50 protein-coding genes (1 of these 50 only partly in view) are annotated in these 57,450 nt (G+C 60.9%); 19 read left to right on the top strand and 31 right to left on the bottom strand.

What is annotated here, in order from left to right; translation table 11 throughout:
- Both O9K64_RS05790 and purF read left to right on the top strand, forming a co-directional pair.
- On the top strand, positions 1-252 hold the 3' portion of the coding sequence (locus O9K64_RS05790; protein ID WP_260295203.1) for a CvpA family protein. The gene continues 237 nt to the left of window position 1, outside the view; the window shows 252 of its 489 coding nt (coding positions 238-489); the start codon falls outside the window, past its left edge; its stop codon occupies positions 250-252.
- A gap of 31 nt (positions 253-283) precedes the next feature.
- Positions 284-1,798: an amidophosphoribosyltransferase gene (gene purF / locus O9K64_RS05785; protein WP_275097126.1), complete on the top strand. Its 1,515-nt coding sequence runs from the start codon at positions 284-286 to the stop codon at positions 1,796-1,798.
- Positions 1,799-2,208: 410 nt separating this feature from the next.
- Here purF and O9K64_RS05780 read toward each other — a convergent pair whose 3' ends face one another.
- Genes O9K64_RS05780 through O9K64_RS05765 form a run of 4 tightly spaced genes read right to left on the bottom strand, consistent with a single transcriptional unit; the run spans position 2,209 to position 4,170 of the window.
- Positions 2,209-2,658: a PaaI family thioesterase gene (locus tag O9K64_RS05780; RefSeq protein ID WP_260295205.1), complete on the bottom strand. Its 450-nt coding sequence runs from the start codon at positions 2,656-2,658 to the stop codon at positions 2,209-2,211.
- The gene (locus tag O9K64_RS05775) at positions 2,645-3,106 is read right to left on the bottom strand and encodes a PaaI family thioesterase (RefSeq protein ID WP_275097125.1); all 462 of its coding nucleotides are present in this window, start codon (positions 3,104-3,106) and stop codon (positions 2,645-2,647) included. The genes O9K64_RS05780 and O9K64_RS05775 overlap by 14 nt, the downstream gene beginning before the upstream one ends.
- Before the next feature lie 26 nt (positions 3,107-3,132).
- Positions 3,133-3,744, bottom strand: a complete 612-nt coding sequence (locus tag O9K64_RS05770) for a fumarylacetoacetate hydrolase family protein (protein ID WP_275097124.1) — start codon at positions 3,742-3,744, stop codon at positions 3,133-3,135.
- A 54-nt stretch (positions 3,745-3,798) separates the two neighbouring features.
- Positions 3,799-4,170 carry an Mth938-like domain-containing protein gene (locus O9K64_RS05765; protein ID WP_275097123.1) on the bottom strand — a complete coding sequence of 124 codons (372 nt, stop codon included), beginning with the start codon at positions 4,168-4,170 and terminating at the stop codon, positions 3,799-3,801.
- Positions 4,171-4,480: 310 nt separating this feature from the next.
- Here O9K64_RS05765 and alaC point away from each other — a divergent pair, with 310 nt between their 5' ends.
- From alaC to O9K64_RS05745, 4 genes are all read left to right on the top strand, one after another.
- A complete protein-coding gene (gene alaC, locus O9K64_RS05760) occupies positions 4,481-5,674 on the top strand; it encodes an alanine transaminase (RefSeq protein WP_275097213.1) in 1,194 nt (397 codons plus the stop codon).
- Positions 5,675-5,728: 54 nt separating this feature from the next.
- The gene (locus tag O9K64_RS05755) at positions 5,729-7,042 is read left to right on the top strand and encodes a homoserine dehydrogenase (RefSeq protein ID WP_275097122.1); all 1,314 of its coding nucleotides are present in this window, start codon (positions 5,729-5,731) and stop codon (positions 7,040-7,042) included.
- Between the two features lie 308 nt (positions 7,043-7,350).
- Positions 7,351-8,406, top strand: a complete 1,056-nt coding sequence (locus O9K64_RS05750) for a hypothetical protein (RefSeq protein ID WP_275097121.1) — start codon at positions 7,351-7,353, stop codon at positions 8,404-8,406.
- Between the two features lie 49 nt (positions 8,407-8,455).
- Entirely contained in the window at positions 8,456-8,929 is a 474-nt protein-coding gene (locus O9K64_RS05745) for a DUF1499 domain-containing protein (RefSeq protein WP_275097120.1), read from the top strand.
- Between the two features lie 289 nt (positions 8,930-9,218).
- On the opposite strand, the gene O9K64_RS05740 is transcribed toward O9K64_RS05745, so the two are convergent.
- From O9K64_RS05740 to O9K64_RS05705, 8 genes are all read right to left on the bottom strand, one after another.
- Positions 9,219-9,794 carry a DUF882 domain-containing protein gene (locus O9K64_RS05740; protein ID WP_275097119.1) on the bottom strand — a complete coding sequence of 192 codons (576 nt, stop codon included), beginning with the start codon at positions 9,792-9,794 and terminating at the stop codon, positions 9,219-9,221.
- A 148-nt stretch (positions 9,795-9,942) separates the two neighbouring features.
- On the bottom strand, positions 9,943-11,637 hold the full coding sequence (locus tag O9K64_RS05735) for a L,D-transpeptidase family protein (RefSeq protein ID WP_275097118.1): 1,695 nt from the start codon (positions 11,635-11,637) through the stop codon (positions 9,943-9,945).
- Positions 11,638-11,775: 138 nt separating this feature from the next.
- Positions 11,776-12,096 carry a methyl-accepting chemotaxis protein gene (locus O9K64_RS05730; protein WP_275097117.1) on the bottom strand — a complete coding sequence of 107 codons (321 nt, stop codon included), beginning with the start codon at positions 12,094-12,096 and terminating at the stop codon, positions 11,776-11,778.
- 162 nt (positions 12,097-12,258) lie between these two features.
- A complete protein-coding gene (locus O9K64_RS05725) occupies positions 12,259-12,765 on the bottom strand; it encodes a SprT-like domain-containing protein (protein ID WP_275097116.1) in 507 nt (168 codons plus the stop codon).
- A 576-nt stretch (positions 12,766-13,341) separates the two neighbouring features.
- Positions 13,342-13,998: a LutC/YkgG family protein gene (locus O9K64_RS05720; RefSeq protein ID WP_275097115.1), complete on the bottom strand. Its 657-nt coding sequence runs from the start codon at positions 13,996-13,998 to the stop codon at positions 13,342-13,344.
- Positions 13,991-15,409: a LutB/LldF family L-lactate oxidation iron-sulfur protein gene (locus tag O9K64_RS05715; protein WP_275097114.1), complete on the bottom strand. Its 1,419-nt coding sequence runs from the start codon at positions 15,407-15,409 to the stop codon at positions 13,991-13,993. The genes O9K64_RS05720 and O9K64_RS05715 overlap by 8 nt, the downstream gene beginning before the upstream one ends.
- Positions 15,393-16,175 carry a (Fe-S)-binding protein gene (locus O9K64_RS05710; RefSeq protein ID WP_275097113.1) on the bottom strand — a complete coding sequence of 261 codons (783 nt, stop codon included), beginning with the start codon at positions 16,173-16,175 and terminating at the stop codon, positions 15,393-15,395. The genes O9K64_RS05715 and O9K64_RS05710 overlap by 17 nt, the downstream gene beginning before the upstream one ends.
- A gap of 321 nt (positions 16,176-16,496) precedes the next feature.
- Positions 16,497-17,237 carry an FCD domain-containing protein gene (locus tag O9K64_RS05705; RefSeq protein WP_275097112.1) on the bottom strand — a complete coding sequence of 247 codons (741 nt, stop codon included), beginning with the start codon at positions 17,235-17,237 and terminating at the stop codon, positions 16,497-16,499.
- Between the two features lie 355 nt (positions 17,238-17,592).
- Between O9K64_RS05705 and O9K64_RS05700 the strand changes: the two genes are divergently transcribed.
- From O9K64_RS05700 to O9K64_RS05670, 7 genes are all read left to right on the top strand, one after another.
- On the top strand, positions 17,593-18,678 hold the full coding sequence (locus O9K64_RS05700) for a TRAP transporter substrate-binding protein (RefSeq protein WP_275097111.1): 1,086 nt from the start codon (positions 17,593-17,595) through the stop codon (positions 18,676-18,678).
- A gap of 120 nt (positions 18,679-18,798) precedes the next feature.
- Positions 18,799-19,437: a TRAP transporter small permease subunit gene (locus tag O9K64_RS05695; protein ID WP_275097110.1), complete on the top strand. Its 639-nt coding sequence runs from the start codon at positions 18,799-18,801 to the stop codon at positions 19,435-19,437.
- Positions 19,438-19,440: 3 nt separating this feature from the next.
- On the top strand, positions 19,441-20,829 hold the full coding sequence (locus O9K64_RS05690; RefSeq protein ID WP_275097109.1) for a TRAP transporter large permease: 1,389 nt from the start codon (positions 19,441-19,443) through the stop codon (positions 20,827-20,829).
- A 153-nt stretch (positions 20,830-20,982) separates the two neighbouring features.
- The gene (locus tag O9K64_RS05685; protein ID WP_275097108.1) at positions 20,983-23,811 is read left to right on the top strand and encodes an FAD-binding and (Fe-S)-binding domain-containing protein; all 2,829 of its coding nucleotides are present in this window, start codon (positions 20,983-20,985) and stop codon (positions 23,809-23,811) included.
- 94 nt (positions 23,812-23,905) lie between these two features.
- Complete coding sequence (locus O9K64_RS05680; RefSeq protein ID WP_275097107.1) at positions 23,906-24,892, top strand: ABC transporter substrate-binding protein; 987 nt, start codon at positions 23,906-23,908, stop codon at positions 24,890-24,892.
- A gap of 54 nt (positions 24,893-24,946) precedes the next feature.
- Entirely contained in the window at positions 24,947-25,648 is a 702-nt protein-coding gene (locus O9K64_RS05675) for a hypothetical protein (protein ID WP_275097106.1), read from the top strand.
- Positions 25,649-25,797: 149 nt separating this feature from the next.
- Entirely contained in the window at positions 25,798-27,684 is a 1,887-nt protein-coding gene (locus O9K64_RS05670; RefSeq protein ID WP_275097105.1) for a methyl-accepting chemotaxis protein, read from the top strand.
- Here O9K64_RS05670 and ureG read toward each other — a convergent pair.
- The 11 genes from ureG to urtA all read right to left on the bottom strand — a co-directional run bounded on the left by ureG (position 27,674) and on the right by urtA (position 39,299).
- On the bottom strand, positions 27,674-28,315 hold the full coding sequence (ureG, locus tag O9K64_RS05665) for an urease accessory protein UreG (RefSeq protein WP_275097104.1): 642 nt from the start codon (positions 28,313-28,315) through the stop codon (positions 27,674-27,676). The genes O9K64_RS05670 and ureG overlap by 11 nt on opposite strands.
- Positions 28,316-28,329: 14 nt before the next feature.
- Positions 28,330-29,016, bottom strand: a complete 687-nt coding sequence (locus tag O9K64_RS05660) for an urease accessory protein UreF (RefSeq protein WP_275097103.1) — start codon at positions 29,014-29,016, stop codon at positions 28,330-28,332.
- On the bottom strand, positions 29,000-29,476 hold the full coding sequence (gene ureE, locus O9K64_RS05655) for an urease accessory protein UreE (RefSeq protein WP_275097212.1): 477 nt from the start codon (positions 29,474-29,476) through the stop codon (positions 29,000-29,002). The genes O9K64_RS05660 and ureE overlap by 17 nt, the downstream gene beginning before the upstream one ends.
- 234 nt (positions 29,477-29,710) lie before the next feature.
- The gene (gene ureC, locus O9K64_RS05650) at positions 29,711-31,426 is read right to left on the bottom strand and encodes an urease subunit alpha (RefSeq protein ID WP_275097102.1); all 1,716 of its coding nucleotides are present in this window, start codon (positions 31,424-31,426) and stop codon (positions 29,711-29,713) included.
- Between the two features lie 175 nt (positions 31,427-31,601).
- Positions 31,602-32,240 carry an urease subunit gamma gene (ureA, locus tag O9K64_RS05645; protein WP_275097101.1) on the bottom strand — a complete coding sequence of 213 codons (639 nt, stop codon included), beginning with the start codon at positions 32,238-32,240 and terminating at the stop codon, positions 31,602-31,604.
- A gap of 147 nt (positions 32,241-32,387) precedes the next feature.
- Positions 32,388-33,245: an urease accessory protein UreD gene (locus O9K64_RS05640; RefSeq protein ID WP_275097100.1), complete on the bottom strand. Its 858-nt coding sequence runs from the start codon at positions 33,243-33,245 to the stop codon at positions 32,388-32,390.
- A 2-nt stretch (positions 33,246-33,247) separates the two neighbouring features.
- Entirely contained in the window at positions 33,248-33,943 is a 696-nt protein-coding gene (urtE, locus tag O9K64_RS05635) for an urea ABC transporter ATP-binding subunit UrtE (protein ID WP_275097099.1), read from the bottom strand.
- Between the two features lie 226 nt (positions 33,944-34,169).
- Complete coding sequence (urtD, locus tag O9K64_RS05630; RefSeq protein ID WP_275097098.1) at positions 34,170-35,000, bottom strand: urea ABC transporter ATP-binding protein UrtD; 831 nt, start codon at positions 34,998-35,000, stop codon at positions 34,170-34,172.
- The gene (urtC, locus tag O9K64_RS05625) at positions 34,997-36,097 is read right to left on the bottom strand and encodes an urea ABC transporter permease subunit UrtC (RefSeq protein ID WP_275097097.1); all 1,101 of its coding nucleotides are present in this window, start codon (positions 36,095-36,097) and stop codon (positions 34,997-34,999) included. Before urtC ends, urtD begins: the two co-directional genes overlap by 4 nt.
- Before the next feature lie 3 nt (positions 36,098-36,100).
- The gene (urtB, locus tag O9K64_RS05620; protein ID WP_275097096.1) at positions 36,101-37,714 is read right to left on the bottom strand and encodes an urea ABC transporter permease subunit UrtB; all 1,614 of its coding nucleotides are present in this window, start codon (positions 37,712-37,714) and stop codon (positions 36,101-36,103) included.
- Between the two features lie 295 nt (positions 37,715-38,009).
- Positions 38,010-39,299, bottom strand: a complete 1,290-nt coding sequence (urtA, locus tag O9K64_RS05615; RefSeq protein ID WP_275097095.1) for an urea ABC transporter substrate-binding protein — start codon at positions 39,297-39,299, stop codon at positions 38,010-38,012.
- 247 nt (positions 39,300-39,546) lie between these two features.
- Here urtA and O9K64_RS05610 point away from each other — a divergent pair, with 247 nt between their 5' ends.
- The 4 genes from O9K64_RS05610 (at position 39,547) to O9K64_RS05595 (ending at position 46,610) form a co-directional block, all read left to right on the top strand.
- Complete coding sequence (locus O9K64_RS05610) at positions 39,547-42,942, top strand: ATP-binding protein (RefSeq protein WP_275097094.1); 3,396 nt, start codon at positions 39,547-39,549, stop codon at positions 42,940-42,942.
- Positions 42,932-43,837, top strand: coding sequence for a DNA-binding response regulator (locus tag O9K64_RS05605; RefSeq protein ID WP_275097093.1), 906 nt, complete (start codon positions 42,932-42,934; stop codon positions 43,835-43,837). Before O9K64_RS05610 ends, O9K64_RS05605 begins: the two co-directional genes overlap by 11 nt.
- A 307-nt stretch (positions 43,838-44,144) precedes the next feature.
- A complete protein-coding gene (locus tag O9K64_RS05600) occupies positions 44,145-45,029 on the top strand; it encodes an AEC family transporter (protein ID WP_275097092.1) in 885 nt (294 codons plus the stop codon).
- Between the two features lie 312 nt (positions 45,030-45,341).
- Positions 45,342-46,610, top strand: a complete 1,269-nt coding sequence (locus O9K64_RS05595; protein ID WP_275097091.1) for an HD-GYP domain-containing protein — start codon at positions 45,342-45,344, stop codon at positions 46,608-46,610.
- A 57-nt stretch (positions 46,611-46,667) separates the two neighbouring features.
- Here the strand turns inward: O9K64_RS05595 and O9K64_RS05590 are convergent, their stop codons facing one another.
- Positions 46,668-47,687: a response regulator gene (locus tag O9K64_RS05590; RefSeq protein WP_275097090.1), complete on the bottom strand. Its 1,020-nt coding sequence runs from the start codon at positions 47,685-47,687 to the stop codon at positions 46,668-46,670.
- Positions 47,688-47,717: 30 nt separating this feature from the next.
- Positions 47,718-49,202: a sensor histidine kinase gene (locus O9K64_RS23645; protein ID WP_275097089.1), complete on the bottom strand. Its 1,485-nt coding sequence runs from the start codon at positions 49,200-49,202 to the stop codon at positions 47,718-47,720.
- 580 nt (positions 49,203-49,782) lie between these two features.
- Between O9K64_RS23645 and O9K64_RS05580 the strand changes: the two genes are divergently transcribed.
- On the top strand, positions 49,783-50,343 hold the full coding sequence (locus O9K64_RS05580) for a YSC84-related protein (RefSeq protein ID WP_275097088.1): 561 nt from the start codon (positions 49,783-49,785) through the stop codon (positions 50,341-50,343).
- A 456-nt stretch (positions 50,344-50,799) separates the two neighbouring features.
- On the opposite strand, the gene O9K64_RS05575 is transcribed toward O9K64_RS05580, so the two are convergent.
- Complete coding sequence (locus O9K64_RS05575) at positions 50,800-51,738, bottom strand: homocysteine S-methyltransferase family protein (protein ID WP_275097087.1); 939 nt, start codon at positions 51,736-51,738, stop codon at positions 50,800-50,802.
- A gap of 207 nt (positions 51,739-51,945) precedes the next feature.
- Between O9K64_RS05575 and O9K64_RS05570 the strand changes: the two genes are divergently transcribed.
- Positions 51,946-52,977, top strand: coding sequence for a GlxA family transcriptional regulator (locus tag O9K64_RS05570; RefSeq protein ID WP_275097086.1), 1,032 nt, complete (start codon positions 51,946-51,948; stop codon positions 52,975-52,977).
- A 115-nt stretch (positions 52,978-53,092) separates the two neighbouring features.
- Here O9K64_RS05570 and O9K64_RS05565 read toward each other — a convergent pair whose 3' ends face one another.
- From O9K64_RS05565 to O9K64_RS05540, 5 genes are all read right to left on the bottom strand, one after another.
- Entirely contained in the window at positions 53,093-53,473 is a 381-nt protein-coding gene (locus O9K64_RS05565; RefSeq protein ID WP_275097085.1) for a hypothetical protein, read from the bottom strand.
- A gap of 84 nt (positions 53,474-53,557) precedes the next feature.
- Positions 53,558-54,268, bottom strand: coding sequence for a transposase (locus tag O9K64_RS05560; RefSeq protein ID WP_275097084.1), 711 nt, complete (start codon positions 54,266-54,268; stop codon positions 53,558-53,560).
- A 79-nt stretch (positions 54,269-54,347) separates the two neighbouring features.
- On the bottom strand, positions 54,348-55,187 hold the full coding sequence (fghA, locus tag O9K64_RS05555) for an S-formylglutathione hydrolase (protein ID WP_275097083.1): 840 nt from the start codon (positions 55,185-55,187) through the stop codon (positions 54,348-54,350).
- Between the two features lie 9 nt (positions 55,188-55,196).
- Entirely contained in the window at positions 55,197-56,306 is a 1,110-nt protein-coding gene (locus tag O9K64_RS05550; protein WP_275097082.1) for an S-(hydroxymethyl)glutathione dehydrogenase/class III alcohol dehydrogenase, read from the bottom strand.
- A gap of 626 nt (positions 56,307-56,932) precedes the next feature.
- Positions 56,933-57,358, bottom strand: coding sequence for a hypothetical protein (locus O9K64_RS05540; RefSeq protein ID WP_275097081.1), 426 nt, complete (start codon positions 57,356-57,358; stop codon positions 56,933-56,935).
- Positions 57,359-57,450: the final 92 nt, after the last annotated feature.

Genomic DNA, 57,450 nt, shown 5'->3' with positions numbered 1-57,450 from the left:
GTAAATTTTCTGGTGGGCCAACTGGTCGACAAGACCGGCCTGAGTGGGACGGACCGGCTCATTGGCATTCTGTTTGGAGCAGCACGGGGAGCTATACTGGTAGCAATACTGGTACTTTTGGCAGGGTTAACCCCCTTTCCAAACGATCCTTGGTGGAAGGAGTCACAATTGATCGGATATTTCCAGGATCTTGCAGTCTGGTTGAAACAGCTGCTACCTGCGGATATCGGCGAAAAGTTTAAATTTATTTAACGATCAGAAGACTCTCAAGGGTAGGCAGATCATGTGCGGTATTGTCGGAATCTTTGGCTACGGCCCGGTAAATCAGGCGATCTACGAGGCGCTGCTGGTGTTGCAGCATCGCGGGCAGGATGCGGCGGGAATCGTCACCATGGATGGACGGAAACTCCATCTGCGCAAGGACAACGGTCTGGCGCGGGATGTGTTCAGGACCGAACACATGATCAACCTCAAGGGGAACATAGGGATTGGCCATGTGCGCTATCCCACCGCCGGCAGCTCCTCCTCGGCCGAGGCGCAACCCTTCTATGTCAACTCCCCCTACGGCATCACCCTGGCGCATAACGGCAACCTGACCAACGCCGATGAACTGAAAGGGGACCTCTACCGCGAGGATCTGCGCCACATCAATACCTCTTCGGATTCCGAGGTGCTGCTGAATGTGTTTGCCCATGAACTGCACAGCCTGGGCAAACTGCGCATCGACGAGAAGGATGTATTCAAGGCGGTTGCCGCGGTGCACCGGCGCTCGCGCGGTGGTTATGCCGCCGTCGCCATGATCATCGGCTACGGTATGGTCGCGTTCCGCGATCCCCACGGTATACGCCCCATCATCTTCGGCAAGCGTGAGACCGACCAGGGCACCGAATACATGATCGCCTCGGAGAGCGTGGCGCTGGACTCCCAGGATTTCGAACTGGTGCGCGACTTGGCCCCGGGCGAGGCGATCTTCATCGACCTGAACGGCAAGCTGCACAGCTGCGTCTGCGCCGCCCATACCGAGCACACCCCGTGCATTTTCGAGTTTGTCTACTTCGCCCGTCCCGACTCCATTATCGACAACATCTTCGTCCACAAGGCGCGCTCGCGCATGGGCACCAAGCTGGCCGGCAAGATCAAACGGGTCTGGCCCGATCACGATATCGACGTGGTGATTCCGATACCGGATACCAGCCGCACCGCGGCGCTGGCCCTGGCCACCGCGCTGGGGGTGGAGTATGCCGAGGGCTTTATCAAGAATCGCTATATCGGCCGCACCTTTATCATGCCGGGGCAGCAGGTGCGCAGGAAATCGGTCAAGCAGAAACTCAACGCCATCGATTCGGAGTTCAAGGGCAAGCGGGTGCTGCTGGTGGATGACTCCATCGTGCGCGGCACCACTTCACAGCAGATCGTGCAATTGGCCCGCGAGGCCGGTGCCGCCAAGGTCTACTTCGCCTCCGCCGCGCCACCGGTGAAACACCCCAATGTCTACGGCATCGACATGCCCTCGGCCCACGAACTGGTGGCCTTCAACCGCAGCGTGGAGGAGGTGCAGGAGATTATCGGCGCCGACCGGCTGATCTTCCAGGATATCGAGGATCTCATCTCCGCCGTCAAGAAAGAGGACAAGTCCGTGGTAAAGCGGTTCGACACGGCGGTATTTGACGGCCAGTACGTCACCGGCGATGTCAGTCCCCAGTACCTGGAACAGCTGGAGCTGATTCGCAGCGACTCGGCCAAACAGGGTGAAAACTCGTCGTCCGATGTGGTGATCGGGTTGCACAACAACCAGTAACACCTTTACGGACGCGGCGGGCGGAATAGCGAGTAGGTTGGGGTGACCAGATCGGCCCCGCGTAACCGACAGCCACACCCAATGCCAAAAGCGACCACAGATTGGTGATGACCGGAACGAACCCCAACAAACGGCGGTTCTGTCCATCGCTCATGTTGGCGTTCGCAAGCTCACCCCAACCTACACGATCGGCCCCACCCTGGCGCAATAAATCTCACCCCATTCCTCGTTCCCACGCTCTGCGTGGGAATGCATATTGCCGTGCCCCGTGCGCGCACCGTAACCCACCGTTTGACGACCGCGGATGCGTTGGGTTACGCGGCGCTCTGCCTTGTCGTGGCCTGGATGCGCGGTGCCTGTGCGCCGCTAACCCAACCTACGGACCTACGGTCTTTGCCGGAGTGTCAACTTCAACCCATCATGAAATGCGCATGGGCGGCGGCCACCGGTCGCTGCGGGTTGTCCTGCCATGCCTCCACCCGCACATTCGACACACTGCGGCCCTGCTTGATCAGGTAACCCCGGGCAAAGGTATCCCGGTTGCCGATGCAGGGGCGCAGGTAATCCACAGAGATATTGATGATCCTGGGGAAGCGGGCGATGTCGCACTCATGGATGATGTGCATCACCCCGGCGTGCTCCAGCATGGCCCCGACCACGCCGCCATGGACCGCCGGGATGGTGGTATTGCCGATATTGCTTGGCTTGCCGCGCAGGATAGTGAGCAGGCCCCCTTCATCCGAGACCAGTTCCAGACCGACGAAGGCGCTGTAGGGGATCAGCGCGCTGATGGCGGCGAACTCGCCGGCCGCTTTCAGGTGCATGATTTTTTCAAATAGCGAAGTATCACTGCTGTGCATCGGGTGCGAATCCTACCGAGCCAACCATGAAGCTGGCGACAAAATGGGCGATCGGATCATCCGTCGAGTCCTGATAGGCGTGTCCCTTCACAAACACCACATGCCGGGTCTGGCGGTAGCACTCGGCGTGGCCGCGGATGGCCTTTCCCGGCTCTGCCTGTTTCAGGTAATCGATGCGCAGGTCCAGGGTGGCGACCGAGGCGCCGGCGGGGACCACGGAAAAGGCGGCGGCGCCCCCGGCGCTGTCCATCAGGGTGGTGATGACGCCGCCATGGATTACGCCGGTTTCCAGGTTGCCCACCAGGTGGGGGGCGTATTGCACCTCGAACAGGCAGGAACCCCGGTGCATTTCGATGGCCGTCATGCCCAGCGCCTCGACATGCGGCAGCCGCTCCAGGATCGTGCGGATGGTGTCCAGCGGATAGCGTGTTGTTTCGTCGGCGGACATGTCCCGTGGGTTCCTCTCGTGGTTTCCTACAGCGCGGTCCACGCCCGCGAGACCAGCGTCTTGTCGCCGGAGAGGATGGTGCCAATGAACCGGTCCCCCCGGTTGAAGGTGCCGACCCCCTTGGGGGTGCCGGTGAGGATGATATCGCCGTCCTCCAGGGTGAAGGTGCGGGCGATCTCCTCGAGCAGAAAATCCGGCTTGAAGATCATCAGCTCATAGCCGCCCTGCTGGGCCAGGCTGTCGTTGATGCGCAGTTCCAGCCGCAGTGACTCAACCGGGTCCGCCAGCCGGACAAAATCACTGAACACGGCGGCCCGGTCAAACGCCTTGGCCCGCTCCCAGGGCAGTCCCCTGGCTTTCAGCTCGGTCTGGATCTCCCGGTTGGTGAGGTCGAGGCCGAAGCCGACCCCGGCAATGGCGCCGTCCATGATCAGCAGGGCGATCTCGCCCTCGTAATGGAGGGGTTGTAGCGTGCCGGCATACAGTTCGTTGCTGATGGCGGAGTTGGGCTTGATGAAGATGACCGGCGAGGAGGGGACTTCATTGTTCAACTCTTTCGCGTGATCGACATAGTTTCTGCCGATACAGACCACCTTGGACGGGGTGATCGGACGCTGCTCAAAAAGGATGGATTGCATCGTGGTTCCAGTCAGTCGTAAAGGGACGCGCGCGGAGTTGCCGGAGCTCAAGGTCTAACTGAACAGCAGGGCACCGATCACTCGCCGGCCCTCCGAGGTCAGGATGTTATAGGTGCGGCAGGCCGCCGGCGTGGTCATGATCTCGATGCCGATGCCGGCCTCGATCAGCGCGCGATAGAGGCGCGGGTCCGGGAAGCGCTGCTGCTGGCCGGTCCCCAGCACCACCAGGTCGGGGCGTAGCTCCAGGAGGGCGGCAAAGTCGGCCTCGTCCAACGCCTGAAAGGAGTCCGGGCGCCAGTCGGAGATGATGCGGTCGGGCATGATCACCAGGCTGCTGGAAAAGGTGACGCCACGTACCACCACACTCTCATCCGTGTAGGCGTGAATGGTATTGCCGTTCGACTGGTCTGCAACAGAGAATTTCATGCGGGCAAAGATAGCAGTCCGCGCCACTCCCTGCAAAGAGAATCCCGATCGCCCGTCCGACCCCTTCCACTCGTAACCCACCATTTCCTCGACGCCAACGGTGGGTTACGGCGCCCGCCCGGCACAATGCAAATGTCCATCCCCTGCGCAAGGTGCGCCTGACCCACCCTGGGAGCCGGGGCGGGATCACGTGCGCCGTTTGATACCGGGTTTTTACATTGACATGGCTGTAACCGCTCGGTTACGTTAAACCCTTTTTTCCAGCCACTGAATCAGTGCAGTCAAGAGGTCCCCTGTGTCAACGCCCGAGATGGAAGAGTTCCCTAGAATCAAGCGCCTGCCGCCCTATGTTTTCAATATCGTCAACGATTTGAAAGCCGCGGCGCGAGCGCGGGGCGAGGATATAATCGACTTCGGCATGGGCAATCCCGATCAGCCCACTCCCCAGCATATCGTGGATAAACTGGTGGAGGCGGCGCAGCGCAAGGACACCCATCGCTACTCCATGTCGCGGGGTATCCCCCGGCTGCGTCGCGCCATCACCAAGTGGTACAAGGAGCGCTACGATGTGGAGCTGGATCCGGAGACCCAGGCCATCGTCACCATCGGCTCGAAAGAGGGCCTGGCGCATCTGTCGCTGGCCTGTCTGGGGCCGGGCGATTCGGTGCTGGTGCCCAATCCCGCCTATCCGATCCATCCCTATGGTTTCGTGATCGCCGGGGCGGATATCCGCCACGTGCCGCTGGTGCCGGAAGTGGATTTCTTCGACAAGCTGGAGGAGGCGATCGTCGACTCCTGGCCCAAGCCGAAGATGCTGGTGCTCAATTTCCCGGGCAACCCCACCGGCCAGTGCGTCGAGCTGGACTTCTTCGAGAAGGTGATCGAGATCGCCCGCCAGAACAACATCTGGGTGGTGCATGACCTGGCCTATGCCGATATCGCCTTCGACGGCTACGTGGCCCCCTCGATCCTGCAGGTGAAGGGCGCGGAGGATATCGCCGTCGAGTTCTTCTCCCTCTCCAAAAGTTACAACATGCCCGGCTGGCGGGTCGGCTTCATGTGCGGCAACCAGGTGCTGGTGGCGGCCCTGGCGCGCATGAAGTCCTATCTGGATTACGGCATGTTCACGCCGATCCAGGTGGCGGCCATCCAGGCCCTGGAAGGGCCGCAGGAGTGTGTTCGCGAGATCCGCGACATGTATCAGCGCCGCCGCGACGTGCTGTGCGACGGCCTGAACACCGCCGGCTGGCCGGTGGAGCGACCCAAGGCGACCATGTTCGTCTGGGCCAGGATACCCGAGCAGTACCTGGCCATGGGCTCGCTGGAGTTCTCGAAAAAACTGTTGAAGGATGCCAAGGTGGCGGTGGCCCCGGGCATCGGTTTCGGCCAGCATGGGGATGACTATGTGCGCTTCGGCCTGATCGAGAACGAGCACCGTACCCGGCAGGCGATCCGCGGCATCCGCGAGATGATCCGCAAGGACGCCAAACTAGCGGTAGAATAGGCATTTTCCGGGCATGGTATGCCCTGAAGTAAACAGCATTGTGGGAGAGAGAGTTTGGAAGCGGTCAAGGTAGGATTATTGGGTCTGGGTACGGTCGGTGGCGGCACGGTCAATGTGCTGACCCGCAATGCGGCGGAGATTGCCCGTCGCGCAGGCCGGGGTATCCGCATCACCCAGGCGGCGGCGCGCGAATACAACGCCGAGGCGATCAGCGGCCTGGAACAGATCGAGGTGACCGATGACGCCTTCGCCGTGGTCAATAATCCCGAGATCGAGATCGTCATCGAACTGATCGGCGGCTACTCCCCGGCCCGGGAACTGGTGCTGCAGGCGATCGAAAACGGCAAGCACGTGGTCACCGCCAACAAGGCGCTGATCGCCATGCACGGCAACGAGATCTTCGCCGCCGCCCAGGCCAAGGGGGTCACCGTGGCCTTCGAGGCGGCCGTGGCCGGCGGCATCCCCATTATCAAGGCGATCCGCGAGGGGCTGGCGGCCAACCGGATCGAATGGCTGGCGGGCATCATCAACGGCACCGGCAACTTTATCCTCAGCGAGATGCGCGACAAGGGCCGGGATTTTGAGGATGTGCTGGCCGAGGCCCAGGCGCTCGGTTATGCCGAGGCCGATCCCACCTTCGACGTGGAGGGGATCGATGCCGCCCACAAGCTGACCATCCTCAGCTCCATCGCCTTCGGTATCCCGCTGCAGTTCGACAAGACCTACACCGAGGGGATCACCCGCATCGAGCGCCAGGACGTGGCCTTCGCCGGCGAGCTGGGTTACCGGATCAAGCACCTGGGCATCGCCCGCAAGACGGATAAGGGCATCGAGATGCGGGTGCATCCCACGCTGATCCCCGAGCGGCGGCTGATCGCCAACGTGGACGGGGTGATGAACGCGGTGCTGGTCAAGGGCGACGCCGTGGGTCCGACCCTATACTACGGCGCCGGCGCCGGCGCCGAGCCGACCGCCTCCGCGGTGGTGGCGGATGTGGTGGATGTGGTGCGCGCCCTGACCACCGACCCGGAGAACCGGGTGCCTCATCTGGCGTTCCAGCCCAACAAGCTCTCCGATCTGCCGATCCTCGGCATGGCGGATGTGGAGACCTCTTATTACCTGCGCATGCAGGTGGCGGATAAACTGGGCGTGATGGCCGAGATCACCCGCATCCTGGCGGATTGTGGTATCAGCATTGAGGCGATCAAGCAGAAAGAGCCGGCGGAAGGGGATCCCCAGGTCTCCCTCATCATGCTGACCCACGAGGTGCTGGAGCGGCGGATGAACGAGGCGATCGCCCGGATCGAGGCGTTGCCCTCGGTGACCGGTCCGGTGATGCGCATCCGCATGGAGACGCTGGAAGGCTGATATCGCGCCGTGCTGGGAGCAAGCGCCCCTGCCGCGATTCCGGCCGGGTCGGACCCAGGACGACATCATCTTAACGCTGAGCGGGACGAGGATCTGACTGCTTGCTTACCGGGACGCCGTAAACCCATCCCTGGGGGCTTGCCGCGGCCATCCATGGCCGCGGACACCCGCCAATCAAGCAGTCAGATCCACTCTCACCAGCGGTTGTGTGTTTACCTGGGGTCGGACCGCCAGGACGGTTACAACGCCGGGTGGATGCGCTACGCTTATTTACTCCACGCCACTGACAGTTCCATCCTCGCAACATTATGACGCCTATACGAAACCTACATCTGCTGGTTCCCGGTCTGCTGGGTCCGATGCCGGCCCTGGATCAGATCGGCGCAGCGGTCCGTTTTGAGCTGCTGGAACGGCTGTTTGCCCGTGCTCAGCGCCTGGCGCACCCCGGCCGGGACCTGGAGAGTGTCCTGCTGGGGCTGTTCGGCATCAGCGCCGACGGCGGGCGCAATCTACCCACCGCCGCCTACCGGCGGATCGGCGACGGCGCGTCGCCGGATGATTGCTACTGGCTGCAGCTCACGCCGGTCTATCTGCGACCGGATCAGGATCGGCTACTGCTGTTCGACGTGGAGGATCTGGAGCTGAGCCTCGATGAGGCGAATGAACTGGCGCAACTCTTCAACAGCCATTTCGCCGACGAGGGGTGGCAGGTGGAGGTGCGGCATCCTCATCGCTGGTACCTGTCGCTCGGCTCGCCTCCCCGTCTCAAGACGTATGAGCTGGCCGACGTGTTCGGTCGCAACATGGACCTGTTCCTGCCCGAGGGCGAGGAGGGTATCCGCTGGCACGGGGTGCTGAACGAGATCCAGATGCTGTTCTATTCGGCGGATCTCAACACCCGGCGCGAGCAGGCAGGGAAGGGGCCGATCAACGGGCTCTGGCTGTCCGGCGGGGGTAGACTGAGCGAACGGCTGCGGACGGAGCTGACGTTTCTGCATGGCGATTCACCCCTGTTGCGGGGGCTGGCCGAGGTCGCGGACAAACCGCTGAAAAGGCCCCCCGCCCAGGCCGATCCGCTACTCGATTCGCTGCTCGATTCACAGGCGGGGGAGTCGCTGGTCTGCTACGATCGGCTGCAACGCCCGGTGCTCTGTGCCGACCCCTACGCCTGGCGGGAGCAGGTCGGGCAGTTTGAGGCCTGGCTTGAACCGCTGGTAGATGCCGTCTGGGCGAAGCGGCTCGATTCCATCCGGCTCTATACCTGCAACGGGCATAGCTACCACTTGGACAGAGGCGCGCTACGCCGGTTTTGGAAGCGGCCAAGGCCCATGGCCACCTGGCTGGATCGCAATCAGATCCCCTGAGACAAACATCCCGGAAGAAGCCTCCCGTCACACAACAGGCAGTGGCCCTATGAAAATTGTGTTTATCATCATATTGGCAATAGCCGCCACGGTCATGCTGCTGTTTTTTGCCCTGGGCATGGTCTCCTGGTCGGGCGAACCTCCGGGGCTGGTCGACGGGGTCCTGGCGAAATGTCCCGACAAGCCGAACTGCGTCTGTAGCGAGTATGGGGAGGATAGGGCGCATTACATAGACCCCCTCCCGTTTCCCCCGGGCGGGCAGGCGGATGCATTGCCCATACTGAAAAGCGTGATCGAGGAGATGGGCGGGACGGTGCTGGCGGCGCGTGATGACTACCTGGCGGCCACCTTCAGCTCGGCTATTTTCCGCTTTGTGGACGACCTGGAAGTCCGGGTGGATGGCGCCCGGCAGCAGATCCATATCCGTTCCGCCTCGCGGGTCGGATACGGTGATGGGGGGGTGAACAAAAGGCGGGTCGAGCGACTGAGTGAACTCTACACGGCAAGGTTTTCAGCGAGATAGGATCAGGCCTGCCCTTTACCCATCAATGGGTCGGACTGCATCCAGACGTAGGATGGGTGGAGCGCCCCCATGAACCCTCCGCCGGCTCCCTCTCCGGCGCGCAACCCATCGTGCACCTGCATCCGCATCCGAAGATGGGTTACGGCGCGCCGACCGCCGCGTATTGCCGTCAACAATGGAGCCGCGCCTCCACCCATCCTACAGGTGTGTTCATCGGCATTTGTGGGTAAAGGGTAGGGCCAGGCGGCGAGATTGGGGAAGGTCCGCTGGGGGAGCGGTCTGTCGCTTTTTACCAGTACCTGACCCGCCCGGTATCCACGTGCACAAAGTTGGACTGGGTGTAGAGCCCGACACCACCTACCTTGAGCGATTTGGCGGCGCGGTGGAGCTGCTTGATGTCACAGCCGGAGAGGCGGATGTCGAGTGCCTTGCCGTCCATGTGCAGACTACGTTTGGCGACGCCACTGCTGTTGTTGCGCAGCATCCGGTTGGACTTGGGGGAGCGATAGCCCGAGATGATGTGAAATTCACCGCGGCAGCCGATTCGGGCCTGTACCTGGTACAGCAGATCGAACAGTTGCGGATCCATTTTATGCTGGTCGCCGGTGCGGTGATCACGCAGCAGATGGTTGATCTCCTGCAGTCCGTCCCGCAGATAAGATCCCTCGGCCCAGTAGGTGACCCGGCTTCTTTCGCCGGTGTGCAGGTGGTGCAGCGCCAGGGCGCGTTCCGCTGCCCTGTTGATGCCGGCAAAAGCGTTGGGCATTACCAGGATGGCGGTTGCGGCGGCACAGCCGCCGAGAAATCCGCGTCGACTGAGGGTGGGTGTCCGGAGGCCCGGATCTGTTTTCTTTTTTACCGTCATGTAGCCGGGTTCCCCAATAGCTTCGGCTGAGTTCGTTGTTTTATATCCAAAAAATTCGCTAGATGCTATATGAAACCGGCGCCGATTGCCAGCCGTGTGAGCGTGGTCACGCGTTGGCTGGAAGGTCGTTCGGGTACGCTGGAGGGGGTCAATCAGTGAGGGGAATATTCTCTGGTTGCTGATGGGCGAGTTTATTCTCCTCGGGAGGATACTGCTGCTGTAAGCTCAGGATCAGCGGACGGTCGAGATTGTAGATGTCGGGGCGGAACTGGATCTCACCGCTGGAGTCCACCCAGGCGGTGAAATAGACCAGAAACACATCGATCGGCTCCGCTAGCTTGATGTAGCCGCTTTCACGGGATTTCAACTGGTCGTAAAATGAGAGTGACGTCTCCAGACCGCTGCCGGTCAGCAACTGGTCAACCAGCTCCCCGATATCCTGTACCCGCACACAACCGGAACTGAAGTCCCTGACCGGCTGTTCAAACAGCCCCCGGGCCGGCGTGTCGTGGAGATAGATGGCATAGGGATTGGGCATGTGGAATTTGATCCGTCCCAGGCTGTTTCCGTCGCCGGGGCTCTGGCGTAGCTGGAACGGGAAATTGTATTTATTGTACTCACCCCAGTCGATCATGGCCGGGTCCTGAGCCACCCACTGTTCTCCCTCGCGCTGGAGGATCCGGATGTTCTTGCGCAGCAGGTATTCGGAGTCACGGCGCTGCTCCGGAAGCAGGTCCTCCACCGCGATGCGGCGTGGCACAGTCCAGGTCGGGTTGGCCACCAGGTGGGTTACGCGGGTGGTAAAGGAGGGGGTTTTGCGCTTCGGTTTGCCGATAATGGTCCGTTTCTCCAACAGTACCTCATCCTGTTCCATCAATTGCAGCAGATAGCCGCCGATATTGACCAGGATGTAGCGCTCGCCCAGGCGTTGCGGCAGCCAGCGCCAGCGCTCCAGGTTCGACTCTATCTGGGCGATGCGCTGCTCCACGCTGACGTTCAGTGCGGCCCGGGTGTTGGGACCGACAATGCCGTCGCGCTTGAGGCCGTGGGATTGCTGAAAACGTTCCACGCTCTGCTGCAAGGGGGGGTCATATAAATCGGGGTCGTCCGGAACCCCATCGCCGTGGTCACCCGAGGCGATGAGTCGCTGACGCAGCAGCGGTATCAGCTCGTGCTGCGCCCCGGGGCGTAGCAGCGGGGAGTCGGGAAGGGGGGGCCAGCCGCCCCGATCGGCTATCCGGCGATACTCCGCCAGGGCCTGCAACAAGCGGCTATAGCTGCGGGATCGCGGACTCAGGGACTCCAGGGTCGAGAGCGGATCCAGGTTGATCACCGCCTGATCCAGCAGCTGGGTGCTGTCCAGCTGTTCCACCGGTATTTTCCACAGTGGATCGATGCCGCCGGGATCGAGCTGTCCCTGGGCGAGGTGCCGGCTCAATCTGAGGAAACCATCGGTCAGCAGCAGGTCATTACGCACCACCTGCTGGATTTGCGGGAACTGCGGGTCGTCCAGGTGTTGCGCGTGATAATTGCGGGGTTCAAGTCCGAGCCGTGCGCTGTCGTGGATAAAGCGTTGCAGCGCGCCGCCCGCGCTGGCGATCCGGCCCGACGGGTCGTGCCACAGCAACCGATTGCCGTAGTCGTGGTAGATCTGCCTCAACCGCGGCCAGTCCGGGGCCGGCAGGATCTGCAGTGACTCGCCCGCGGCGAGTTGTTCCTGCAGCGAGCCGATGAGATCCGTCGTATCGATCGCCGGTTCCGCGGCGGTAACCGGTCCGAGAAACGTCACCAGGGTCAGCATGGCCAGCAGACGCAGGTGGAAGTGAATGTTGTTCTTGATCATGATCCCTTTGGAACGCCAACCTGTCGAGAGGCGAGTAAAGGTGTATGGCGACCTCTCATTGACAGTATAGATCGCAACCGGCGGGCAGGGCGGTGCGGGCCAATAAAGTGCTGGCGTGCGGATCAGGGAGTCAGTCGATCAAACCCGACAGAGGCCTGGAATCAGGCGGACAGGCAGGTTGCCTGCTGTGTAAACACGGCGTCCTGTTCCGCTTGTTCGACCGGTCGACAGGGTGCGCACCTCGTCGGCCACCACCGCGAAGCCGCATCCGACCTCGTCGGCACGGGCCGCCTCGATGGCGGCGTTCAGGGCCAGCAGGTTGGTCTGTTCGGCAATCTCCTGGATCACCTTGAGGATGTTCTCGATCTCAACGCTGTCTTTAGAAAGTTTGTCCACCTGGTCATGGACCTGCCGCATCTCGTTGGAGAGCTTGACCATCACTTCCCGGGTATGTTGCATGGCAGCCGTTGTTTTACCTTTAATCGCGTATGGCAGGGCAAGGCTAAACTCCGGCTGTTACCGTTTTATGACTTGGGAATTTTGATTGTTTCTAAAGCGACCATGATCGGGCATTGCGCATTCGCGGCTGGTCTTCCGCTTGGATCCGGTCGGGCCACGGCACTATTCGCGGGATTGCACCAAGGGTTGCTTGCAGTTGACGCAGAGATAGGTCTGGCCCTGCAACACCCGGTTGTGGCGGATGCTGCTGAGTTCATGGCTGCGGCAGTCACAACGGTAGGCGAAGCGTTGCAGGCGGCGGCGTATGGCGCGGCTCACATCATAGTTGTGGCAGCGCGAGGCCTCGGCGCCGAACAGTCGCATCACCCGGCGCCACTCGGCGCCGTGGGGCTTGATGCGGTGGCCGAAGAGGCGTCGGGCGACGATGTGCGCCACCTCGTGGGGCACGGTGCGCTTGAGAAAGTCCGCCCGGTTCTCCACCAGCAGCAGGGCGTTGTAGCGGATCACGGGGGTGGCCCGGTGCGGGAACAGCGCCATCCCCGCGGCCTTGCCGGTGAGATCGAATTTGACCACCACCTGCCCGGGGTCCTGACGGAAGTACGCGCCGGCGCTGGTCAGCAGTTGTTGAGTCAGGGCTTCCACTTCCCGTTGTAGTGCGGTTTCAAGCATCCGGATTCCGGTTGGCCACTTTTCAGTTGTGTCTTAGGGAATACTCTCGCAAAGACGCCAAGATCGCAAAGAAAATGGTAACTACCCACGGGGTGATTGGCCTGCCTTGCCGGCCTCACACGATGGCTAGTCTCCTCGAATCCGGCCCCTTTTTCAGCACCTGCCCAAACTCGCTTCGCTCAAACAAGGGCAGGCTTGAATCTGAAAAAGGGACCGGATTCGAGGCGCCACCAAGATCGGCCAGCAAGGCAGGCCAATCACTTACAGAGCGGGTGAGTAGTTACAGAAAATGCATGACAAATCTTGGCGTTCTTGGCGTTCTTGGTGTCTTGGCGAGATATATCAATAGGTAGGTTCGTAGGGTGGGTTAGCGGCGCACAGACACGACACTTCCCGACCACGATAACAGTCGGGCGCCGCGTAACCCACCGAGACCTCGACCGCCAAACGGTGGGTTACGGCGCGCGTACGGTGCAATGCAAACGGCCATCCCCTGCGCAGGGCGCACCTAACCCACCCTACGGCTATATGGATTTTCGTATCGATAGGGCGTGGCGCCGTCAACCCGTGTCAAGCCTATTCAATCAGCAGCACGATCAGCTCCACCGGGCCGTGCACCCCGTAGGCCAGGGTCTGTTCGATATCGGCCGATTTCGACGGGCCCGAGATCAGCAGGGCATTGGTCGGCATGCCAGCGGTCCAGTCCTCGGCGGCGATGGCATCGGCGAAGGTGTTGTGCAACTGGTTCGCTTCCACCACGGCGATATGCACCGGGGGCACCAGGGAGAAGGTGCGCGGCTCTTCCGGGGTCGGCCAGAGGATCATGGCGCCCACCTCGGCGATGGCACTGCGGGTGGAGGTGACGGCGGCATCGATATCGAAAAACAGCTCCTCTTTCCAGCCGTCCACGTCCACCTCGCGGGTGACCAGTTCCGGTAGACCGGCATGGGCTCGCCAGGTGGCCTCGATCTTTTCCGCCAGCGGGCCGGCCGGCGCATAGAGCAGGTTGCGTAGTTGTTTCTCCTTCGCCAGCGCGGCCAGTTTCTCCGGCCAGTCGGCCGCACTGACCGGATGGACCTCGGTCCTGACCGAGCGCATCGCCTTGCAGAAGCGGTCGATGCGCTCCTCCCGGTTCCAGTCGGGGGACGCCGGTGTGCGATCCAGCTCAACCGGGGCCTTTTCCACACCCCTGGCGCGCAGCCGGGCCAGGATATTGTCGCGTGCCTTACTCATTGTCGAAACCCTCTTCCCGGGCCAGTTGGTGTAACGATTTGGGGGCGATCTTCGGGGCCGTGCGCACCCGGGTCCAGGGCCCGATCTTGTTCGGTATGATGCCCCGGAACAGGCCGGCCAGCCGGGTACCGCCGCGATACACGGCGGGGTTGGCATGGGCCCAACTCCACAGTTTCCAGATCAGTGCCTCCTTGGCTGAGCGCTGCGAGCCTTGACCGATGGTGGCGCCGGTGTGGTCGCTGCGTACCTGCTCGTAGCGCAGCCGGTGCAGCAGTTTCGGCAGCGGAATTTTTACCGGGCAGACCTCGCCGCAGGCGCCGCACAGGGTGGAGGCGGTGGGCAGTACGCCGAAATTTTCCAGACCGAACTTCTGCGGTTCGATCACCGAGCCGATGGGGCCGGGGATCAGCGAGCCGTAGGCGTGGCCGCCGATGCGGGTGTAGACCGGGCAGTGGTTCATGCAGGCGCCGCAGCGGATACAGCGCAGGCTGTCGAACAGCTCTTCATCCGCATAGATCCTGGAGCGCTGGTTGTCCAGCAGCACCAGGTGCACCTCGGTCGGCCCGTCCCGTTCTCCCGGCTTGCGCGGTGAACTGATCATGTTGAAGTAGGTGGAGATGTGCTGGCCGGCGGCCGAACCGGTGAGCAGCTTCAGCAGCGGTGGGACATCTGCCAGCTTCTCCACCACCTTCTCGATACCGGTGACGGCAATATGCACCGGCGGTACCGTGGTACACATGCGGCCGTTGCCTTCGTTCTCCACCAGGCAGAGGGTGCCGGTCTCAGCCACCGCGAAGTTGACCCCGGAGAGCCCCACCTCGGCCTCGTAGAACTTGCTGCGCAGGACCTTGCGGGCGCTGCGGGTCATGGTCTCGATATCCTCGCTGTAGGGGATATCGGGGTGTTTCTCCTTGAACAGCCGGGCGATCTCCTGTTTGCTCTTATGGATGGCCGGGGCAATGATGTGGGAGGGGGTCTCATGGTCCAACTGGATGATGTACTCGCCCAGGTCGGACTCGATGCAGCTGTTGCCCTGGGCCTCCAGGAAGTGGTTCAACTCCATCTCCTCGGAGACCATGGATTTGCCCTTGATCATGCGGCTGGCGTTGTGCCGCTGCATGATGTCGAGGACGATCCGGTTGGCCTGCTCGATGGTCTCGGCCCAGTGCACCTGGATGCCGTTGCGGGTGCAGTTGGCCTCCAGCTGTTCCAGCAGCTCCAGCTGTTTGGCCAGCGCATTGGCGCGAATGTTGGCGCCGGTGACGCGCAGCGCCTCCAGCGCCACCTTGTCGGGAAAGGCGTTGCTGCGCTTCTCCATCAGCCCGTCCATGGCGATGCGGAAGTTGCGGCGCAGTTGCGGGTTGTTCAGCGCCTTCTGTACGCGCTGGTCGAATTCAGCTTTCTGCTGCATTTGTACGCTCCCAGAGGAAACTGGCAATGTGCTGGCCCCTGATGTGATGGTTCTGGGGGCCGACGTCCTGGTGCTGCATATAGCCGGTAATGTTCATCAGGCAGCCGCAGTCGCCGCTGACCAGCTGTTCGGCGCCGGTGTCGCTGATAGCCTGCGCCTTGTCCGCCACCATGGCGGCGGAGATGTCGGGGTGCTTGACGGCGAAGGTGCCGCCGAAACCGCAGCACTCCGCCTTGCGCGCCTGCTCCACCAGCTGCACGTTGCCGAGCTGGCGCAGCAGCGCCTCGTGCTCGTCGGCGACCCCCATCTCGCGCCGTGCGGAACAGGCGGTGTGCAGTGCTACCTTGGTCGGTTCCCCGAGATCCTGCAGTTCAATCTTCAGCACGTTTACCAGGAACTCGGTCAGTTCGAAGACGCGCTGCGAGAAATCCTCCACCAGCCCCGCCTCGGGCAGGCCCTTGAACACCTCCGGATAGTGGTGGCGCAGCATGCCGGCGCAGGAGCCGGAGGGGACCACGATGGGGTAATCCTGGGGGAAAGTGCGGATCTGGTTGAGTACCACCGCCCGGGTCTCATCGCGGTAGCCGGAGTTCCAGGCCGGCTGTCCGCAGCAGGTCTGATCCTGCGGAAAGATCACCTGCACACCCTCGCGCTTGATCAGCTGCATGCCGGCGAGGCCGGCTTCGGGATAGAGCAGGTCGATCAGGCAGGTGCCGAAGAAATAGACCTTGTCCGGTTTGTCCGGGTAGTGCTTGGCCAGAGACATGGAGACTCCTGAGTGCTGAAAACCAAAAGGATTAACAAACTACCACCATTGTAAACAATGATTGGGTTTCGTTTTTTAGCCGCGAATGAACGCGAATACACGCAAATAAAAATATAATTACCTGTCAGCGGCTAAGCCAGTTTCGTAGTGTTGTAGGGTGGATAAGCGACAGCGCATCCACCGCGCCTGCTGCAAAAATTTATTGAACGCCGGAGAAGGGGATCAAGCATTCGTTAAATAATATACGCGTTCATTTGCGTTCATTCGCGGCCAATATCTGTTTCCGGATTACCACGGAGTCAAACGTATAACCCGCAGTAATCAAGCCGACAGTCCGCGCAGGGAGCGCTGCTTGCGCACCTCTTCGCGATCGATCTGTTGCAACGACTCTTCCACGAACACCAGATGTTCCTGGGCCGCCTGGCGCGCCTTCTCCGCATCGCCCTCGATCACGCTGTTCATCAATCGCTCATGCTGGTTACTGAGTGGCTCGAACACCCGGGGCAGGGTGTAGAGCTTGTCCAGGTTGTGCGAAATGCTGCTCTGCAGCAGGGTAAACAGCCCGCGCATCACATGCAGCAGCACCAGGTTGTGCGAAGCCTCCACGATGGAGATGTGGAAGTCGGCGTCGGCACGCGCCTCGTCCATCGGGTCGGGGCTGCCGTGGTTTTTTATCATCACCTCGAAACAGCGCCTGATCTTCTCCTTGTCCTCGCCGGTGCCTCGCAAGGCCGCGTAGTAGGCGGCGGTCCCCTCCAGGGCGTGACGGATCTCCAGTACGTCATAGCGCGATTCCGGCATCTCCCGCAGCAGGGCGATTAGCGGACTGACAAACGACGGCTCCAGTGATTCGCAGACGGTGGTGCCACCCCCGTGCCGGGTATTGAGCAGCCCCTTGCTGTTCAGCTTCTGGATCGCCTCGCGCAGCGACGGCCTTGAAACCTCCAGTCGCTGGGCCAGTTCGCGCTCGGCCGGGAGTCGCTCGCCTGGCTTCAGACTGCCATCGGCAATCATCGCCTCCAGTTTTTCCGCGATCTGGTCGGAAAGTCGTTGTTGTTTCATCGGGTGGTCTCTGCTTCCTCACAACTGGTAAGACCAATTGGTTTTGAGTTTAGATTGATTTCTTGAAAAAGAGAAGTCCTGGGGGGCTATTTTACCAAATTCACAACAAAAATAACGCAGTAAGCGGGGTATATATAGGGTGTATTTGGCCGTATCCGGGGACTTCGGGAAAGTTTGACAATGCTAATTCCATGGGTTATTAATTAATTGGCCTGACCACTTATCCAGTTTGTCAGGCGACAGGATGGCCTCGTCAAACCGTCTCGGGATTGTGATCCGAGTAGGGTAAAAGCCGGAGAGAAGGCGGTTGACCGGGAGGCTGTCACCCTGTTTCCCCATTGGAGTGAAAAGAACCATGAATCGAAAATTGATCTCGGTAGTGTCCGCCGCAGCCCTGGCCCTGAGTGTCGCCAGCGGTGTTGCACTGTCGGCGGAAAAGAAAACCCTCCTCAAGGTGCCGGTCTACTTCGGCACCCACCTGACCGGTCTGGGCAGTACCCCCAAGTGGCTGGCCGAGCACCTGAACGTCGCCAGCGGCGGCAGTGTCAAGATGAAGATCTATGAGCCGGGCAAACTGATCCCACCCGCGGAGATCCTGGAGTCGGTGGCCAGCGGCAAGGTCAACGCAGGCTATACCACGCCGGGCTACAACACCGGCGTGCTCGGCACCAAGAGTGGCATCTTTTCGGCTGTTCCCTTCGGTCCCGATGCACCTGAATTCCTCGCCTGGATCTATTACGGGGACGGCCGCAAGTTGTGGCAGGAGATGTATGACAAGAAGGGGTTGAATGTGCATGCCATTCCCTGCGGCATTATCGCCCCCGAGACCTCCGGCTGGTTCAACAAGCCGATCGACAAGCCAGAGGACCTGCAGGGTGTGCGCATGCGTTTCTTCGGCCTGGGCGCGCTGGTGATGGAGAAGATGGGCGTCTCAACCAGCCTGCTGCCCTCCAGCGAGATCTTCCCGGCCCTGGAGAAGGGCGCCATCGATGCCACCGAGTTCTCCATGCCGGCCATCGACAAGCTGCTCGGTTTCCACAAGATCCTCAAGTTCAACTACTACCCTGGCTGGCACCAGCCGGCCACCCTGTTCGAACTGGTAATCAACGGTGATACCTGGAAGGGCATGGGCGAGTCCCAGCAGGGCCTGGTGGAGATGAGTTGCAAGGCCGCCATGCTGGACGGACTGGCGCTGGGCGAGGCGATCCAGTTCCCGCAGATGAAGGAGAACCTCAACAAGAACGGTGTCGAGAACCGCTACTGGTCTCCCGAGATCCTGGATGCGTTCAGGGGCAAGTGGTCCGAGGTGGTAGCTGAAGAGTCCACCAAGGACCCCGAGTTCAAGGCGATCTGGGATAACCTGGAGAGCTTCCGCAACGACTATGCGGTCTGGAACAAGTGGGCCTTCCTGCCCCGTCCGGGCACCGTGCGCGAGCAGTAATCCGCAGCTGGAGGAGGGGTCCCGGTCCCGGGATCCCTCTTTTTTTACCCGTCATTTATCCCCGGCATCCGCTGAACGGATTTTTGCCCGGGACATCTTGAGACAGTATCGAGGCATGAGATGAATCAATCCAACGATCTGGAATATCGCATACCCATTGTCGATGCCCTGAATGGATTCGTGCAGCGTATCGGCCAGGTCGTGGCCTGGACCAATGTGCTGCTGATCGGTGTCATTCTTGTCCAGGTCGTACTGCGGTATGGCTTCAACAACGGACTGGTTTATCTGGAGGAGCTGATCTGGCACATCTACGCCGTCGGCTTCATGTTCGGCCTCAGCTTCGCCATTACCAACGATTCCCATATCCGGGTGGATATCGTGCACATGAGTCTCTCCCGCGCCAACCAGCACCGCTGGGAGATCTTCGGTCTGCTGTTCCTGCTGCTGCCGTTTATTGTGGTCATCTTCCTGCACAGCCTGGATTGGGTCTACTACTCCTACCAGATCGGCGAGAGCTCCCAGAACCCGACCGGTCTGCCCTATCGCTGGATTGTCAAATCGGTCATTCCGATCAGTTTTGCCCTGCTGTTTATTGCGGCGATCGCCCGTCTGATCCGTGAGGTCACCCTGTTGTTGCATCTGGCCCGGGAACCGGAAGAGCCCTATCCGGGGCGCGTTTCCATGATTCGCCATCTGTTCCGGGTACAGGAGCAGGGCGCGGGCGACACCAGCAGCAGTGATCAGCGTGAGGAAGTGTAAGTCATGGAAATGAATGAAATCCTTGTTATTGCGATGTTTGTCAGCTTCATCGCCTTGCTGTTTACCGGTTTCCCGGTCGCCTGGGCGCTGGCGGGCATTGGCATTCTGTTTGCGGGTGTCGGCTATCTGGCCGACAACTATCTCGACACCATGACCGGCCTCGACTACTCCACCCTCGGTCTGGCGGTCGGTCGTATCTTCGGCATTATGACCAACTGGGTGTTGGTGGCGTTGCCGATGTTTATCTTTATGGGGCTGATGCTGGACAAGTCCGGCGTCGCCGAACGCATGATGCACGCCATGCAGGGACTGTTCGGCCGGGTGCGCGGCGGTCTGGCCATCGCCGTCACCCTGATCGGTATCATCCTGGCCGCCTCCACCGGCATCATCGGCGCCTCTGTGGTGCTGCTGGGTGTAATGTCCCTGCCGGTGATGATGCGTCAGAAATACAGCAAGACCCTGGCGTTGGGTACCGTGGCCGGGGCGGGCTGTCTCGGTATCCTGATCCCGCCCAGTATCATGCTGGTGATCATGGGCGACCAGATGGGACTTTCGGTGGGCGACCTGTTCATGGGCGCGGTGTTCCCGGGCCTCATCCTGGGCATTCTCTATATCATCTATATCCTGCTGTTTTCATTCTTCAAGCCGGTATCCGCGCCACTTTCAGCAGATGCCAAACCGGTCAGCCTGGCGGTGGTCTGGAGCGTGTTCAAGACCATCCTGCCGCCGGCGGCCCTGATCCTGTCGGTGCTGGGTTCCATCTTCGCCGGTATCGCCACCGTGACCGAGGCCAGTGGTATCGGCGCCCTGGGCGCTATCGTCATGGCGGCCGCATATCGTCGCTTGAACTGGTCGGTATTGAAGGAGGTGACCATCAACACCTTCAACACCTCGGCCTACATCTTCGCCATCTTTGTCGGTGCCACGGTATTCGCCCTGGTGTTGCGGGAGCTGGGCGGGGATCAGTTGATCGAGTCCACCTTGACCGGCCTGCCGTTCGGACCCTACGGCATCATCGCCTTCATTCTGGCGGTAGTGTTTCTGCTCGGTTTCTTCCTTGACTGGATCGAGATCAGCCTGATCATCCTGCCGTTGCTGGCGCCGGTGGTGAAGGCCCTGGGCCTGGATATCGACGGCCATGGTGTGGTGGATAATCCGGAGCTGGTCTGGTTCGCCCTGCTGGTGGCAGTCACCCTGCAGACCTCGTTCCTGACGCCGCCGGTCGGTTTCGCCCTGTTCTATCTCAAGGGGGTTTGCCCGCCGGGCATCACGCTGATGCATATCTACAAGGGCGTTATTCCGTTCATCCTGCTGCAGTTGCTGGGACTGCTGGTGGTGGCCTTCTTCCCGGATGTGGTCACCTGGTTGCCCTCGGTGGCTTACGGCAAGTAGGCCCAAGAGTCAGCCGCGAGGAGTGGTGCAATAGGAGTGGTACAGGGATGTACCGGTAACGGAGCCGAGGATGCAATGCACCACTCCTCGCGGCTAAAGTTTTTTCTCCTGCGTGATGGTTGTGAATTATTTATCCTGGGGTGCAGGTAAGGCATGTCGGCAGATTACACGGCATTAAAAGACGAACTGGCAGGTTTCATTGACCCGACGCGGCTGATCGATGATCCGCTGCGCACCCTGGCCTACGGCACCGACGCCAGTTTCTACCGGCTGATACCCAGGCTGGTGGTGAAGGTGAATGACGAGTCCGAGATGGTGCGCATCCTGGCGGCCGCGCACCGTTGCGACACTCCGGTCACCTTCCGCGCGGCCGGTACCAGCCTCTCCGGGCAGGCGATCAGCGATTCGGTGTTGTTGCTGCTCTCCGGGGATTACTGGCGCGGTTACACCATCAACGAAGATGCCTCCATTATCCGTCTGCAACCGGGGGTGGTGGGCGCCTGGGCCAACAGCTACCTGGCGCCTTACCAGCGCAAGATCGGTCCCGATCCGGCCTCCATCAACGCGGCCAAGATCGGCGGCATCGCCGCCAACAACGCCAGCGGCATGTGCTGCGGCACGGCCCAGAACAGCTACCACACCCTCGCTAATCTGCGCGTCGTCCTGGCCGACGGGACGGTGCTGGACAGCGCCGAGCCGGCCTCGGTGACTGCCTTCAGGGAATCCCATGGCGACCTGCTGGCGACACTCTCCGTGCTGGCGGCGGAGACCCGCGCCAACGCCGAACTGGCGGAGCGTATCCGTCACAAGTACCGGTTGAAAAACACCACCGGCTACAGCCTCAACGCGTTGATTGATTTCGAAGATCCGATCGACATACTGCAGCACCTGATGATCGGTTCCGAGGGTACATTGGGTTTCATCTCCGAGATCGGCTACCACACGGTGCCGGACCACCCCTGCAAGTCCACCGCCCTGATCCTGTTCCCCACGGTGGAGATCGCCTGCAGGGCGGTGGTGCTACTCAAGCAGACGCCGGTGACGGCGGTGGAACTGATGGACCGCGCCGCGCTGCGTTCGGTGCAGGAGAAGCCGGGCATGCCGGCCTGGCTGCGTGAGCTGGATGACGAGGTGGCCGCCCTGCTGGTGGATGTGCGGGCGGCGGACGAGGCGACGCTGAAGTGCCGGGTGGCGGATGTAGGCCAGGCCCTGGTACCGATCCCACTGGTGCGGGAGGCGGAATTCACGGCGGACCCGACGGCCTACCAGGCGCTGTGGAATATCCGCAAGGGGCTGTTCCCGGCCGTCGGTGCGGTGCGTACCACCGGCACCACGGTGATCATCGAGGATATCGCCTTCCCGGTACCGCAGCTGGCGGCGGCGGTCAGGGGGCTGCATCTGCTGTTTGAAAAATATCATTACCATGAGGCGCTGATCTTCGGCCACGCCCTGGAGGGCAATCTGCATTTTGTCTTCACCCAGGATTTCAGCACCGAAGAAGAGGTGCGGCGTTACCAGGGCTTGATGGACGAGGTGTGCGCGCTGGTGGTGGCCGATTATGGCGGCTCGCTGAAGGCGGAGCACGGCACCGGACGCAACATGGCGCCGTTCGTGGAGATGGAGTGGGGCAGCGACGCCTACCGGTTGATGTGGCGGCTGAAAAAGCTGTTCGATCCCGCCAACCTGCTTAACCCAGGCGTGATTCTGAATGAAGATGCCGAGATCCATCTGAAGAATCTCAAGCCGTTGCCACCGGCCGATCCGTTGATCGACAAGTGTATCGAGTGCGGTTTCTGCGAGCCGATCTGCCCTTCGCGCAACCTCACGCTCACGCCACGTCAGCGCATCGTCTCCTGGCGTGAAATATCCCGACTGAAAACAACCGGCGAGGATGTCCGGCGCCTGCAACAGTTCGAAACCGATTTCGCCTATCAGGGGCTGGAGACCTGTGCCGTGGACGGGCTCTGCGCCATCGAGTGTCCGGTGGGAATCGATACCGGCAAGCTGACCAGGCAGATCCGGCAGACACAGCAGGGCGCGGGCGCGGCCCGGGTCGGTGACTGGGTGGACAGCCACTTCGCCGGTGTCGCCGCACTGACCCGCGCCGGCCTGAAGCTGGCGGCGCTCTCCCAGGATCTGCTGGGCGACCGGCTGATGGGCAGAACCACCGGCCTGATGCGACGCCTCAGCGGCGGGCGTATCCCGCAGTGGAATCCGGCTATGCCGCGCGCGGCCGGCCGGCTGCGGCCGCCGGTCAGCGGGGCGGACGCCTATAACGGCACGGTGGTCTATTTCCCCAGTTGTGCCAGCCGCACCATGGGACCGGCCAAGGGCGATGCGTTCCAGGACGATCTGCACCAGGTGATGCAGAACCTGTTGGGCAAGGCGGGCTACCGGGTGATCCTCCCCGAGCGACCGGAGGGGCTCTGTTGCGGCATGGCCCTGGAGAGCAAGGGGTTGCCGGAACAGGCGGAACGGAGTCTGCGGCGGCTGGAACAGGCGCTGTGGGATGCCAGCGAACAGGGCCGCCATCCGGTCCTGTGCGATACCAGTCCCTGCACCTACCGCATGATCGAACAGATCGAGCAGCCGCTGCGGATTTACGAGCCGGTGGGCTTCATCGGTGAACACCTGCTGGCGCATCTCAAACGTACATCGCAAATGGAAAGTGTCGCCCTGCACATCACCTGCAGCAGTCGCAAGATGGGTCTGGCCGGCGCCATGCGCCGGCTGGCGGAGCAGTGCGCACGGCAAGTGTTTATTTCGGAGGACAAAGGGTGTTGTGGGTTTGCCGGTGATAAAGGCTTTGCCCGACCTGAGTTGAATGCCTCGGCCTTGGGACTGTTGTCCGGATCACTGCCACAACACTGTGAAATGGGCGTCTCCAACAGTCGTACCTGCGAGATCGGTCTGTCGCTGCATGCCGGTCTCTCCTATCAATCCATTGTCTACCTGGTGGACCGCTGTTTTGTTGCCCGCTGAGCGGCTGTTCACCAAGTCGTATCGCCGTTAATGAAAGGAGTTTTTTTATCGAGTAAGCCGTACAACAACAAACCACAAGCATGATGGAGAGAGGATGAAAACCATAACAGCCATAACATTGGCGCTGTCCCTGCTAGGCCTCGCCAGCCGGGTGTCCGCAGCGGATATCCTGGTGGTCGAGAGTTATCACCAGTCCTACTCATGGGACGCCAGTTACACACAGGCATTGCGTGAGGAACTCGGTAAACAACACAACCTGGTCTTTTTCCAGATGGATACCAAGCGCCTGCCGGTCGCGGCGCATGCGACGCAGGCAGAAAAGGCCTGGTCGGCCTATCGGCAACTGAAACCGTCCCTGGTGATTCTGGGGGATGACAATGCGCTGAAATATCTTGGTCCGCGGCTGGCAGCCGAGCCGGTGCCGGTAGTCTATCTGGGTATCAACAACAATCCGCGTAGTTACTTCGATACGGCGCCGGGAAATTTTACCGGCGTTTTGGAGCGTCCGCTGTTCAAGCGCTCGATCGCTTCCCTGTCGAAAATAGTGAAACCCCGACCGAAAAAAATCCTCTTGCTGTTTGATGCAGGAACCACGGCGCGGGCGGCGGTCAGTGAAGCCTTCGCCGGAAATATCTGGGTCGATGTGTTCGGCGTGGCGGCCAAGGTGCGCCTGATCAGGAGCTGGGTCGAGTGGAAGGTGCAGGTTAGCGAGGCCCGCCGGCACGGTTATGACGCCATCATTGTGGGGCTGTACCACACCCTCACCGATATCCAGGGCAATAACATCGCCGCGGAGCGGGTGATGAGCTGGACTACCGAACATGCCCCGGTGCCGCTGTTCGCGTTCTGGGACTTCAGCGTCGGCCGGGAGATGACGGCCGGAGGTCTGGTACTCAGTGGAGAAGAGCAGGGACGGATGGCAGCGGCGATCGCACGGCAGATCCTGGCCGGTACCGAACCCTCGCGTATCTATCCGAAGACCGCCCAACAGGGCCGCTACCTGTTCAGCCGCAGCCGGCTGGCGCAGTACGGCCTGACACTGCCGACGGAAATCGAACGTGTCAGCAGCCTGATCGAATAGGTCGGGACCCGATCGCGTCCTATGACTAATCCCATCCATCCGGAGGATTTAAATATGTCCCAAGCTTTTGTCAGTACCAGAGTGCGTCTGGCGGTCTCCATCTCCCTGCTGGTGATGTCGGTTCTGTCCGGCTACCTGCTGATCCACTATCTTGATCTGCGCAGCAGCCTTAAGCAGGAGCTGTCCGGCGTCGCCGAGGCCACTGCCAGCAGATTGTCCCGCCAGCTCGCCGCCCCGCTCTGGTCGATCAACGAGCAGCAGATCAGCTCCACGGTCGAGTCGGAGATGACCCAGCATGCCCTCGCGGCGGTGGAGATCCTCGATCCACTGGACAAGCGGACACTGTTCGAGCGCAGGCGGGAAAGTATCAAACCAGGTTTCCTGTTTAGTCAACAGGACGCCGACGCCATCATGGCGGAAACGGCGGTGGTTACCGAAGCGGGTGAACAGATCGGCGTCGCCGTAGTGCATGTCTCGCCCGCCTTTATGCACAACAGCCTGGTTACGGTATTGAGCCGGCGGGCGATCGAACTGCTGCTGCTCGGCGCCCTGCTGGTCGCCGCCAGCCTGCTGATGATCCGGCTACACCTGCTTGTGCCGCTTCAGCGCGCCACGGCCGCTATCTGCTCAAATTCTGAAAGCGAGTTGGACGAGCTGATTCGCGGCAACCGGAACCGTGACCTGGATCTGTTGCTGAGGGCGGTCGGGGAGTTGCGTGGACAACTCGGAAACACCCGTAAAATGCAGGGAAAATGAGCGCCGCCAAGGGTATATGCCGCGCGCATCACTTAAGAGAAATGTTGATCAGCCGTTACATGGAGATACGCAACGCTGATAGCTGTACCTCTTCACCGATTGCCTGCCAGGGCTGGCGCCGATGATCCAAGAGACATGAGGAACATTTGATGCTTAAAGTTCACTCGATCAAAACCAGGCTCCTCCTGGTGATCGTCATCTCCCTGGCCGGCTTCATGGTTCAGGGCGTGGTCACGTTCAACGTGCTGGATGAGATGAACGCCGCTTCCCGGCGGCTCGAATCGGCCCAGCAGGCGGCCCAGGTGATCGACAGTACCCAGGCCGAGGTGTTGACACTGACACTGCAGAAACGCGGACTGAACCAGGACAATGAGGCGGCGTATCGGGACGGCCTTGAGCAGACCCTGGCACGGCAGGCGCAACAGCTGGAACGGGTTGCCACCGAACTCGGTTCACCGGCCCTGACCGGGCACCTGGAGGGCCTGCGCGGGGCGCTGCAAGGCTATCTGCGGCAACTCCTGGCCTGGCACAAGATTCGCCTGACCCTGGGCATGGATCAGGCGTCTGGCCTGACCGGAACGCTACGCGAGAAGGCCGCCGCCCTGGAGGCCCTGGTGAAGGGTTTCTCGGCCATGGAGCGGGCGCTGGTCGAGGTGGCCCAGGTGGAGAAGGCGAGCCTGAGCGGCGGCCTGCCGACCGACGCCGCCCCCTTCGAAAGCGAACTCAATGAGCTCAAGGCGCTGATCGTGGAGCTGCAGTTCGAGGATACTTTCATGCCGGCGATCGATGCCTATGCGGCCGCCTTCGGGCCGGCGCACGAGCAGTATCGGCAGCTCACCATGCTCGATCAGAAGCTGCTCGGTCAACTGCCGGAGATAGAGCGGGCGGTGGCCACGGTGGCTGAATTCATCAATGTGCAACTGCTGGCCGAGGCCCGCAGCAGGGCCGAGGCGGTCAGTCAGCAGGCGCGCTATACCCTGGTGGCCACGGCAGTGGCCACCGCCGCCGTTCTGGTGTTGCTGCTGCTCTGGATCGGTCGCGCCATTAACCGCGGGCTCAGCGATACGATGGGGCTGCTGACCGAGTTCTCCGGCGGCAACCTGGCCGCCCGCCTGGACGGCTATGACAAGGACGGGGATGAATTCGGTCAGTTGGCCACTTCAGCCAATGCCATGGCCGGCAGCCTGGGCGATTTGGTGCGTCAGGCGGACGCTGCCGGTCGGGAGATGGTGGGAATCTCCCAGGAGCTGTCCGTATCCACCGAACAGCTGGTATCGGTGAATCGCCAGATCAACGACCAGACCCAGCAGGTCGCCGCCGCCTCCGAGGAGATGAGCGTCACCGCCAACGAGGTGGCCAACACGGTCAATGACCTGAACCGCGCCGCGCAGAAGACCTGGGAGGCGGGCGATGCCAGCACCCAACTGGTAACCCGTACCGAGGAGGCGATCCGGGAGATTGCCCGGGTGGTGAACGATGCCGCCGCCATGGTGCATCAGCTGGGCGTTCGCTCCAACCAGATCGGCGTGGTGGTGGATGTGATCAACGAGATCGCCGAGCAGACCAACCTGCTGGCGCTGAACGCCGCCATCGAGGCGGCGCGAGCCGGCGATGCCGGGCGCGGCTTCGCGGTGGTGGCCGACGAGGTGCGCAACCTGGCCACCAAGACCGTGGAGGCCACCACCCAGATCACCGCCTCGGTGGAACAGATCCAGGGCGGCAGCCGGGAGGCGATGGCGGCCATGGAACTGGGGCAACAGTCGGCCGAGCGCGGCGTCTCCCTGGGGGAGGAGGCCAAGGCGTCGATGGACCTGATGCGGGAACAGGCCTCCAAATCGTCCGAGCGCACCGGCCAGATCGCTACGGCGATCGAACAGATGAGCGTCACCATCCGCGAGATCAGTCGCAGTATCGAACAGGTGGCGCAGGCGGTGACCAACAGCCAGTCGGCCACCGGCGCCATCGCCGACACCAGCCGTGTCGTCGCCGACAAGGCGAGTCAGTTGAGCGCGGTGACCGGGGCCTTCAAGACCTGATTTGGCCGGCCTCCGGCGTCGATTCCGTGAGCATGCCCCGGTGCTCGATGAAGGCGATGATCTCAGAAAGCCCCTGACAGGTCTTCATGTTGGAGAAGACGAACGGGTTGTCCCCGCGCATGCGCCGGGTGTCCTGCGCCATCACCTCCAGCGAGGCTCCTACATAGGGGGCCAGGTCGACCTTGTTGATCACCAGCAGGTCGGAGCGGGTGATGCCGGGACCGCCCTTGCGCGGCATCTTCTCGCCCTCGGCCACATCCAGCACATAGATAGTGAGATCGGCCAGTTCCGGGCTGAAGGTGGCGCTGAGGTTGTCGCCGCCGCTTTCGATGAACACCAGGTCCAGATCGGGGAAGCGTTCGCACAGGTCCTCCACCGCCGCCAGGTTCATCGAGGCATCCTCGCGAATCGCCGTGTGCGGACAGCCGCCGGTCTCCACTCCAATGATGCGCTCCGCCGCCAGCGCCTGGCTGTGAATGAGGAAGCGGGCATCCTCCTGGGTGTAGATGTCATTGGTGACCACGGCCAGTTGATAGCGGTCGCGCATCGCCTTGCACAGGGCGTCCAGCAGCGCGGTCTTGCCGGAGCCGACCGGGCCGCCGACGCCGATACGTAGAGGTGTGCTGTTCATGGTTTCTGTTCCCTTCATGATCGGTAGAGTCGGGTGTATTGGGTTTCGTGCAGGCTGCTGGCCAGCGCCTGGGCCGGACAGGAGGCGCCGATCACCTCGTCTTCCAGGTTCAGGCCGCGCTCCACCAGCCGGGGGATGTCGCCGGTCAGGGCGGCGATGATCTGCTGCCCCGCGGTCTGTCCCAGGGGCACGATCTTGACCCCGGCCAGGGTGGTGTTCTCCAGCCAGCCCCAGAGATAGCCCTCGGCGGCCTGGCGCAGGGGGATGTCCCAGTGTTGCGCGGCCAGGGCGAAGCCGGCCAGCTGGCAGCTTCTGAGGATCGGCATCCGCGCTGCCGACACCGGGATACCGAGGTGCGGCAGCAGGCTGGCCAGCGCCCGGCCGCGATTACGCTCCTCTTCCCGCAGCTCCCGGGTCTCACGGCAGGCGAGCAGATAGCGGCTCCAGTAGGCGAGCGCGGTGTCGTCGTTATCGGCGCTGGCCTGGTAGAGCCGGGCGAGCAACGGGATCTCCAACTGGGTCATACCGCTGTGCATCAGGCAACCGAGCCACTCCTTCAACCCGACCTCGTCGCCGACCCAGCCGCACTCCACCGCCCACTCCAGTCCCTGGGAGTAGGTGAAGGTGCCGACCGGTAGCGAAGGGCTGACCAGATGCAGCAGCCGCAGGCGGGCGACATCCGGCTCAATGGTGGTGGCCATGACCGGCTCCCTGTGCATGCCGATGGCCGTTTTCCGCACTGCCGCCATAGGCGCCCGGTTCCGGCTCGAACGGGGCCTCGGTGACCGTCACCTGCAACCCCAGGCCGCGCAGCATCCCGTCCAGCACATGGTCATGCGGATAACTGACCCGGTCGGGTTGTATTTCGATCTGAACATGCCGGTTGCCCAGGTGGTAACAGGCCCTGGCGAGAAGATGGGGGTCGTCACTGACCACGCTTGAGAGGGTTTCCCGGGCGGCGACGACCTTCACCGTATAGCCGTTGTCGGCACGCAGCAGATCGCCGTCCACAAGCGTGCTGCCGCGCGGCAGGAACAGGCCGGCGTCCACGCCATTGTCCAGGGTGACCCGCAGCCGGCACTTGATGCGGCTCTGCAGCGGCAGGGTCAGCGTGGTGTCGACGGCGGCGAGGCCGGCGGTCTTTTCAATGAGTTTGATCATCATACGTTCCCTGAATCCTGGTGCGGCTGGCGCCCACGGGACGCCCTATGCGGTTGTTTGTGTTGTGGTTGGCGCCCACGGGGCGCCCTATATCTGTTTGATGGGTTACGTCGTTCCTCCTTCACCCATCCTACGTTTCTAAACAGTTCGGTAGGGTGGGCACGTCTTCTGTGCCCACGCTGTATTTGTTCCCGTTCATTCGCGTGGGCACAAAAAGCGTGCCCACCCTACGATCTAAAACAGGAAAAAGCGTTGCGCCAGCGGCAGCGACGCCGCAGGCTCGCAGGTCAGCAACTCGCCGTCGGCACGTACCTGGTAGGTCTGCGGGTCCACCTCGATCAGCGGCTGGTAGTCGTTCAGCCGCATGTCCGCCTTGGTGACATGGCGGCAATCGCGCACCACGCCGATGAGCGACTGCAGACGCAGTCGCTCGGCAATCCCGGCGCCCAACCCGGCCTTTGAAAGAAAGGTCATGCGGGTGGAATACATCGCCCGGCCCACGGCGGCGAACATGGGTCGGTAGTGCACCGGCTGCGGCGTGGGGATGGAAGCGTTGGGATCGCCCATCGGTGCGGCGGCGATCAGGCCCCCCTTGATGATCAGGCTCGGCTTGGTGCCGAACAGGGCCGGTTTCCACAGCACCAGATCGGCCAGCTTGCCCACCTCCACCGAGCCCACTTCGTGGGCGATGCCGTGGGCGATGGCCGGGTTGATGGTGTACTTGGCGATATAGCGCCTGGCGCGCAGGTTGTCGTGCCGCGCCGGATCACCGGCCAGGCTGCCGCGCTGCTGCTTCATCTTGTGCGCTGTCTGCCAGGTGCGGGTGATCACCTCGCCGACCCGGCCCATCGCCTGGGAGTCGGAGGCGATCATGGAGAACGCCCCCAGGTCGTGCAGGATATCCTCGGCGGCGATGGTCTCGCGGCGGATGCGCGACTCGGCGAAGGCCACATCCTCGGCGATGTTGGGGTCCAGGTGGTGGCAGACCATCAGCATGTCCAGGTGCTCGTCGATGGTGTTGACGGTGTAGGGGCGGGTCGGATTGGTGGAGGAGGGCAGCACGTTGGCCTGGCCGCACGCCTTGATGATATCCGGCGCGTGGCCGCCGCCGGCCCCCTCGGTGTGATAGGTGTGGATGGTGCGCCCCTTCATGGCCGCCAGGGTGTGCTCGACAAAGCCCGACTCGTTGAGGGTGTCGGTATGGATCGCCACCTGCACGTCGAAGGCGTCGGCCACCGTCAGGCAGTTGTCGATGGCCGCCGGGGTAGTGCCCCAGTCCTCGTGCAGTTTCAGGCCGATGGCGCCGGCCGCCACCTGCTCCTCCAGGGCCTGCGGCAGGCTGGCGTTGCCCTTGCCGAGAAAGCCGAGATTCATCGGCAGCCCATCCGCCGCCTCCAGCATGCGATGGATATTCCACGGGCCGGGGGTGCAGGTGGTGGCGTTGGTGCCGGTGGCCGGGCCGGTGCCGCCACCGAGCATGGTGGTGACGCCTGACATTAGCGCATCCTCCACCTGCTGCGGGCAGATGAAGTGGATGTGGGAATCGATCCCGCCGGCGGTGAGGATGCTGCCTTCGCCGGCAATCGCCTCGGTGCCCGGGCCGATGATGATATTCACGCCCGGTTGCACATCCGGATTGCCGGCCTTGCCGATGGCGCTGATGCGGCCGTTTTTGATCCCCACATCGGCCTTGACGATACCCCAGTGATCAAGAATGAGGGCGTTGGTGATCACCGTGTCCACCACTTCAGACCCTGGTTCCGACGAGGGCCGCTGGCTCTGGCCCATGCCGTCGCGGATCACCTTGCCGCCGCCGAACTTCACTTCGTCGCCGTAAATGGTGTGGTCCTGCTCCACCTCGATCAGCAGGGCGGTGTCGCCCAGCCGCACTCGGTCACCCGTGGTCGGCCCGTACATTTCGGCATAGGCCTGGTTACTGATAATTGCCATTGTTTAATGCTCCGATCATTTAATCAGGACGACGTCGCCTGATCGAGGAAATGCTCGCGAAAGCGGTGGTGTCGTAGGGTGGATAAGCCGGTAGGCGCATCCACGCTGAATCAGTTGATGGTGGATGCGCAAGCTTATCCACCCTACATTCCTGTGATGGATCAATCGCCATTGATTATCCCTCCAGGTTACCCATCACCGCGCCGTTGAAACCGTACACCTTGCGCTCGCCAGCATAGGCGACCAGGGTCACCTGCCGGGTCTGTCCGGGTTCAAAACGCACCGCGGTGCCGGCTGGAATATCGAGACGAAAGCCGCGAGCCTTGTCGCGGTCGAATTCCAGGGCCGGGTTGGTCTCGGCAAAGTGGTAGTGGGAACCCACCTGAATCGGCCGGTCGCCGCTGTTGGCCACCGACAGGGTCACGGTTTCGCGGCCGCTGTTGAGCTCGCGCTCGCCGGGCGCGGTGATGATCTCGCCGGGGATGAGCGTGTCCGCGGGGGCGTTGTCAGAGGGTAGGATGGGGTCATGCACCGTCACCAGCTTGGTGCCGTCCGGGAAGGTCGCCTCCACCTGCACGTCGTGGATCATGGCGGTGACCCCCTCCATTACATCCGCCGAGGTGAGCAGGGTGCGGCCGTAATCCATCAGCTCGGCGACCGTCCGGCCATCGCGAGCCCCTTCCAGGATGGCGGCGCTGATGTAGGCGATCGCCTCTGGATAGTTCAGTTTCACGCCTCTCGCCAGGCGCCGCTCCGCCAGCAGGGCGGCGGTGAACAGCAGCAGTTTGTCTTTTTCCCGGGGGGTGAGATCCATGAATGACTCCTTAAAAATATCAGGTTCAAATATCGTAACTACTCACGGGTGATTGGCCAGCCTTGCCGGCCTCACACGATGGCTGGATCGAGATAGGCCAACAAGCCAGGCCAATCGCTTGCAGGCCGGGTGAGTAGTTACTAAATATCAGGTATTCCATATGCGCGGCACGCAGGGTGGACGATCGACCACGGCGGGTCGCAGGGCTTTCCAGATGTCGCTGAACAGGGCGCGGGCGGTCTCGGTGGAGTCCCCCAGGTAGCGGGCGATGAACAGGCCGTCCACCTCGGTAATGCCCAGCCTGTTCCGTTGCGATTCCGGGAGCTGCGCGCGGATCGTGTCCAGCAGGCCGTTATCTCCGGCGGTGGCCCCGGTGGTGGCAATGAGGGTACCGAGCACCGGATGGTGACGCAGTCCGGCACTGGCGCCAAGATCGGCCTGTCCGTTTACCTCCAGCCGCTCATGCAGCAGCGGCAGACCGTCCCTGAACAGGCTGAAACGAAACAGCGCCGCGCCGTGGTCGAAGACCTCGTCAATCACTGGGCGGCCAAGACAGTGAATCTCCCAGCCGATAAAGCGGGCATTGCCCTCAAGCTGCACGGTGGTCGCCAGCTCGATCCGGGCCCCCGGAAAAATAATGTTCTCCTGTGGCAGCCACTCCAGGCAGCCATCCGTAACACGGAGTGTCTGCCGCTGCGTGGCCCAGGGACCGGCGCTGCGGTAGAACTTGGTGGCGCCGGGGGTGGTCACCAGCGCCGTGGCGCCGGGGGCCACTTCGGTGCTGATCCGCAGCTGGTCACCGCCGGCCACACCACCGGGCGGGTGCAGCAGGTAGACATGGCAGAGATCGCCCTCCGGGTAGAGCGCACGCTGCACCGCCAGCGGACCCTGGCGACTGCGCTCGGCCAGCAGGGTCTTTCCCGCGATCTGCCTGAAGCCGAGGCGCAGGGCGGCCTGCCAGCCGGTGCTCTCCATCGCATCTGAACGGATCGCCGGTTCCGCCATCTTCACACCGTCAGGTATTGACGAATCAGTTCGTCGTTGAGTCCGGCCATTTCGCCGGCCGCCACGTGGCGGCCGCGATCCAGGATGCAGTAGCGGTCCGCCACCTTGCGGGCAAACGGCAGCTTCTGCTCCACCAGCAGCACCGTGAGTCCGATCTCCCGGTTCAGGCGCAGGATTATGTCGCCGATCTCCTGCACGATATTGGGCTGAATCCCCTCGGTCGGCTCATCCAGGATCAGCAGCTTGGGATCGATCACCAGGGCCCGGCCGATGGCCAGCTGCTGTTGCTGGCCGCCGGAGAGGTCGCCGCCGCGCCGCCCCAGCATCTCCTTCAGCACCGGGAACAGTTCAAAGATGAACGGCGGGATCCTGTTGCCTTTTTCGCGGCGCGCCGGCAGGCCGATGCGCAGGTTCTCCTCCACCGTGAGCAGCGGGAAGATCTGTCGCCCCTGGGGCACGTAACCGATGCCGAGCGGGGCGCGCCGCTCGGCGATCTGGCGGTTGAGCGAGTCGCCGGCGAAGCGGATCTCGCCCGAGCGGAAAGGCAGCAGTCCCATCACGCACTGCAGCAGGGTGGTCTTGCCGACGCCGTTGCGCCCCATCAGGCAGGTGCACTGGCCTTCGGGGGCATGGAGATCCAGATCCCAAAGGGTATGGCTCTCGCCGTAGAACTGATTGATTTGTTCGACCTTCAGCATCTGATTTGTCCCAATTATTCGCCGCAACTACTCACCCAGTCTGTAAGTGATTGGCCTGGCTTGCCAGCCTCGCACGATGGCTTGTATCCTCGAATCCGGCCCCATTTTCAGCGCCTGCCCAAACTCGCTTCGCTCAAACAAGGGCAGGCTTGAATCTGAAAACGGGGCCGGATTCGAGGCGCCATCAAGATCGGCCAACAAGCCAGGCCAATCACTCCGTGAGTTACTATTCACCCAGGTAGACTTCCACCACCCGGGGGTCATTCTGAATCTCGTCCATGCTCCCCTCGGCCAGCACGCTGCCCTGATGCAGTACCGTCACCTTGCGCGCGATGGAGCGGATGAAATCCATGTCATGCTCCACCACCACCACCGTGTGGTCGCCGGCCAGCGCGGTGAGCAGTTCGGCGGTGCGCTCCATCTCCTGATGGGTCATGCCGGCCACCGGCTCGTCCACCAGCAGCAGCTTCGGGTTCTGCATCAGCAGCATGCCGATCTCCAGCCACTGCTTCTGGCCGTGGGAGAGGGCGCCGGCATTGCGGTCGCGGTGTGCCTGCAGGGCGATGATCTCCAGCACTTCGTCGATGCGCTGCCGTTGCACCCCGTCCAGTTGCGCGGTGAGGGTGGGCCAGATGCGCCGCTCCCCGGCCATGGAGAGCTCCAGGTTTTCGAATACCGTGTGGTACTCGAATACCGTCGGTTTCTGGAACTTGCGGCCGATTCCCGCCTGGGCGATCTCCGGTTCGCTGAGCTGCAGCAGGTTGATGTTCTGTCCGAAGTGGGCGCTGCCCTTGTCCGGTCGGGTCTTGCCGGTGATGATGTCCATCATGGTGGTCTTGCCGGCGCCGTTGGGACCGATAATGCAGCGCAGCTCGCCGGCGTCGATATAGAGGTTCAGGTCGTTGATCGCCCTGAAGCCGTCGAAGCTGACCGAGATATCCTCCAGGTAGAGGATGGTGCCGTGGCTCAGATCCACCTCCAGGCCGGTGGTCTGCAGCATGAAATCGAATACCCGGTCACGCCGCATCACCGTTCGCAGGTTGTCCAGTGAATTCATGCTGCTGCGCCTCCTTTTTTGCTTCGGGTTTTCATCAGGCCGATCAGCCCCCGGGGCAGCAGGATGGTGACCAGCACGAACAGCGCGCCGAGGGCAAACAGCCACACCTCCGGCAGGGCCCCGGTCAGGTAGGTCTTGCCATAGTTGACCATCAGGGCGCCGGCGGCGGCGCCGTACAGGGTGCCGCGTCCACCCACGGCCACCCAGATGACGATCTCGATGGAGTTGAGCGGGGAGAACTCCCCCGGGTTGATAATGCCCACCTGGGGCACGTAGAGGGCCCCTGCGATGCCGGCGAGTACCGCGGAGAAGGTGAAGATGGCCAGCTTCACATGCTCCACCCGGTAGCCGACGAAGCGGGCGCGGTCTTCCGCGTCGCGTATCGCCACCGCCACCCGTCCCAGGCGGGACTGGACAATGGCCCGGCAGACGATATAGCCCAGGGCCAGCATCAGCGCGGTCACCACGAACAGCCCGATGCGGGTGCTGTCCGCCTGCAGATCGAAGCCGAGCAGCTCCTTGAAATCGGTCAGCCCGTTGTTGCCGCCAAAACCCATCTCGTTGCGGAAGAAGGCGAGCATCAGGGCATAGGTCAGGGCCTGGGTCATGATGGAGAGATAGACCCCGGTCACCCGCGAGCGAAAGGCCAGCCAGCCGAACAGGAACGCCAGCAGGCCGGGCGCCAGCATCACCATCAGGGCGGCGAACCAGAACATGTCGAAGCCGTACCAGAACCAGGGCAGGGCGTCCCAGTTGAGGAACACCATGAAGTCCGGCAGCAGCGGGTCGCCATAGACGCCGCGGTCGCCGATCTGGCGCATCAGGTACATGCCCATGGCGTAGCCGCCGAGGGCGAAGAAGGCGCCGTGGCCGAGACTGAGTATGCCCAGGTAGCCCCAGGCGAGGTCCACGGCGATCGCCAGCAGGGCGAAGGCGAGATACTTGCCCAGCAGGGTGACGGTGTAGGTGGAGAGGTGCAGCGCATGGCCCTCGGGTGGCAACAGATTGAGCAGCGGCACCAGCACGGCGGCCAGCGCCAGCAGGCCCAGGAACAGCTGGCCGCCGCGATCCTGTTTCAGCAGATTCAGCAGACCCATCTCTCAGCCCTCCGCCGCCCGGCCTTTCTGCGGGAACAGTCCGCGCGGCCGTTTCTGGATAAACAGGATGATGAACACCAACACCAGGATCTTTGCCAGCACGGCGCCGGACCAGGGTTCGAGAAACTTGTTGGCGATGCCCAGCCCCATGCCGCTCACCAGGGTGCCCCAGAGGTTGCCGACGCCGCCGAACACCACCACCATGAAGCTGTCGATGATGTAGGACTGGCCCAGGTTGGGGCCCACGTTGGTCAGTTGGCTGAGGGCGACCCCGGCCACCCCGGCGATGCCGGAGCCGAGACCGAAGGTCATGGCATCCACCCATTCCGAGCGCACCCCCATGGCGCGGGCCATGGCCCGGTTCTGCGACACCGCCCGCACCTGCAGACCCAGCGAGGTCTTTTTCAGTACCAGGAACAGCGCGGCGAACACCAGCAGGCAGAAGGCGATGATATAGAGCCGGTTCAGGGTAAGGGAGAGGGCGCTGTTGATCTCCCAGCTGCCGCTCATCCAGCTCGGCGCCTCCACCGAGCGGTTGAGCGGGGAGAAGATGGAACGCACCGTCTGCTGCAGGATCAGGCTGATGCCGAAGGTGGCCAGCAGGGTCTCCAGGGAGCGGCCGTAGAGAAAGCGGATCACGCCCCGTTCGATGCCGATGCCGACCAGCCCGGATATCACAAAGGCGACCGGTATGGAGAGCAGCAGCGCGGCGCCGATATGCTCCGGCATTAGCAGCTGCATGACATAGGTGGCGTAGGCGCCGAGCATGATCAGTTCGCCGTGGGCCATGTTGATCACCCCCATGACGCCGAAGGTGATGGCCAGGCCGATGGCGGCCAGCACCAGCACCGAGCCGAGGCTGAGGCCGAAGAAGATGTTCTCGACCAGGCTGTAGAGCTGCAGTGTGGCCTTTATATTGTCCAATACCTGTTTGATCTCGGCGGCGAATGCCTCGTCGCTGGTACTCTGCTGCAGTTTCAGCAGGCCGTTGCGCACCGCCGGATGGATATTGCCGTCCAGCAGTTCGACGGCGGCGAGGCGTTCGGTTTTGTCACCCGAGCTCAGTTTCCCCAGGGCGATGACGATCTCCATCGCTTCACGGATCTGTCCGTCGCTCTCCTGTTCCAGTAAGGACTGAATCAACGCGGCGCTCGCGGCGTCGGGACGGTCCAGCAGTTGGTTGACGGCGGCGAGGCGTTTTGTCTTGTCCGGGTTGCGCAGATCCAGCATCGCCAGGGCATTGCGTATCTGGCTGCGCATGCGGTTGTTCAGGGTGATTTTGTTCATCGCGCCCCGGGCGACATTGCCCACGGACTCGCCGGTGATCGCATCGACCGCGTCGGGGCTTCCGCTGCGGCGCCCAAGCATGATCAGCCGCTGGTCACGCTTCAGCGTGTAGAGCCGGCTATCCATCAGGGCGACAAGGATCGCTCTCGCCTGTTCGCTGCCGTCGGACGCCAGCAGTTGAATGGCCTGGTATTTTTGGTCGAACTTTTTTGACTTGAACAATTCGGCCGCCGCATGCAGCGGCGTGTCGCTTTCGGCGGCGTATAGCGCAGGGAGCTGACCCGCAGTGAGGCAGGCAAGCAGCAGTATCCAGTTTAAAAGCCGTGACATGTGCCTACTTATTTGCTCTGGGTTATAGGGTTTCATAAAGGCCACCAATGTTTTTTAGCTAGATACCAGTAAGGTGTTGCATGAGGGACCGTACTTTTGTAGGAGTGGCTTCGCCGCGAAAACCTTCGCGCCAGAGGCGCTCCTACGGGGTGATTCACCAAGCTTGATCAACACCAACAACTAACTGGGATAGAGCCATGTTTTTATGCTTCTGCGTTCTCTGGTGGTCGGGACCAGGCCGGTCCGACTGGACCGGACTGGTCACACTTGCATAACAAGTATCAGTGGTACGACGTTACTCGTAGTTCTGGCCGGAACATTTCGCGGTCTTGACGTTGTAGTTGCCGCAGGCCAGCGGTGCACGCCAATCGGCGATGATGTCCTTGGAACCCGGCAGGAAGTCGGACCAGGCATCCCCGGCCACCAGACCGGAGGTCTGCCACACCACCTCGAACTGGCCGTTCTCCTGGATCTCGCCGATCAGCACCGGCTTGGTGACATGGTGATTGGGCAGCATGGCGGAGTAACCGCCGGTCAGGTTGGGCACCGAGACGCCGATGATCGCCTGCTGTACCGCATCGGAGTCGGTGGTGCCGGCCTTCTCAACCGCCTTCACCCACATGTTGAAGCCGATGTAGTGGGCCTCCATCGGATCGTTGGTGACCCGCTTGTCGTTCTTGATGAAGCTCTTCCAGGCGTCGATAAAGCCGCTGTTGGCCTCGGCGTCCACGCTCATGAAGTAGTTCCAGGCCGCCAGGTGACCCACCAGCGGTTTGGTGTCGATACCGGAGAGCTCCTCCTCACCCACCGAGAAGGCCACCACGGGAATATCCTCGGCCGAGAGGCCCTGGTTGCCCAGCTCTTTATAGAACGGGACATTGGCGTCGCCATTGATGGTGGAGACCACGGCGGTCTTCACCCCGGTGGAGCCGAACTTCTTGATCTCGGAGACAATCGACTGCCAGTCGGAGTGACCGAACGGGGTGTAGTTGATCATGATGTCCTTGTCGGCTACACCCTTGGCCTTCAGGTAGGCCTCGAGGATCTTGTTGGTGGTGCGCGGGTAGACATAGTCGGTACCGGCCAGCACCCAGCGTTTCACGCCGATGTCGTTCATCAGGTAATCGACCGCCGGGATCGCCTGCTGATTGGGGGCCGCCCCGGTGTAGAAGACGTTCTTCGACGACTCCTCGCCCTCGTACTGCACCGGATAGAACAGCAGGCCGTTCAGCTCCTCCACCACCGGCAGCACCGATTTGCGCGACACCGAGGTCCAGTTGCCGAAGATGGCGGCCACCTTCTCCTGGCTCAGCAGCTCGCGCGCCTTCTCGGCAAACAGCGGCCAGTTGGAGGCGGGATCGACCACTACCGGTTCCAGCTGCATGCCGAGCAGGCCGCCTTTCTTGTTCTGTTCGTCGATCAGCATCAGCATGGTGTCCTTCAGTGTGGTTTCACTGATCGCCATGGTGCCGGATAGGGAATGCAGGATTCCCACCTTGATGGTCTCCGCGGCTTGCGCGCCGCTCATCCCCGCGAGCGCGATGGCCATGGATACCAGGCTGCTTTTCAGGTAACTCGTTTTCATCTCGGACTCTCCACAATCTTGGAAAATGTTGGGTTGCTTATGATTTGGCACTGGAATTGCTCTCCCGGTAACCGGCGCCTGTTTTTTTACGGTTCCAGTCTCTCCCCGGGCCGATTGAATCGCCATGCGGCGTTACACTCAGCGGCATACGTCAAATGACGTATGTTCACTGGCTTGGTGAGAACCTAGGGTAGGGCGCCCCAAAAGGGTGCATGGCGAAACGATAAGCGACGAGATGATGCACAAGATGGCGTCTCCCCCAGTGATCAACCCGACCAAACGCCGCTATAACCAGTGGGTGGCGAACGAGACGCTGGAGGATTTTGCCCTGCGTTTTACCGCGACCCGGGCGCGCAAGTGGTCCGATGCGCGGGTCGCCAACACCGCTCTGGGTATCGTCTCCTTCCTCGCCCTGGAGGCGATCGGCGGCGCCATCACCCTGCAGTACGGATTCAGCAACTCCCTGTGGGCGATCCTGGTGGTCTGTACCCTGATCTTCCTGTTCGGCCTGCCCATCTGCTACCACGCCGCCCGCTCGGGCCTGGATATCGACCTGCTGACCCGGGGTGCCGGTTTCGGTTACATCGGCTCCACCATCTCCTCGCTGATCTACGCCTCGTTCACCTTTATTTTCTTTGCCCTGGAAGCGGCGATCATGTCCATGGCCCTGCAACTGCTGCTGGGGATTCCCCTGGCGTGGGGTTATGTGGTCAGCGCGCTGATGGTGATTCCGTTGGCGACCCACGGCATCACCCGTATCAGCCGCTTTCAGTTGTGGACCCAGCCGCTGTGGATCGTGCTGCAGCTCGCGCCGCTGCTGTTCATCCTCTACCATCACGCGGAGGCGGTCTCGGAATGGACCCGGTTCACCGGTCTGGAGGCGGCCAGCGAGGGCGGTTTCGACCTGTTGCTGTTCGGCGCTGCGGCCGCGGTGATCTTTCCGCTGATCGCCCAGAACGGGGAACAGGTGGATTTCCTGCGCTTCCTGCCCAAGGCGCAGGAGGGCTCGGGAAAATGGTGGCTGGCGCTCACCCTGTCCGGACCGGGCTGGACCCTGTTCGGGGTGCTCAAACTGCTGGCCGGCTCCTTTCTGGCGGTGCTGGCGCTCAAGCACGGCGTGGCGGCGGAACTGGCCGACGACCCCTCCCACATGTACCTGGTCGCCTTCAGCTACATCACCAGCCATCCGGAGGTGGCGCTGGTGCTGGCGGCCACCTTCGTCATCATCTCCCAGCTCAAGATCAACGTCACCAACGCCTACGCGGGTTCGCTCGCCTGGTCCAACTTCTTTTCCCGCCTCACCCACCATCACCCGGGGCGCATCGTCTGGCTCTTCTTCAACGTCGCCATCGCCCTGCTGCTGATGGAACTGGGGCTGTATCAGGCGTTCGAGAGTATCCTGATCACCTACTCCACCCTGGTGCTGGCCTGGATGGGCTCGCTGGTGGCCGATCTGGTGATCAACCGGCCGTTGGGCCTGCGCCCCCGGCAGATGGAATTCAAGCGTGGCCGGCTTTACGACATCAATCCGGTGGGTGTGGGTTCCATGGCGATTGCCTCGCTGCTCGGCATGGTCGGACAACTGGGTCTGCTGGGGCCGACCTTCAAGGCGCTGGCGCCGTTCATTTCCCTGTTCATCCCGTTTATCACCGCCCCGCTCATCGCCTGGCTGACCGGGGGACGCTACTACCTGGCCCGGGAGTATGAGTCGCCGGTCCATGAGTGCCAGGAGCATGCGGAGGATTGCGCGATCTGCGCCAACCGGTTTGAGCACCCGGACATGCTCGCCTGTCCGGTGTACGGTGGCGATGTCTGTTCGCTCTGCTGTGCCCTGGATGCCAGTTGTCGCGACCGCTGCCGGCCGCAGGCCCATCTGCAGGCACAATTCAGCCAGACCTTCGGCCGCCTGTTTCCCCAGGCCTGGGGATTGCGGCTGCACGCCACGGTGATTCACTTCCTGGTCATCCTGGTGGTGACCTCCCTGGTGATCGCCGGGTTGTTCTTCATCGTCTATCACTCCGGCGACTACGCGTCGGTGCCGCAGGCCGCGATCGCCGGCTCGGCGCTGGGCAAGACCTTCCTGTTGCTGTTTATCGTCAACGGGGTGCTGGTGTGGCTCTACGTGCTGGCGCAGGACAGCAAGCGCAAGGCGCTGGAGGATTCGCTGCACCATACCGCGCTGCTGCGCCGCGAGGTGGCGGCCCATGAACTGACGGCACGGCAACTGCAGGATGCCAAGGAGGTGGCGGTCACCGCCAACCAGGCCAAGAGCCGCTACCTGTCCGGGGTGAGTCACGAACTGCGTACGCCGCTCAATACTGTGCTCGGTTACGCGCAGCTGCTGAAGGCGGACGTACAGCTGGCGGCGCGCAATCGCAAGGCGGCCGAGGTGATCCATCGCAATGGCGAACACCTCTCCGATGTCATCGAGGGGTTGCTGGAGATTTCGAAAATCGAGGCACGGCGCGTCGACATCCACCGCGACGAGGTCAATCTGCACACGCTGGTCGAGCAGCTGGCCGAAACGTTCGCGGTGCAGGCCCAGGCCAAGCATCTGCGCTTCGAATACCGCTGTGACAGCGAACTGCCCAACCACGTCCTGACCGACGAGAAGCGCCTGCGGCAGATCCTCACCAACCTGCTCTCCAATGCCGTCAAGTTCACCCACGCCGGCCGGGTGCGCTTCCAGATCAGCTATCGCAACGAGGTCGCCAAATTCACCGTCAGCGATACCGGTATCGGCATCAGGGAAGATGACCGGGAGCGCATCTACGCCCCGTTCGAGCGCATCCAGAACGAGGAGACACGCTTGGTCACCGGCACCGGCCTGGGCCTCACCATCTCCCGGCTGCTCTGCACCCTGATGGGGGGCGATCTGGCCCTCAGCAGCCGATATGGCGTGGGTAGCGACTTCACCCTCTCCATCATGCTGCCGTTCGTCTACAAGCCCAGCCGCCCGCCGGTAACCCGACAGCGTATTCTCGGCTACGCCGGGCCACGAAAGGTCCTGCTGGTGGTGGATGACGAACCCTGGCACCGGGCGCTGATCCGCGATTTCCTGAGCCCCCTGGGATTCCGCCTGCACGATGCCGAATCCGCAAGGCAGGGGCTGGCGATCGCCGGGCGCGAGCCGATCGATCTCTATCTGCTGGATGTGCGCATGCCGCTGATGGATGGCTGGGAGCTGGCGCAGCGGCTGCGTGGTCAGGGGGTGGAGGCGCCCATCTTCATGCTCTCCGGCAATGCCATCGAAAACCAGCGCGAGGAGCTCACCAGCCGTCTGCACAACGAGTATCTGATCAAACCGATCAATCTGGAAAACTTGTTGGAGAAGATCGGCAATGCCCTGGATCTGACCTGGGTGTTCGATACACCGACGATCGTGGAAACAACGCTATCACCACCGCACCCGGGGAGGGGCGAGCCTGCACCTGTGCCAAAGCCCGCACCGGAACAAGCCGAACTCGACGAACTGATCTCCCTGGCCAAGATCGGATACCTCAACGGCGTGCTGGAGAAGCTGGAGGCGCTGGAGACGCGCTACGCCGGCTCCGCGCTGCTGGGCTATCTCAAGACCCATGCCGAGGCCTGTGATCTCGAGGGCCTCGTCCGCACCGTTCGGGAGTTCCATCATGCCGCTTGACCGAAACAATCCCATCGTACTGGTGGTCGACGACTCGCCCGACTCCTTGGGCATGATCCATAGCGCGCTTCAGCTGGGTGGCTACACCGTGCTGGTGGCCCTCAATGGTCAGCAGGCGCTGGACATCGTCGCCCGGATCCAGCCCGACGTGGTGCTGATGGATGCGCTGATGCCGGTGATGGACGGCTTTGAAAGTTGCCGCCAGATGCGCCGCTCGCTGCCGCTGACGCCGATCCTGTTCATGACCGGCCTGAGCGATCCCGAGCACATCGTCAAGGCGTTCGAGCATGGCGGCACCGATTACATCACCAAACCGATCAACCCCGACGAGCTGCTCGCGCGCATCACCGCCCATGTGCGTAGCGCCCACCTGATCAGCGATGCCCGCGAGGCGCTGGACTCCGCGCGCCAACACCTCCTCTCGGTAAACAAGAGGGGAGAGGTGCTGTGGACCACCCCGGAGACGCGGGCGCTGCTGGCTGGTAACGGCATCGAGGTGGCGGTCGGCGGGTTTGTCCTCAGCGGCCAGATCAGGGAGTGGATCGGTGGCCGGGAAACGGCCCAGGATCTGATTATTCACACCGCCCGGCAACCCCTGATCATCCGCTATTTCAAGACGGTACATGCCGACGAGCACCTGCTGCGCATCGTCGATCAGCACCAGTTGCTCGACCCCAAGGCGCTGGAGGCGGCCCTGCCGGTGACCAAGCGCGAGGCAGAGGTGCTGCTGTGGGTGGCACAGGGCAAGACCAACCGTGAGATCGGCGAGATCCTGACGTTGAGTCCGCGCACCGTCAACAAGCACCTGGAGCAGATCTACAGCAAGATCCAGGTGGACAATCGCGCCGCCGCCACCTCCATCGCCATCCAGTCGCTGCTGGGGATGACGGTTTAGGGCCGCTGCGCGTGCATTCAGTTTGTAGCCTGGATGAAGCCCGCCCACGGAACCCGACAAACACACCAATCCGCACGGGCGGAATCCGGGGTGTCATTGCGTAGCGGTTATTCCCCGGACTCCGCCGCTGCGAGGACATGCAGCTTTTCCTGTTTCGGAGGTGGCGGCTTCATCCGGGCTACGCTCCTGGGGACAAGCGCATTGCGTGTTTGTATGGCCCGGTCCGGGTGCTGGTTTTTCGCTGTTTAAACAGGGATACTAGCGCCTCAAAAAAAGAACCGTCCCCGCCATTCAGGTCGCACCCCCCATGCAACAGATATTCAGTATCGTCTTCCCTATTTTTGCCATCGTGCTGGTGGGTTACCTCTACGGCCGCCGCCACGCCCCGGACATGGCCGCCGCCAACCAGCTCAACCTGGATATCTTTGTGCCGGCGCTGATTTTTCATGTGCTGTCGCAGAAGAGCTTCGAGCTGGGGGCCTACCAGGAACTGGCGCTGGCGGCGTTGGCGGTGGTGCTGGGTTCCGGTCTGCTGGCCTGGGGTGTGGCCCGGTTGCTGCACTACGAGCCCAAGACCTTCGTGCCGCCGATGATGTTCTCCAACTCCGGCAACATGGGGCTGCCGCTGGCCCTGTTCGCCTTCGGCGAGGCGGCCTTGCCTGCCGCGGTGGTGCTGTTCATCGTGGAGAACACCCTGCACTTCAGTGTCGGCATGAAGATGCTGGATCACCGCACCTCGCTGATCGGCATCCTGCGCATTCCCATGGTGCTGGCCACGGTGGTCGGCGTCGCCTTCAGCCTCACCGGCTGGGTGCTGCCCGATGTACTGTCGGTCTCCATCGAGATGGTGGGGCAGGTGGCGATTCCGCTGATGTTGTTCTCGCTCGGGGTGCGCCTGACCGGGGTCGATCTGCGCGACTGGCGCATCGGCGTCATCGGTGCCCTGGTCTGTCCCGCCACCGGGCTGATCATCGTGCTGCTGATCACCCCCTTGCTCGACCTGCCGGCGCTGCAGTACGGCCAACTGCTGGTGTTCAGCGTGCTGCCGCCGGCGGTACTCAACTTCATGGTGGCGGAGAAGTACAACCAGGAGCCACGCAAGGTGGCGTCGATCGTGATGCTCGGCAACCTCGGCAGCCTGCTGGTGATCCCGTTCGCCCTGGCCTACATCCTGGCCCGGAACGGGCTGTGATTCGTTAATTCCGGTAGGGTGGGCACGTTTTTTGTGCCCACGCGGCGTGTACGGGATAACAACCAGCCTGACAGTGGAGCCCTGCCTCGACAATCGGACTGCCCGCGGTACTCCGGAACAGGCTTCGCCCACCGGCTGCTGTCGACGCCCGCGCCGGCGGCGGGTGCAGACTCTTTTTCCCCGGCCGTAACTAAAATCTCGGCTGTCGACAAGGTTCTTGGGGCAGGTCAACTGTTAGGCGGTTAGCACGGCCAAAATCCCCGAAGGAGGATAGACTGTAGCCTGACTGTGCGGGCTGCTTCAGGTGCTGTAATGAGTTCATACGCTACGCTGACCATCGACCTTCGTCAGATGATTTTTGCCATCGAGTCGGCGGTCTCGCAAGTGGGCATGAACGATACCAACCACGGCAAGCGGGTGGGCTATATCGCCGGTCAGCTGGCGCATCAGCTCGGCTGGAGCGACCAGGAGATCCAGTTCGCTTTCGAGCTGGGCCTGTTGCACGACTGCGGCGTCTCCACCGAACAGATGCACACCAGCCTGGTCAACCACTTCGACTGGAGCGATGCCCACATCCATTGCGAGATCGGCTACCGCCTGTTGAAGGACTTCGCGCCGCTGGCCGCCTTCGCCACCCCCATCCTCTATCACCACACACCCTGGGAGGCGCTTCGGCGGCTGGATATCAGCGACCGGGACAAGCGGATGGCTAACCTCATCTTCCTCTCCGACCGTATCGATGTCCTGGCCGTCGCCCATTACGAAACCGATATCCTGCTGGCCCGGGAGGAGGTGGTGAAATCCATCACCGGTTATGGCGACCGCTATTTCGATCCGTCACTGGTGGAGGTTTTTCAACAGGCCGAGCGGTCGGAGGCGTTCTGGATCGCCCTGGAGGACCGGCATGTGACTCGTTACGTGTGGGACATGGGGCGGTTCGGCAGCAGCCAACCGTTGAGCATCGCCCAGGTCAAGCAGCTGTCGCTGATCCTGGCCTATATTGTCGATCAGAAGAGCCCGTTCACCGCCCAGCACTCGGTCCGGGTGGCCGCCCTGGCCCGCTATCTGGCGGCGACCCGTGGCCTGCCGGCCGAGCGGTGCGAGAAGATCGAGATCGCCGGCCTGCTGCACGACCTGGGCAAGCTGCACATGCCGGACAGTATCCTGGAGAAGGCGGGGCCGCTGAACGAGCTGGAGCGGTCCATCATGAACCAGCACAGCTACGAGACCTTCGAGATCCTGCGCCACATCAAGGGGCTCGACGAGATCGCCAACTGGGCGGCGTTCCATCACGAGGGGCTGAATGGCGCCGGCTACCCCTTTCATCCCCGGGAGCGGGATCTTTGCATGGAGGCGCGGATCATCGCGGTGGCCGATGTCTTCCAGGCCCTGGTGCAGGACCGGCCCTACCGGGCCGGCATGCAGATCGACGAGGTGTTGGCCATTCTCGAAAAGTTTGCGCGGAGCGGAAAACTCGACCCCGAGGTGGTGGCCCTTGCCGGGCGGCATGCCGATGACTGTTTCCGGATCGCCCAGGGCGAGGATCGAGCGGCAGGGGAGAGCCCGCTGCGGTTGTTCTGACCGGACAACTTTCCTGATGACGGAAACAGACCGAATTTCCCCCGACAACGCCGGGATCTAGCTGACCTGGCTGGTGCGCAATCCCCTGATGCGATTGATCATCGATGCAAAAAATCCACCGCTGGCCGATGCCGCGACCTGGTTGTTTGAGTGTTCCCGATCAGATGCCCCTTCTGTTTCGCCGGTAATGCTTACCGCCAGGGTGTGCTTGTCGACAATGTGGCGTTTCGCCAGGTTGGGATTTGCCTTCAGTTCTTTATGTTTGCGCAGGCCGGCCTCAATACAGAGTCGACACATGCCTTGTTTCACCGGTTTGGTCAGAAAACGGAAGATTTGTCCCTCATTGATCAGGTCAATCACTGTATTGGCATCATTACTGTTGGTCATAACGATACTGACGATATCCGGGTGGTAGTGTTTGAGCAGTTTGATCATCGAGGTGACATCGTTCCGGCCAATCCGGGTCTCGGAGACGATGACGCCAATGGACTTTTTTTCGAGCAGGTTGAGGGCCTCTTCCATGTCATGGGTATAGAACACCTGGCTACGATTGATCAGGCTATCGCGGATGTGAACACTGCTCTCCCGGTCACCATCCAGCACCAGGACAGCCGGATCATTAATGTCAGTCGTCGCGTCATTCCGCTCGGCGTTGGCGCTGGGGATTGTCTTAAAGCTTTTTATAATATCGCTGGCAGTGTGCGAGGCGGTATCGGCCGCCAGATTGACCACATCCTTCAACTCCTTGTTTACCCAAGGCTTCTGTACAAAGCGGAATATCTCTCCCTTGTTCACGGAGCCGACCGTGGCATCAAAATCGGAGTACCCGGTCAACAGAATGCGCATACTGGCCGGGCATAACTCCTTTGCCTGGTGCAGGACTTCCACACCCGTCATACCCGGCATCTTCTGATCGCTGACGATCACGTCAACCTTCTGCTGTTTCAGTATCTCGATGGCCTTGGCACCACTGTCGGCAACCAATACGTTGTATTGCCGTTTGAACAACCACCTCATGGTGTTCAGAATATGCGGTTCATCGTCGACGAAGAGGACAGATTGAATGGCTTGCGTCATGTCGATATCACTCTATTGATTGTTGGGTTATCAGGCGGCTTTCCGGTTCTCAGATACCGTCTGGATAGGCAATTGAACCGTAAATGTGGTGCCTTTACCGACGCTTGACCTGACACTGATCACACCATTGTGTTGTTCAACGATCTCCTTTGATATCGATAGACCGAGCCCGGTGCCTTCCTCGACACCTTTTGTGGTGTAGTAAGCCTCGAATATGGTCTCCAGGTCTTTCTCCGGAATACCGATGCCGTTGTCCTCGACTTCCACCTTGATATAGCCATCGTCCACGAAGCTGCGTATCGAGATGGTGCCGTTGATGGAATCGACGGCATGGGAGGCATTGTTGATCAGATTGATGAATACCTGGTTTAACTGTGACGGCATGCACTCGATCAGGGGTAAATCGCCAAAATCACAATTGATGGTTATATGTTCCGGAATGGTGCTACGCGCAATATAGAGAACATTTTCCAGACAGTTATTGAGATTGAAGTCGGCCACACTGTTCTGATCGATCCGGGTAAACTTCTTCAAGTGAGAAACCAGTTCCGACATCTGTGCCAGGCCACTTTGTGTTTGTGACAGCATTTCGATCAGATCTTCAATCTCCGTCAACTCTTCGTAACTGTCGGTTTCCCGGAGCAGCTTGTTCGTATATTTTATGTTGATACCGGTTGAGTTCTTGCTTCGTCTCGATTTGGCAAAATTGATCAATTGTCTGCCATAGCTGCTCGGCAGCCGCAGATTATCCAGGCCCTCTACCGCAAGTTCCATATTGCTGCGGGTGAAGGCCAGCGGCGTATTGAGTTCATGGGCAACCGACGCCACCATATGGCCCAGGGATGCCATCTTTTCCGACTGGGCAATCTGCATACGTGACTTCTGGTTCTCTATATCCTGCTGTTTAATGATCTGGTCAGCCCGTTTCACGATAACCAGCAAGGCGATAAACAGCAGTCCCAAAAGGCCGGCAATGCCGCCTACCACCATGTATTGGGTTTCGCGCAGCTTGCCAAGAAAGAGGGTTACATCGGAATAGATCTCGAACACCCCCTCCAGCGCTCCTGTCTGCGGGTTGTAGACCGGTATGTAACTGGAGACGACGTCACGATCACTGATGGTCTCGTCAAATGCGTCGAAGGTGTCCCGGTGGGAGAGCGCACTGGCCGGTACGCCTTTTTTGGCAGAGATAAACCCGGAGTTCTGGCTCTTGTCTTCCCCCACCTGGCTGTTCTGGGTGGAGAATACAGTCCGTCCCTCCAGGTTGAAGGCTTTCACCTTGATCACCGGCAACCCTTTCAAGAGGGACGTGGTGAGATCGAAGATGCGTTGCATCTCCGGATGTTTTTTTAACGACTCGGTCGAGACTGTGCCGGATCTGTTGATGAGGAAATCAAACTCTGGCCAGATGGAGTTGGATATCACCCGGGTCATGTTGATGTTCTGGTTCTCCTCCTGCTCAACCAGCGCAGCCGTTTGAATCCTGTTTTGCACGAAATTGAGCGAGAAGGCCACAATCAAAAACACCACCAGACTGGCGATTGTAAAGTAACGGACCAGTTGAAATTTCACGCGGCACCTCGCAATGCTTCATCAATATCTTCACGCACTTGCAATATGCGAGCCAGAAACTATATTAAAAGCATGGTTATTCTCCCATGCCGGCCAATGGCTCTGGTCAAGTGATATTTAGTCTTTAAAATCAACTGAATAAAGATAATTTCCGATCAGCCGGAGGATGATATGGAGAGGGCATTCGGGATTGGCCAGGGGGACTTTAACTCAGGGTTACGACATACCTCTCCTGGCTATCGCAGAATTGGGAGGAATTCCCAGAAATGGGAGGATAGGAGTGAGCGGGGACGGCTAATGTTCCCCCCTCTTTACTTTTTTTCCGGCAATTAAGCTTCCTTGTATTCTTTTTTGGCGCGGACTATCTTTTAGACGACAGATGACGGGGTGACTGGGCCTTGCAGCGATAAAATCAGCGTCGAGTGACCGGTATCCTACCTGAAAATACTATTTCGACTGCTCGCGATTGTAGGCCAGTACCACTAACGAAGATTTCTGAATCCCAATCAGGGAGGGGGATGAAATGAGCAACATACGTGGCAATGTCTTTGCATTGATGGTTGCAACGCTATCAATCTTTTCGCTGGGAATAATGAATATGGCAAACGCAGCAACGGCTGAGGATCTGGATAAGGATTCCCGGCAGGCCCTGCAGACGCTCTATAAATCCAATTCTCTTGCCAAGGATATTTCGCGCACCGCCAAGGCGATACTCGTCTTCCCGAATATCGTGAAGGCTGGGTTGGTGTTCGGCGGCAGCTATGGCGAAGGAGAGTTGATCAAGGGCTCAACAGTCGTTGATTATTATAATTCCGTTTCCGGATCCTGGGGTCTGCAGGCAGGTGCTCAGTCCTACGGGTATGCCGTGTTTTTGATGACAGACGAGGCCGTTCAATATATTGAAAAGACCGATGGTTGGGAAATTGGCGTCGGTCCAACAATTGTTGTGGTTGACGAAGGAATCGCGAAGAATCTTTCGACATCCTCACTGAAGGAGGATGCCTATGCGTTTATTTTCAGTCAGCAAGGACTGATGGCAGGGGTCACAATTGAGGGAACAAAAATTACCCCGATCAAACGCTAAATCAATCAGGACGGATGCACATTGCATCCGTCCTGATTCGGAAAAGAAGCGAAAAAGGGGAGGGGGAATTGCACTTACTTAAGCCAAGAACTACCGTCATCCCGGTGCAGGCCGGAGGAGTGGTGCAGGGATGCACCGTTTACGGACCTAAGGATGGCATCCAGACTGCTTAATGGTGGCGGTATTCCTGGATGATTCGCTTCGCTCACCCTTCGGGCCGACTTTCAGTCGTTCAACGCGCTTCGCGCTTTTGTCCGGCCTGCGCCGGAGAAGTGGTGCATGGATGCACCGTTTACGGACCTAGGATGGAATGACGAAAATCCTGCAATTCGCTTTAAGAAAGTGCCATTTGGGTAGGGGGGTAAATTTTAATCAGTTAGTCCAATTGTTCATTTTTAAATTCCTCCGTCCCCTCCACTCTCCCTCCACTCTTTTACTTTCGGGCGCTGACTGTCGTCAGGTGCAGGCGGCGCAGATCGCGCCCAGGTGACGGTGGTCGGTGCCGCAGCAGCCGCCGAGTACGCTGAGCCGCGGCAGCCACTCGCGAATCCTGCGATATTCCAGGCCCAGTTCCCCTGGGTTGCCGGCATCGAGATCGGGGCTCTCGTCGAGTTCGGCGTGGCTGCGCTTCGAGGCGTTGGCGCGCAGGCCGCGAGTGCGTTCGCGCCATTCACCCTCTTCCTGCAACAGGTGCATGAAATGGGTCGGGTGCGCGCAATTGATCATGTAGTAGGCGGCATAGCCGTCGGTCTCATGGTCGGTGTGCGCGATCGCCCCGGCCAGGGTTTCACCTGCGGGGATGCGACCGTCGGTCTCCAGCGTGAAGGAGATCGCGACCGGTATCGCCGCTTCGCGGGCTGCCTGGACAATCCCTATCGCCTCGTCGACGTAGGTGAGGGTGAAGGCGGCAACCATGTCGGCGGCGGTATCGGCGAAGGTCTCTATCTGGTGCGCATGATAGCGTCGCGCCTCCGCGGCGCTCATGCGGGCGGTGGCCTGGTAGCCGTCGCCGCGCGGCCCGAGGTTGCCGCTGATGACCATCGGACTCTCCGGCGTCTCGTGATGGTCACGAAGTTCGAGCATCAGGTCGATCGCCCGCCGGTTGGCGGCGGCCAGGGTCCGGGCGTCGTAGCCGAGTTTTACTCTCCAGTCGGCGTTGGCACGCCAGGTGGGCGCTTCGAGCAGGAAGCCGAGATCGCGGTGCCGGGTGATCTCGATATACGCCTCGTAGTAGCGGCGCAGGCGCGCCACCCCGGCGTCGTGCCGAAGCAGGTCGAAGGCGGCAAAGTATGGCAGTTCCATGCCTTTGTGGAACACCAGGGTCGTCTCCAGACCCCCATCGGTCAGGAACAGGGTGTCTTTCAACTGGGGCAGGTTGTCGCGGTAGTGGCTCATGGCTGAATCTCCTTGAAGGTGCGGGAACGGAACTTTGATGCGGCAGGCTCCGGTCTTGGTGTCGCCGCAGCTGTCGGTCCGTGCGGTGGCAGGTTACCGCTGGCGGCGCTGCTTCACTAAAGCCGTTTGTGCAACGAATAGGACAAACCGGCCAACGGCCGCGGGCTGGGCTAGACTTATCCTGTGTCGATATCGGAGACATCTCCCATGGGCGCCATCCCTGTGAAGATCGCGATCCTTGTCATTCCCGACGCCAGCGCGTCCGTGGTGTACGGTTTGTACGACCTGCTCAAATCGGCCGGCCAGGACTGGGGCATCATCACCCAAGGCCGCCCTGGCCCCGAGCTTATCCGGCCGGTGCTGGTGGCGAGGGAAAAGGGCCTGGTCGAGATCGTTAACAATGTCCCTGTCAGGGTCCAGTTCAGCCTGGAGAACTGTCCGGCCGTCGACATCGTCTGCGTGCCGGAGGTCAACCTGCCGCCGGGAGAGCCGCTGGCCGGGCGTTACGCCGAAGAGATCGCCTGGCTGCGGCGGCGCCACGAAGCCGGTACCCTGCTCGCGGCCGCCTGTTCGGGCGCCATGCTGTTTGCCGAAGCGGGTCTGCTGGACGGTTGGGAGGCGACGACACACTGGGCCTGGTGCGATGTGCTGCGGGAAAGGTTCCCGAATGTCAGAGTCCACGGGCAGCGTGCCCTGGTGGCGAGCGGCAAGGGCCAGCGCCTGATCATGGCGGGTGGCGGCACCTCCTGGCTGGACCTCGCGCTCTATCTGATCGGGCGCACCCTGGGGGTCGAGACCGCCATGCAGGTCGCGCGCCTCCACCTTATCGACTGGCACCAGGTCGGCCAACAGCCCTTCGCACGCCTCGCCTGTACCCGGCAGGTGGATGAAGCCGGCATTGCGCGCTGCCAGACCTGGATTGCCGAGCACTACCAGGAACCCAACCCGGTGAACTCGATGGTACGGCTGTCAGGCCTGGCGGAGCGCTCCTTCAAGCGGCGCTTTCTACAGGCGACCGGTATGTCGCCACTCAAGTACGTCCATGCACTGCGGCTGGAAGAGGCCAAACAGATGCTGGAGGCAACCGAGACCCCGATCGAGGGCATCGCCAATGAGGTCGGCTACGAGGATGCCGGCTATTTCAGTCGGCTGTTCCGGCGCGAGGTCGATATGTCCCCGGCACACTATCGCAAGCGCTTCGGTGCGCTGCATCGGTCCCTAACCAATAGGGTCGATTGATTATCTGCTCCCCAGATCTTCTGTCCCCAACCGTGACCTGATGATCGAGACTGACCCCAACCGGGTAGGGTGGGCACGTTGTTTGTGCCCATGCTACTCGACTACATGGCTGGACTCAGTACTGACCTTTCCGCCATCTTTTAGCTGTAATCTTCTCAAGCTTTCTTCGGTATTTCACAAGTGAATATTCTTGTACATTGCCCTTCAGTATATCGAATATATCGCCAGCTATTATCGCTCCTATGGCATGGATTGCTTCATGGCGATCCAAACCCTGTCTGATCAATCTTGCGATAGTTTCTGGAACTGGCTCAACGCCCATCGCCAATTGATTTTCAACTACGACGTGGATAGCTGAGTGTAGACGAATTTTATCTTCAGGAAGATCTTGATCTGAGAGCAAATGAAATTGCTGGACCAGTTCAATCCTCTCGTTTTCATCCAGCCAAAGCCAGGCAGCTGCATCAATTTCTTTATCTGGATTATAGGTTTCCATAATAACTCCGGTTCATAGAGCCCGATGGGGCGTTCCTCACCCCAATGTCTGGAATCAGCCGCGAGCTTCTCTATAATCTATAGGTCAGGTTCGATTGCTTTTGTACTTCTCGGACCTTCTATCCCCGCCCTTGGCCTTCGGCTTTACCCGGCGGTCAAGTTTCTTCTGGATGCGCGCCTTGAACCGATCATTGCCCAGCACCCACGCCTTGTTGGTCGCTTCCCGGATTTCGTTAAGACTATCATTCGATATGCGATGTTTGAAGAGTTGGCGGTAGGCGGCTTGCCGTGCTTCAATTGTTTTTCCCAAACGTCTGTATTCAAGGTGTGGGGTCACCAGCGCATTCGGTTGCCCCAGTGCGTTGAAATGGTAGCTTGACCAGCGATAATCGGACGGGTGGGTAACCATGCCCGCGCGAACCGGGTTTAGTTCGATGTAGCGCATGCAGGTTAACAAATAGGATTCACTATCAACCAATGTGGCCTTATAGCGTCCTTCCCACAATGTGCCGGTGCGCTGGTAGCAATGGTTGAAGTGCTGGACATAGTGACGCCCCAACTTCTGCATGACTTTGGAGATGCCTTGCTCTGTATGCGGGGTGATCAGCAAATGTAGGTGATTGGTCATTAGTACATAGGCATGAAGATCACAATTGTGGGCCTTGCAGGCTAACTGGAGTTTTCCCAGGTAGAACTGGTAGTCGGCATCGGTACAAAAGACTTCGGTTTGGTTGTTGCCCCGCAGGATAACCTGTTGCGGCTGGCCGGGGATTACAAATCGGGGTAAGCGTGCCATTTCCTTGCTCCCTGAAGAGTTGATGCAGGCACTATACTTCGCCTTCAATCAAATATCAATCGAGTCTGACCCCATTGATTTACTGGCTCCTCAATGCGGCCGCATGGTAGGCCAGGTGTTCGCCGATGAAGGTGGCGATGAAGTGGTAGCTGTGGTCGTAACCCTCCTGCAGGCGCAGGGTGAGTGGGATGCCCCGCGCTTCACAGGCAGCCTTCAGGTCGTCGGGGTAGAGTTGGTCGGCGAGGAATTCGTCACCGGTGCCCTGATCGATCAGCATGGGTAACCCATAGGCGCCGGCCTTGATCAACTCGGTGGCGTCATAGGCCTTCCAGGCGTCACCATCCTCACCCAGATAGGCGCTGAAGCAGCCCTGGCCCCAGTCGCACCGGGTGGGGTGGCAGATGGGAGCAAAGGCCGAGACCGAACGGTAGGCGCCCGGCTCCTTGATGGCACAGATCAGTGCGCCGTGCCCGCCCATCGAGTGACCGGTTATCGATTTGCAGCCGGGTATCAGCGGCAACTCCGCCTCCAGCAGTGTCGGCAGTTCCCGGGTGACGTAGTCGTACATCCGGTAGTGCCTCGACCAGGGGGGCTGGGTGGCGTTGACATAAAAACCCGCGCCCTGGCCCAGGTCGTAACGCGCCAGTTCATCCGCCACTTCACTGCCGCGTGGGCTGGTGTCGGGCATCACCAGGGCGATGCCCAACTCCGCCGCGTAGCGTTGGGCCCCGGCCTTGGTGCGTACATTGTCGTCGGTACAGGTCAGACCCGATAGCCAGTAGACCGCCGGCACCGCCGCCGTGGCCGCCTGGGGCGGCAGGTAGACGGAAAAGGTCATGATGCAGTGACAACTCTCCGAGTCATGTTGATAGCGGTTCAGCCAGCCGCCGAACTCCTTGATCTGCTCTATCTGTTTCATGCCGCAACCTCAAAAGATGATGACGGAGCGGATGCTCTCGCCACGGTGCATCAGGTCGAAGGCGCGGTTGATCTCTTCCAGCGGCATGGTGTGGGTCACCATGCTGTCCAGCTCGATCTCGCCATTCATATAGCGATCCACGTAGCCCGGCAGTTGGCTGCGGCCCTTGACGCCACCGAAGGCGGTGCCTTTCCAGGTGCGGCCGGTGACCAACTGGAAGGGGCGGGTACTGATCTCCTGACCGGCGCCGGCGACGCCGATAATGGTGGAGACGCCCCAACCCATGTGGCAGCACTCCAGCGCCTCGCGCATCACATGCACATTGCCGATGCACTCGAAGGAGTAGTCGACGCCGCCTTGGGTCATCTCGACAATCGCTTCGGTAACACTGCCGCTTAGGGTCTTCGGATTGACGAAATCCGTGGCGCCCAACGCCTTGGCGATCTCCCATTTGTCCGGGTTGATGTCGATGGCGATGATGCGCTCCGCCTTGGCCATGACAGCGCCCTGTATGCAGGAGAGGCCGATGCCACCCAATCCGAATACGGCGACGGTGGCGCCCGGCTCTACCTTGGCGGTGTTGAGGACGGCGCCGATACCGGTGGTGACGCCACAACCGAGCAGGCAGATCTTATCCAGTGGCGCTGCCTTGTTGACCTTGGCCAGGGCAATCTCCGGCACCACGGTATACTCCGAGAAGGTGGAGCAACCCATGTAGTGGTAGATCGGCTTGCCGTTCATGGAGAAACGCCGGGTGTGGTCCGGCATGTATCCGGTCCAGACCGTTTCGGCGATCGATTGACAGAGATTGGTTTTGCTCGAGTGGCAGTATTCGCACTCACCGCACTCGGGGATGTAGAGCGGAATGACATGGTCACCCGGCTTTAGCCCCTTCACACCGGGGCCGCACTCCACCACTTCGCAGCCCCCTTCATGACCCAGTACGCAGGGGAAGGCGCCCTCCGGATCATCGCCGGAGAGGGTAAACGCATCGGTGTGACAGACCCCGGAGGCGATCACTTTTAACAGCACTTCCCCCTCCTTGGGGCCTTCCACATCGATCATCTCGATAGACAAGGGTTTCTTCGGTTCCCAGGCCACGGCGGCTTTGGCTTTCATAAGCGTGTACTCCTTTTTTATTTGCTTGGTAAATTTAACAAAATCACGGTTGTCGAGGTGATCTGAAACATTCGCTTGCCTAATATCTTTCTCTATCCTCAACGTCGTCTTCTCTGCTGGGAGAAGGGGGCTTTGACTGGCGCGCCCATGCCGCCGACTACTGCGCCGGTGCATCAGGCAGCGACCACACGACCGTTAAGACATGGCTCGGCGGCAGGCCGTAAGGCACCACGTTAAAGAGCTGTCCGGCCTGATCGATGAGATACAGACTGGTAGTGTGTTCAGGCTGTAGCCAACGCCCGGTTGTGCGTGTTTTCGATACCGTACATGATAGCGTATCGCGATCCGGTGGGTGGCGGCCTCCGTTCTGGTCAGGCCAATCGTTGGTAATCTCCAGCAAACTGTTAGGTATCCGTGAGTGGTTCATCATCCACCACACCGACTTCGGCATGGAGACCTTGACAAACGAAATCACGACTGACCTGCTGAAGCATAGCCTGGAAATGGCTGCCGTGGACTCCAGCCGCTGGCACGATACGGGGGCGGATCCCGGCTCACCAGAAGGGTCCTGTATCAACTGGCTGACCATCTCGGACACAAGAGCCCGATTCATTCCTGTCTGATACTCAGATCTTGGATGTCCCGGTTTTTGTTTTATATCTTATTCTGGCGACTAATGAAGGAGCGATCAGGCTGACGAACAGTACCAGCAGGAGCAGATCACCGGTTAGCACATTGAAGGATCGCAACAGTTCCTCCCAGGATTTTTCAGTAAAGTAGTGGCCTAAGCCAAACTCGAACACCAGGGTCATAACGACCCACTGAACACCGATAAGCCAACGGGTAGTAGTACTATTGGCACCCAGAAATCGGAGGGTCAGGTTGGTGACCAGAAGGATAATAAAAGACAGTGAAACGCCGCTAAGCGGCAGTGCCCATGCAGGACCGATGAGTGGGGTCAGTACAAGATCGCGGAGTGCGCCGTTAGCGATGGCGAGGATGGCGATGATTAGCCAGACGAGGGCTGCTCGAAATAGTATCGTGATATGCATAAAAAGAAACTAAATCTACCGAGAATTTGTATATACGTTGTATATGGCAATATCACTGCAAGTTCATTTTGTATAATCATTACCGTTTTCTG

Origin of the sequence: Sedimenticola hydrogenitrophicus (assembly GCF_029017505.1) — a bacterium.
GTDB lineage: Bacteria > Pseudomonadota > Gammaproteobacteria > Chromatiales > Chromatiaceae > Sedimenticola > Sedimenticola hydrogenitrophicus_A.
Note: the sequence above shows the minus strand (reverse complement) of the source record. Positions and strands in the feature narration are given on the sequence as shown.

What these genes read in the sequence shown, in the direction of transcription:
- purF (WP_275097126.1), top strand. Translation starts at nt 284, where the DNA reads ATGTGCGGTATTGTCGGAATCTTTGGCTACGGCCCGGTAAATCAGGCG.
- O9K64_RS05780 (WP_260295205.1), bottom strand. Translation starts at nt 2,658, where the DNA reads ATGCACAGCAGTGATACTTCGCTATTTGAAAAAATCATGCACCTGAAA.
- O9K64_RS05775 (WP_275097125.1), bottom strand. Translation starts at nt 3,106, where the DNA reads ATGTCCGCCGACGAAACAACACGCTATCCGCTGGACACCATCCGCACG.
- O9K64_RS05770 (WP_275097124.1), bottom strand. Translation starts at nt 3,744, where the DNA reads ATGCAATCCATCCTTTTTGAGCAGCGTCCGATCACCCCGTCCAAGGTG.
- O9K64_RS05765 (WP_275097123.1), bottom strand. Translation starts at nt 4,170, where the DNA reads ATGAAATTCTCTGTTGCAGACCAGTCGAACGGCAATACCATTCACGCC.
- alaC (WP_275097213.1), top strand. Translation starts at nt 4,481, where the DNA reads ATGGAAGAGTTCCCTAGAATCAAGCGCCTGCCGCCCTATGTTTTCAAT.
- O9K64_RS05750 (WP_275097121.1), top strand. Translation starts at nt 7,351, where the DNA reads ATGACGCCTATACGAAACCTACATCTGCTGGTTCCCGGTCTGCTGGGT.
- O9K64_RS05745 (WP_275097120.1), top strand. Translation starts at nt 8,456, where the DNA reads ATGAAAATTGTGTTTATCATCATATTGGCAATAGCCGCCACGGTCATG.
- O9K64_RS05740 (WP_275097119.1), bottom strand. Translation starts at nt 9,794, where the DNA reads ATGACGGTAAAAAAGAAAACAGATCCGGGCCTCCGGACACCCACCCTC.
- O9K64_RS05735 (WP_275097118.1), bottom strand. Translation starts at nt 11,637, where the DNA reads ATGATCAAGAACAACATTCACTTCCACCTGCGTCTGCTGGCCATGCTG.
- O9K64_RS05730 (WP_275097117.1), bottom strand. Translation starts at nt 12,096, where the DNA reads ATGCAACATACCCGGGAAGTGATGGTCAAGCTCTCCAACGAGATGCGG.
- O9K64_RS05725 (WP_275097116.1), bottom strand. Translation starts at nt 12,765, where the DNA reads ATGCTTGAAACCGCACTACAACGGGAAGTGGAAGCCCTGACTCAACAA.
- O9K64_RS05720 (WP_275097115.1), bottom strand. Translation starts at nt 13,998, where the DNA reads ATGAGTAAGGCACGCGACAATATCCTGGCCCGGCTGCGCGCCAGGGGT.
- O9K64_RS05715 (WP_275097114.1), bottom strand. Translation starts at nt 15,409, where the DNA reads ATGCAGCAGAAAGCTGAATTCGACCAGCGCGTACAGAAGGCGCTGAAC.
- O9K64_RS05710 (WP_275097113.1), bottom strand. Translation starts at nt 16,175, where the DNA reads ATGTCTCTGGCCAAGCACTACCCGGACAAACCGGACAAGGTCTATTTC.
- O9K64_RS05705 (WP_275097112.1), bottom strand. Translation starts at nt 17,237, where the DNA reads ATGAAACAACAACGACTTTCCGACCAGATCGCGGAAAAACTGGAGGCG.
- O9K64_RS05700 (WP_275097111.1), top strand. Translation starts at nt 17,593, where the DNA reads ATGAATCGAAAATTGATCTCGGTAGTGTCCGCCGCAGCCCTGGCCCTG.
- O9K64_RS05695 (WP_275097110.1), top strand. Translation starts at nt 18,799, where the DNA reads ATGAATCAATCCAACGATCTGGAATATCGCATACCCATTGTCGATGCC.
- O9K64_RS05690 (WP_275097109.1), top strand. Translation starts at nt 19,441, where the DNA reads ATGGAAATGAATGAAATCCTTGTTATTGCGATGTTTGTCAGCTTCATC.
- O9K64_RS05685 (WP_275097108.1), top strand. Translation starts at nt 20,983, where the DNA reads ATGTCGGCAGATTACACGGCATTAAAAGACGAACTGGCAGGTTTCATT.
- O9K64_RS05680 (WP_275097107.1), top strand. Translation starts at nt 23,906, where the DNA reads ATGAAAACCATAACAGCCATAACATTGGCGCTGTCCCTGCTAGGCCTC.
- O9K64_RS05675 (WP_275097106.1), top strand. Translation starts at nt 24,947, where the DNA reads ATGTCCCAAGCTTTTGTCAGTACCAGAGTGCGTCTGGCGGTCTCCATC.
- O9K64_RS05670 (WP_275097105.1), top strand. Translation starts at nt 25,798, where the DNA reads ATGCTTAAAGTTCACTCGATCAAAACCAGGCTCCTCCTGGTGATCGTC.
- ureG (WP_275097104.1), bottom strand. Translation starts at nt 28,315, where the DNA reads ATGAACAGCACACCTCTACGTATCGGCGTCGGCGGCCCGGTCGGCTCC.
- O9K64_RS05660 (WP_275097103.1), bottom strand. Translation starts at nt 29,016, where the DNA reads ATGGCCACCACCATTGAGCCGGATGTCGCCCGCCTGCGGCTGCTGCAT.
- ureE (WP_275097212.1), bottom strand. Translation starts at nt 29,476, where the DNA reads ATGATCAAACTCATTGAAAAGACCGCCGGCCTCGCCGCCGTCGACACC.
- ureC (WP_275097102.1), bottom strand. Translation starts at nt 31,426, where the DNA reads ATGGCAATTATCAGTAACCAGGCCTATGCCGAAATGTACGGGCCGACC.
- ureA (WP_275097101.1), bottom strand. Translation starts at nt 32,240, where the DNA reads ATGGATCTCACCCCCCGGGAAAAAGACAAACTGCTGCTGTTCACCGCC.
- O9K64_RS05640 (WP_275097100.1), bottom strand. Translation starts at nt 33,245, where the DNA reads ATGGCGGAACCGGCGATCCGTTCAGATGCGATGGAGAGCACCGGCTGG.
- urtE (WP_275097099.1), bottom strand. Translation starts at nt 33,943, where the DNA reads ATGCTGAAGGTCGAACAAATCAATCAGTTCTACGGCGAGAGCCATACC.
- urtD (WP_275097098.1), bottom strand. Translation starts at nt 35,000, where the DNA reads ATGAATTCACTGGACAACCTGCGAACGGTGATGCGGCGTGACCGGGTA.
- urtC (WP_275097097.1), bottom strand. Translation starts at nt 36,097, where the DNA reads ATGGGTCTGCTGAATCTGCTGAAACAGGATCGCGGCGGCCAGCTGTTC.
- urtB (WP_275097096.1), bottom strand. Translation starts at nt 37,714, where the DNA reads ATGTCACGGCTTTTAAACTGGATACTGCTGCTTGCCTGCCTCACTGCG.
- urtA (WP_275097095.1), bottom strand. Translation starts at nt 39,299, where the DNA reads ATGAAAACGAGTTACCTGAAAAGCAGCCTGGTATCCATGGCCATCGCG.
- O9K64_RS05610 (WP_275097094.1), top strand. Translation starts at nt 39,547, where the DNA reads ATGGCGTCTCCCCCAGTGATCAACCCGACCAAACGCCGCTATAACCAG.
- O9K64_RS05605 (WP_275097093.1), top strand. Translation starts at nt 42,932, where the DNA reads ATGCCGCTTGACCGAAACAATCCCATCGTACTGGTGGTCGACGACTCG.
- O9K64_RS05600 (WP_275097092.1), top strand. Translation starts at nt 44,145, where the DNA reads ATGCAACAGATATTCAGTATCGTCTTCCCTATTTTTGCCATCGTGCTG.
- O9K64_RS05595 (WP_275097091.1), top strand. Translation starts at nt 45,342, where the DNA reads ATGAGTTCATACGCTACGCTGACCATCGACCTTCGTCAGATGATTTTT.
- O9K64_RS05590 (WP_275097090.1), bottom strand. Translation starts at nt 47,687, where the DNA reads ATGACGCAAGCCATTCAATCTGTCCTCTTCGTCGACGATGAACCGCAT.
- O9K64_RS05580 (WP_275097088.1), top strand. Translation starts at nt 49,783, where the DNA reads ATGAGCAACATACGTGGCAATGTCTTTGCATTGATGGTTGCAACGCTA.
- O9K64_RS05575 (WP_275097087.1), bottom strand. Translation starts at nt 51,738, where the DNA reads ATGAGCCACTACCGCGACAACCTGCCCCAGTTGAAAGACACCCTGTTC.
- O9K64_RS05570 (WP_275097086.1), top strand. Translation starts at nt 51,946, where the DNA reads ATGGGCGCCATCCCTGTGAAGATCGCGATCCTTGTCATTCCCGACGCC.
- O9K64_RS05565 (WP_275097085.1), bottom strand. Translation starts at nt 53,473, where the DNA reads ATGGAAACCTATAATCCAGATAAAGAAATTGATGCAGCTGCCTGGCTT.
- O9K64_RS05560 (WP_275097084.1), bottom strand. Translation starts at nt 54,268, where the DNA reads ATGGCACGCTTACCCCGATTTGTAATCCCCGGCCAGCCGCAACAGGTT.
- fghA (WP_275097083.1), bottom strand. Translation starts at nt 55,187, where the DNA reads ATGAAACAGATAGAGCAGATCAAGGAGTTCGGCGGCTGGCTGAACCGC.
- O9K64_RS05550 (WP_275097082.1), bottom strand. Translation starts at nt 56,306, where the DNA reads ATGAAAGCCAAAGCCGCCGTGGCCTGGGAACCGAAGAAACCCTTGTCT.
- O9K64_RS05540 (WP_275097081.1), bottom strand. Translation starts at nt 57,358, where the DNA reads ATGCATATCACGATACTATTTCGAGCAGCCCTCGTCTGGCTAATCATC.